The organism is Streptomyces sp. NPDC020898 (assembly GCF_044333925.1).
Lineage (GTDB): Bacteria > Actinomycetota > Actinomycetes > Streptomycetales > Streptomycetaceae > Streptomyces.
Genome location: NZ_JBIRRV010000001.1, coordinates 1,527,853 through 1,583,987, shown reverse-complemented (window position 1 = coordinate 1,583,987; position 56,135 = coordinate 1,527,853). Strand labels below are relative to the sequence as shown.

At 70.5% G+C, this 56,135-nt stretch carries 48 protein-coding genes, 3 tRNA genes and 1 pseudogene (1 of these 52 running past the window's edge); 24 read left to right on the top strand and 28 right to left on the bottom strand.

The features are described from left to right. On the top strand, positions 1 to 1,791 hold the 3' portion of the coding sequence (locus tag ACH4TV_RS06925) for an FG-GAP-like repeat-containing protein (RefSeq protein ID WP_398394933.1). The gene continues 330 nt to the left of window position 1, outside the view; the window shows 1,791 of its 2,121 coding nt (coding positions 331-2,121); its start codon lies off the left edge, out of view; its stop codon occupies positions 1,789 to 1,791. A gap of 142 nt (positions 1,792 to 1,933) precedes the next feature. Here ACH4TV_RS06925 and ACH4TV_RS06920 read toward each other — a convergent pair whose 3' ends face one another. Then, positions 1,934 to 2,971: a hypothetical protein gene (locus tag ACH4TV_RS06920; RefSeq protein ID WP_398394930.1), complete on the bottom strand. Its 1,038-nt coding sequence runs from the start codon at positions 2,969 to 2,971 to the stop codon at positions 1,934 to 1,936. 113 nt (positions 2,972 to 3,084) lie between these two features. Next, complete coding sequence (locus ACH4TV_RS06915; protein ID WP_398394928.1) at positions 3,085 to 4,560, bottom strand: beta-1,6-galactanase; 1,476 nt, start codon at positions 4,558 to 4,560, stop codon at positions 3,085 to 3,087. A gap of 622 nt (positions 4,561 to 5,182) precedes the next feature. On the opposite strand from ACH4TV_RS06915, the pseudogene ACH4TV_RS06910 reads away from it, so the two are divergent. The 4 genes and pseudogenes from ACH4TV_RS06910 to ACH4TV_RS06895 all read left to right on the top strand — a co-directional run. Then, positions 5,183 to 5,532 (top strand): annotated as a pseudogene (locus ACH4TV_RS06910) (sortase domain-bontaining protein); the annotation flags it as partial. A 62-nt stretch (positions 5,533 to 5,594) separates the two neighbouring features. Continuing rightward, complete coding sequence (locus ACH4TV_RS06905; RefSeq protein ID WP_398394926.1) at positions 5,595 to 5,918, top strand: DUF6412 domain-containing protein; 324 nt, start codon at positions 5,595 to 5,597, stop codon at positions 5,916 to 5,918. Positions 5,919 to 6,087: 169 nt separating this feature from the next. Continuing rightward, positions 6,088 to 6,843 carry a YidC/Oxa1 family membrane protein insertase gene (locus ACH4TV_RS06900; protein ID WP_398395406.1) on the top strand — a complete coding sequence of 252 codons (756 nt, stop codon included), beginning with the start codon at positions 6,088 to 6,090 and terminating at the stop codon, positions 6,841 to 6,843. Between the two features lie 80 nt (positions 6,844 to 6,923). Beyond that, positions 6,924 to 7,781, top strand: coding sequence for a fumarylacetoacetate hydrolase family protein (locus ACH4TV_RS06895; RefSeq protein WP_398394924.1), 858 nt, complete (start codon positions 6,924 to 6,926; stop codon positions 7,779 to 7,781). A 111-nt stretch (positions 7,782 to 7,892) separates the two neighbouring features. On the opposite strand, the gene ACH4TV_RS06890 is transcribed toward ACH4TV_RS06895, so the two are convergent. From ACH4TV_RS06890 to ACH4TV_RS06875, 4 genes are all read right to left on the bottom strand, one after another. After that, positions 7,893 to 9,356: a condensation domain-containing protein gene (locus ACH4TV_RS06890; protein ID WP_398394922.1), complete on the bottom strand. Its 1,464-nt coding sequence runs from the start codon at positions 9,354 to 9,356 to the stop codon at positions 7,893 to 7,895. A gap of 141 nt (positions 9,357 to 9,497) precedes the next feature. After that, positions 9,498 to 10,391, bottom strand: a complete 894-nt coding sequence (locus tag ACH4TV_RS06885; protein WP_398394920.1) for an LLM class F420-dependent oxidoreductase — start codon at positions 10,389 to 10,391, stop codon at positions 9,498 to 9,500. Between the two features lie 82 nt (positions 10,392 to 10,473). Further along, a complete protein-coding gene (locus tag ACH4TV_RS06880) occupies positions 10,474 to 11,004 on the bottom strand; it encodes a heme-degrading domain-containing protein (RefSeq protein WP_398394918.1) in 531 nt (176 codons plus the stop codon). Further along, positions 11,001 to 12,092, bottom strand: a complete 1,092-nt coding sequence (locus ACH4TV_RS06875; protein WP_398394916.1) for a Gfo/Idh/MocA family oxidoreductase — start codon at positions 12,090 to 12,092, stop codon at positions 11,001 to 11,003. The genes ACH4TV_RS06880 and ACH4TV_RS06875 overlap by 4 nt, the downstream gene beginning before the upstream one ends. Positions 12,093 to 12,213: 121 nt before the next feature. Here ACH4TV_RS06875 and ACH4TV_RS06870 point away from each other — a divergent pair, with 121 nt between their 5' ends. The 6 genes from ACH4TV_RS06870 to ACH4TV_RS06845 all read left to right on the top strand — a co-directional run bounded on the left by ACH4TV_RS06870 (position 12,214) and on the right by ACH4TV_RS06845 (position 17,505). Continuing rightward, the gene (locus ACH4TV_RS06870) at positions 12,214 to 12,630 is read left to right on the top strand and encodes a hypothetical protein (RefSeq protein WP_398394914.1); all 417 of its coding nucleotides are present in this window, start codon (positions 12,214 to 12,216) and stop codon (positions 12,628 to 12,630) included. A 139-nt stretch (positions 12,631 to 12,769) separates the two neighbouring features. Then, positions 12,770 to 13,585 (top strand): hypothetical protein, encoded by an 816-nt coding sequence (locus tag ACH4TV_RS06865; protein ID WP_398394912.1) that lies wholly within the window; start codon positions 12,770 to 12,772, stop codon positions 13,583 to 13,585. Between the two features lie 108 nt (positions 13,586 to 13,693). Beyond that, entirely contained in the window at positions 13,694 to 14,473 is a 780-nt protein-coding gene (locus ACH4TV_RS06860; RefSeq protein ID WP_398394910.1) for an HAD-IIA family hydrolase, read from the top strand. A 152-nt stretch (positions 14,474 to 14,625) separates the two neighbouring features. Continuing rightward, the gene (locus ACH4TV_RS06855; protein WP_398394909.1) at positions 14,626 to 15,228 is read left to right on the top strand and encodes a hypothetical protein; all 603 of its coding nucleotides are present in this window, start codon (positions 14,626 to 14,628) and stop codon (positions 15,226 to 15,228) included. A 6-nt stretch (positions 15,229 to 15,234) separates the two neighbouring features. Further along, complete coding sequence (locus tag ACH4TV_RS06850; protein ID WP_398394907.1) at positions 15,235 to 15,897, top strand: class F sortase; 663 nt, start codon at positions 15,235 to 15,237, stop codon at positions 15,895 to 15,897. A 576-nt stretch (positions 15,898 to 16,473) separates the two neighbouring features. Continuing rightward, complete coding sequence (locus ACH4TV_RS06845) at positions 16,474 to 17,505, top strand: glycoside hydrolase family 6 protein (protein ID WP_398394905.1); 1,032 nt, start codon at positions 16,474 to 16,476, stop codon at positions 17,503 to 17,505. A gap of 107 nt (positions 17,506 to 17,612) precedes the next feature. On the opposite strand, the gene ACH4TV_RS06840 is transcribed toward ACH4TV_RS06845, so the two are convergent. From ACH4TV_RS06840 to ACH4TV_RS06820, 5 genes are all read right to left on the bottom strand, one after another. Next, on the bottom strand, positions 17,613 to 18,476 hold the full coding sequence (locus ACH4TV_RS06840; protein WP_398394903.1) for a PaaX family transcriptional regulator C-terminal domain-containing protein: 864 nt from the start codon (positions 18,474 to 18,476) through the stop codon (positions 17,613 to 17,615). Positions 18,477 to 18,528: 52 nt separating this feature from the next. Further along, positions 18,529 to 19,944: an alpha/beta hydrolase family protein gene (locus tag ACH4TV_RS06835; RefSeq protein ID WP_398394901.1), complete on the bottom strand. Its 1,416-nt coding sequence runs from the start codon at positions 19,942 to 19,944 to the stop codon at positions 18,529 to 18,531. 148 nt (positions 19,945 to 20,092) lie between these two features. Then, positions 20,093 to 22,030 (bottom strand): galactose oxidase-like domain-containing protein, encoded by a 1,938-nt coding sequence (locus tag ACH4TV_RS06830; RefSeq protein ID WP_398394899.1) that lies wholly within the window; start codon positions 22,028 to 22,030, stop codon positions 20,093 to 20,095. Then, positions 22,027 to 24,072 (bottom strand): glycosyltransferase family 2 protein, encoded by a 2,046-nt coding sequence (locus ACH4TV_RS06825; RefSeq protein WP_398394897.1) that lies wholly within the window; start codon positions 24,070 to 24,072, stop codon positions 22,027 to 22,029. The genes ACH4TV_RS06830 and ACH4TV_RS06825 overlap by 4 nt, the downstream gene beginning before the upstream one ends. A gap of 569 nt (positions 24,073 to 24,641) precedes the next feature. Then, positions 24,642 to 24,715 (bottom strand) — tRNA-Lys (locus tag ACH4TV_RS06820). 170 nt (positions 24,716 to 24,885) lie between these two features. On the opposite strand from ACH4TV_RS06820, the gene ACH4TV_RS06815 reads away from it, so the two are divergent. The 5 genes from ACH4TV_RS06815 (at position 24,886) to ACH4TV_RS06795 (ending at position 30,638) form a co-directional block, all read left to right on the top strand. Further along, positions 24,886 to 26,334, top strand: a complete 1,449-nt coding sequence (locus tag ACH4TV_RS06815) for a peptidoglycan-binding protein (RefSeq protein ID WP_398394895.1) — start codon at positions 24,886 to 24,888, stop codon at positions 26,332 to 26,334. Between the two features lie 134 nt (positions 26,335 to 26,468). Continuing rightward, positions 26,469 to 27,596 (top strand): SPFH domain-containing protein, encoded by a 1,128-nt coding sequence (locus tag ACH4TV_RS06810; RefSeq protein ID WP_398394893.1) that lies wholly within the window; start codon positions 26,469 to 26,471, stop codon positions 27,594 to 27,596. A gap of 98 nt (positions 27,597 to 27,694) precedes the next feature. Continuing rightward, positions 27,695 to 28,300 carry a lytic polysaccharide monooxygenase gene (locus ACH4TV_RS06805; protein ID WP_398394891.1) on the top strand — a complete coding sequence of 202 codons (606 nt, stop codon included), beginning with the start codon at positions 27,695 to 27,697 and terminating at the stop codon, positions 28,298 to 28,300. A gap of 105 nt (positions 28,301 to 28,405) precedes the next feature. Then, entirely contained in the window at positions 28,406 to 28,948 is a 543-nt protein-coding gene (locus ACH4TV_RS06800; RefSeq protein ID WP_398394890.1) for a hypothetical protein, read from the top strand. Between the two features lie 40 nt (positions 28,949 to 28,988). Continuing rightward, positions 28,989 to 30,638: an AMP-binding protein gene (locus ACH4TV_RS06795; RefSeq protein WP_398394888.1), complete on the top strand. Its 1,650-nt coding sequence runs from the start codon at positions 28,989 to 28,991 to the stop codon at positions 30,636 to 30,638. Positions 30,639 to 30,776: 138 nt separating this feature from the next. Here the strand turns inward: ACH4TV_RS06795 and ACH4TV_RS06790 are convergent. The 6 genes from ACH4TV_RS06790 to ehuB all read right to left on the bottom strand — a co-directional run bounded on the left by ACH4TV_RS06790 (position 30,777) and on the right by ehuB (position 34,928). Further along, positions 30,777 to 30,850, bottom strand: a tRNA-Lys gene (locus ACH4TV_RS06790). Between the two features lie 96 nt (positions 30,851 to 30,946). Beyond that, positions 30,947 to 31,705 carry an IclR family transcriptional regulator gene (locus ACH4TV_RS06785; RefSeq protein ID WP_398394886.1) on the bottom strand — a complete coding sequence of 253 codons (759 nt, stop codon included), beginning with the start codon at positions 31,703 to 31,705 and terminating at the stop codon, positions 30,947 to 30,949. A gap of 191 nt (positions 31,706 to 31,896) precedes the next feature. Beyond that, positions 31,897 to 32,676, bottom strand: a complete 780-nt coding sequence (ehuA, locus tag ACH4TV_RS06780) for an ectoine/hydroxyectoine ABC transporter ATP-binding protein EhuA (protein ID WP_398394884.1) — start codon at positions 32,674 to 32,676, stop codon at positions 31,897 to 31,899. Further along, positions 32,666 to 33,316: an ectoine/hydroxyectoine ABC transporter permease subunit EhuD gene (gene ehuD / locus ACH4TV_RS06775; protein ID WP_398394882.1), complete on the bottom strand. Its 651-nt coding sequence runs from the start codon at positions 33,314 to 33,316 to the stop codon at positions 32,666 to 32,668. Before ehuD ends, ehuA begins: the two co-directional genes overlap by 11 nt. Next, the gene (ehuC, locus tag ACH4TV_RS06770) at positions 33,313 to 34,020 is read right to left on the bottom strand and encodes an ectoine/hydroxyectoine ABC transporter permease subunit EhuC (RefSeq protein WP_398394880.1); all 708 of its coding nucleotides are present in this window, start codon (positions 34,018 to 34,020) and stop codon (positions 33,313 to 33,315) included. The genes ehuD and ehuC overlap by 4 nt, the downstream gene beginning before the upstream one ends. Beyond that, positions 34,017 to 34,928: an ectoine/hydroxyectoine ABC transporter substrate-binding protein EhuB gene (gene ehuB, locus ACH4TV_RS06765; protein WP_398394878.1), complete on the bottom strand. Its 912-nt coding sequence runs from the start codon at positions 34,926 to 34,928 to the stop codon at positions 34,017 to 34,019. Before ehuB ends, ehuC begins: the two co-directional genes overlap by 4 nt. 38 nt (positions 34,929 to 34,966) lie before the next feature. On the opposite strand from ehuB, the gene ACH4TV_RS06760 reads away from it, so the two are divergent. Next, the gene (locus ACH4TV_RS06760) at positions 34,967 to 35,479 is read left to right on the top strand and encodes a DUF3830 family protein (RefSeq protein WP_398394876.1); all 513 of its coding nucleotides are present in this window, start codon (positions 34,967 to 34,969) and stop codon (positions 35,477 to 35,479) included. Here ACH4TV_RS06760 and ACH4TV_RS06755 read toward each other — a convergent pair. Both ACH4TV_RS06755 and ACH4TV_RS06750 read right to left on the bottom strand, forming a co-directional pair. After that, positions 35,460 to 36,860, bottom strand: coding sequence for an amidase (locus tag ACH4TV_RS06755; protein WP_398394874.1), 1,401 nt, complete (start codon positions 36,858 to 36,860; stop codon positions 35,460 to 35,462). The two genes, ACH4TV_RS06760 and ACH4TV_RS06755, sit on opposite strands and share 20 nt — an antisense overlap. 26 nt (positions 36,861 to 36,886) lie before the next feature. Then, positions 36,887 to 37,837, bottom strand: coding sequence for a D-2-hydroxyacid dehydrogenase (locus ACH4TV_RS06750; protein ID WP_398394872.1), 951 nt, complete (start codon positions 37,835 to 37,837; stop codon positions 36,887 to 36,889). 150 nt (positions 37,838 to 37,987) lie between these two features. On the opposite strand from ACH4TV_RS06750, the gene ACH4TV_RS06745 reads away from it, so the two are divergent. The 3 genes from ACH4TV_RS06745 to ACH4TV_RS06735 all read left to right on the top strand — a co-directional run bounded on the left by ACH4TV_RS06745 (position 37,988) and on the right by ACH4TV_RS06735 (position 41,074). After that, positions 37,988 to 38,803, top strand: coding sequence for a decarboxylase (locus tag ACH4TV_RS06745; protein ID WP_398395404.1), 816 nt, complete (start codon positions 37,988 to 37,990; stop codon positions 38,801 to 38,803). Then, the gene (locus tag ACH4TV_RS06740) at positions 38,800 to 39,531 is read left to right on the top strand and encodes a decarboxylase (RefSeq protein ID WP_398394870.1); all 732 of its coding nucleotides are present in this window, start codon (positions 38,800 to 38,802) and stop codon (positions 39,529 to 39,531) included. Before ACH4TV_RS06745 ends, ACH4TV_RS06740 begins: the two co-directional genes overlap by 4 nt. Positions 39,532 to 39,985: 454 nt before the next feature. Then, on the top strand, positions 39,986 to 41,074 hold the full coding sequence (locus ACH4TV_RS06735; RefSeq protein WP_398395402.1) for an LLM class flavin-dependent oxidoreductase: 1,089 nt from the start codon (positions 39,986 to 39,988) through the stop codon (positions 41,072 to 41,074). A 79-nt stretch (positions 41,075 to 41,153) separates the two neighbouring features. On the opposite strand, the gene ACH4TV_RS06730 is transcribed toward ACH4TV_RS06735, so the two are convergent. Beyond that, positions 41,154 to 43,130, bottom strand: coding sequence for a putative bifunctional diguanylate cyclase/phosphodiesterase (locus tag ACH4TV_RS06730; RefSeq protein WP_398394868.1), 1,977 nt, complete (start codon positions 43,128 to 43,130; stop codon positions 41,154 to 41,156). 405 nt (positions 43,131 to 43,535) lie between these two features. Between ACH4TV_RS06730 and ACH4TV_RS06725 the strand changes: the two genes are divergently transcribed. Then, entirely contained in the window at positions 43,536 to 44,900 is a 1,365-nt protein-coding gene (locus tag ACH4TV_RS06725) for a M6 family metalloprotease domain-containing protein (protein ID WP_398394866.1), read from the top strand. Positions 44,901 to 44,971: 71 nt separating this feature from the next. On the opposite strand, the gene ACH4TV_RS06720 is transcribed toward ACH4TV_RS06725, so the two are convergent. From ACH4TV_RS06720 to ACH4TV_RS06690, 7 genes are all read right to left on the bottom strand, one after another. Then, positions 44,972 to 45,045, bottom strand: a tRNA-Lys gene (locus ACH4TV_RS06720). Continuing rightward, positions 45,036 to 45,674, bottom strand: a complete 639-nt coding sequence (locus ACH4TV_RS06715; RefSeq protein ID WP_398394865.1) for a hypothetical protein — start codon at positions 45,672 to 45,674, stop codon at positions 45,036 to 45,038. The genes ACH4TV_RS06720 and ACH4TV_RS06715 overlap by 10 nt, the downstream gene beginning before the upstream one ends. A 151-nt stretch (positions 45,675 to 45,825) precedes the next feature. Next, a complete protein-coding gene (locus ACH4TV_RS06710) occupies positions 45,826 to 46,227 on the bottom strand; it encodes a hypothetical protein (RefSeq protein WP_398394863.1) in 402 nt (133 codons plus the stop codon). Between the two features lie 507 nt (positions 46,228 to 46,734). Then, positions 46,735 to 48,084, bottom strand: a complete 1,350-nt coding sequence (locus ACH4TV_RS06705) for an AAA domain-containing protein (protein WP_398394861.1) — start codon at positions 48,082 to 48,084, stop codon at positions 46,735 to 46,737. Between the two features lie 157 nt (positions 48,085 to 48,241). Next, positions 48,242 to 49,867, bottom strand: a complete 1,626-nt coding sequence (locus tag ACH4TV_RS06700) for a hypothetical protein (RefSeq protein ID WP_398394860.1) — start codon at positions 49,865 to 49,867, stop codon at positions 48,242 to 48,244. Next, positions 49,858 to 51,012 (bottom strand): hypothetical protein, encoded by a 1,155-nt coding sequence (locus tag ACH4TV_RS06695; protein ID WP_398395400.1) that lies wholly within the window; start codon positions 51,010 to 51,012, stop codon positions 49,858 to 49,860. The genes ACH4TV_RS06700 and ACH4TV_RS06695 overlap by 10 nt, the downstream gene beginning before the upstream one ends. Next, positions 50,963 to 51,916, bottom strand: a complete 954-nt coding sequence (locus ACH4TV_RS06690; RefSeq protein ID WP_398394858.1) for a phosphatase PAP2 family protein — start codon at positions 51,914 to 51,916, stop codon at positions 50,963 to 50,965. The genes ACH4TV_RS06695 and ACH4TV_RS06690 overlap by 50 nt, the downstream gene beginning before the upstream one ends. A 287-nt stretch (positions 51,917 to 52,203) precedes the next feature. On the opposite strand from ACH4TV_RS06690, the gene ACH4TV_RS06685 reads away from it, so the two are divergent. Next, complete coding sequence (locus tag ACH4TV_RS06685; protein ID WP_398394856.1) at positions 52,204 to 52,800, top strand: histidine phosphatase family protein; 597 nt, start codon at positions 52,204 to 52,206, stop codon at positions 52,798 to 52,800. Positions 52,801 to 53,005: 205 nt separating this feature from the next. On the opposite strand, the gene ACH4TV_RS06680 is transcribed toward ACH4TV_RS06685, so the two are convergent. Next, positions 53,006 to 54,457 carry a hypothetical protein gene (locus tag ACH4TV_RS06680; protein ID WP_398394854.1) on the bottom strand — a complete coding sequence of 484 codons (1,452 nt, stop codon included), beginning with the start codon at positions 54,455 to 54,457 and terminating at the stop codon, positions 53,006 to 53,008. Between the two features lie 296 nt (positions 54,458 to 54,753). Here ACH4TV_RS06680 and ACH4TV_RS06675 point away from each other — a divergent pair, with 296 nt between their 5' ends. Then, on the top strand, positions 54,754 to 55,188 hold the full coding sequence (locus tag ACH4TV_RS06675; RefSeq protein ID WP_398394853.1) for a hypothetical protein: 435 nt from the start codon (positions 54,754 to 54,756) through the stop codon (positions 55,186 to 55,188). A 24-nt stretch (positions 55,189 to 55,212) separates the two neighbouring features. Further along, positions 55,213 to 56,082, top strand: a complete 870-nt coding sequence (locus ACH4TV_RS06670) for a spermidine synthase (RefSeq protein WP_398394851.1) — start codon at positions 55,213 to 55,215, stop codon at positions 56,080 to 56,082. Positions 56,083 to 56,135 lie beyond the last annotated feature (53 nt).

Genomic DNA, 56,135 nt, shown 5'->3' with positions numbered 1-56,135 from the left:
GTCGAGCTGGTGCCCCGCGAGGGCCGCGACCTGGTCCTGGGCCGGCTGGCCACGCCCACCACCGGCATCACCCCGGTCAAGTTCGCCACCACACCCCCCGCCGTCGGTGAGACCCTGACCGCCGCCGGGTTCGGCCGCACCAAGGACGACTGGGTGCCCCTCCAGCTCCACACCGGTGGCTTCACCGTCAGCGCCTCCGACACCACCACCCTGAACCTGACGCCGAAGACCGCTTCCGACGCCATCTGCCAGGGCGACGCGGGCGGCCCGGTCGTCCGCGACAACAACGGCACCCCGGAGCTGGTCGCCCTCAACAGCCGTTCCTGGGGCGGCGGTTGCTTCGGCTCCGACGAGACCCGCACCGGCGCTGTCGCCACCCGCGTCGACAACACCGTCAGTGGTAACCGGATCACCGCCGGCACCGTCCTGCTGCCCGGCGACAGCCTCGTCTCCAACTCGGCCCGCCTCACCATGGGGGCCGACGGCAACCTCGCCATCCGCTCCGACGCGGGCCCGATCGTGTGGTCCACCGGCACCGTCGGCAACGCGGGTGCCACCGCGCGCTTCGACGACAACGGCAACCTCGCCGTGATCGCGGCCGACGGCACCACCGTGCTGTGGGAGTCCAGGACCACCGCCCCGGGCGGCCGGGCCGTCCTCCAGGACCGCGGCAACTTCGTCATCCACAACGCCCAGGGCGAGTCCCAGTGGGCCAGCGGCAGCGCCCTCCGCCACGACTACAACGGGGACGGCCGCAGCGACATGGCCAGCTGGTACGACTACGGCGACGGCCACGACTCGGTGCACACCTTCCTCGCCGAGCCTGCCGGCGGGCTGAAGGCCCCCTCCATCGCCTGGACCAGTCCGGCCGGCAACTGGACGGCGGGTCAGATGAAGCGCACCACCGGCGACTACAACGGCGACGGCATCGCCGACCTGGCCGCTGTCTACGGCTACACCGACGGCCAGGTGAAGACGTTCACCTGGCTCGGCAAGGGTGACGGCACCTTCCAGACACCGTTCTCGTCCTGGGCGGTGGCGTCCGGCTGGACCTTCGCCCGCATGGACCTCCACAGCGGTGACTTCGACGGCGACGGCCGCGACGACCTCGCCGTCTGGTACGACTACGCCGACGGCCACGACTCTCTGTTCACTTTCACGGCGAACTCCAACGGTGGCTTCAACAACCCGGTCGCGTCCTGGACGACGCCCGCGGGGAACTGGACCCAGACGAGCGGCAAGCCGACGGTGGGCGACTTCAACGGCGACGGCCGCGACGACCTCGCCGTCTGGTACACGTACGGCGAGACCCGCGCGAAGCTGTGGACGTTCAAGGCCACTGCCAAGGGCGGCTTCAACGCCCCGATCGGCTCCTGGGAGAGCGACACCTGGGGCGCCGCGGACCGTACGTCGGTGTTCGCGGGCGACTTCGACGGCGACGGCCGCGACGATGTGGCCGCCTGGTACGACTACGCCGACGGCCACGATGCCATCCTCGTCGCCACCGCCGCGGCCGACGGCAGGTTCGGCAGGCCCGTCGAAGCCTGGACCACCCCGGCCGGCAACATGACGCGTGCGAGCCTGGAGTTCGTCACCGGCGACTACAACGGCGACGGCAAGGACGACTTCGGCGCGATGTACGGCTACGGCGACGGCCGGGTGAAGATGTTCACCTGGACCGCCCAGGGCAACGGCAGGCTCAACGCACCCGTCGGCAGCTGGGAAACCGCAGCGGGCAACTGGACCTTCGCCCGCGTCCACATGATCGAGCGCTACAACACCGCCGGGTAACACCTGAGCCGTTGACACCTGACACGTAGCGCAGCACCTGACACCTGCCCGACATCGACAACCGTGGTTCCAGCCGCATCACCTGCCGGGCGGAACCACGGTTGTCCGTGTTCGGGCTACGTCCTGGTAGCCCTGTAGCCCTCTACACCCCGACCCGCCCGTGGCACCCCTCATAAGCGGCCCCCGACCCGCACCAGCACACCGCCCCCCGCTGTGGAGGCCACCCCACAGCCTTCCCCCGGGCCGCCAGCGTCGTCGCGTACTGCGGCAGCAGGTCGATGTCCCCCGGAGACGCTGCCTCGGAGGCCGCGAAGGCCTCGTAGGAAGGCACCGTTCCCGTGACGATCCCCAGGTTGGCCGTGCCGGAGGCCGCGAGCTCCCGCAGTGACGCCTCTATCGTCGCGAGGTGCTCCTCGTGCGAGGGGTATTCGTCCGCGAGGCCCGGATACGCCCCCACCAGCTCCGCCAGTTCCCCCGCCGGCCAGTGCAGGACCGCCACCGGGAACGGGCGGGACAGCGCCTCCCGGAACGCGCCCAGTTCCGCCCGTAGACGGGAGATCTCCGCCTCCAGCTCCGCCGGGTTGTCCGAGCCCAGGGACCAGACCCTCTTGGGGTCGTGGAGCTCGTCCAGCGAGACCGGTGACGAAGGGGATGAATGGGACGAGTGGACCGTGTCCGCCACCATGTCCCACTCGTCGTGGGCGACACCCAGCATCCGGCGTACGCGGTGGCGGCCGTACAGCAACGGGTGGGTGGAGTACGGGGGTTCCTGGGCGTTCGCGATCAGCAGGCGGGCCGCCTGGGTGAACGTCTCCTGGGCCGCTTCCAGCTCGTCGTGGGACTCCAGGGACTCCGCGACGATCACCCAGGGGGCGGGGTCGCGCGGGGCCTCGGCGCGGACGCCGTCGATGATCGCCCGGGCCTCCGCCTCGTGGCCGTACTCCCACAGGTTCGATGCCTTGAGGGCCCGGATGAGGTGGGGGTTCTCCAGAGAGCCGGGGGATTGGAGCAGGCGGTCGTACAGGGCGGTCGCGGCGGGGCGGTCGCCGGCCAGTTCCAGGTGCGCCGAGGCCTGCAGGAGCAGGTGTTCGGCGTCCTCGGGGTAGAGGCCGGTGGTCCGCTCCAGGCGAGCCGCTTCGGCGAGGTGGTCGACGTTTTCCGCAGGCGTGTCCGGGCGCATGGGATCACCGTACTGCCGACGACCGACAAAGAAGAGTGGCATCCATGAGCATCCATGACAGGGCTCGACGAGGAGGGGAGGCATCCGGTCCGGTGCCTCCCCTCCCCGGCACCTCAGATGGTCACCCCGTCCACCTGCAACGTCTGCACCGCGCCCGCCGCGAACGGCACCGCCACCGACTTTCCGCTCAGGAACGTGTCCGAACGGGCCCGGTAGAGGTCACCGCCGCCGCTCGTCACCGTGTTCCAGCGGGGGACCAGGCCGCCCGAACCGCCCGTCACCGTCGTGAAGTTGGAGAGGTTGAAGGTGAGGGTCTGGGCTGCTGTGCTCGTGTTCACCGCCACGATCACCAGGCGCTTCGCACTCGCGTCGTACGCCGCCGCCGCGTAGCTGACGCCCGTGTCGAGGATCGTCATGCCGGGGCGGATGTGGCGGCTGAACTGCGCCATCACGTAGTACTTGGTCTGGACCGTCGTCGGCTGGAGCGTGCTCGGGTTGTAGGCGATCATCGCCCAGCCCGTCGTCGGGTCCATGACCTGCCAGTAGACCCAGGCCGTGGGGTGCAGCCAGCGGAAGTCGTAGCAGAGGTTCGACGCCATGGTCAGGCCGGTCGCGTCGCTGTCACCCGTCTCCGAGTTCCACAGCTTCTTGCCGGACGTCGTCACCACGTCCGTGTAGAGGAGGTCCCGGCGGCCCCCCGAACCCTGGTAGCCGTGCACGTTCACCTGGCTCACCAGGGCCTTCGTCGACGATCCGAAGGCCGCCCAGGTCGTACGGGCGGTGTCGATGTTCGTCTCGTCCGAGGCCGCGATCCTGATCCCGGTCAGGCCACGGGCGTCCAACTCGCTTCGCATGTACGGGAGTACGGCGGCCTGGACCGACGCGTCCATGTGGCAGCCCTCCTGCGTCCCCGTGGCCGTCCACCAGTTCGCCGCGGGTTCGTTGAACGGGTCCACCGTCGCGAAGTTCACGCCCCAGTTGTTCTTGGCGTACAGGGCCACGGCGGCCAGGTGCGAGGCGTGCTGGCGGTAGTTCCAGGTCTGGAGGTTGTTGCCGCCGCCCGAGGCGCCCGACGGGTTGTGGTTCGCACACATCCACCACATCGGCGAGTTGGCGAACAACTCGGTGGTCGCGCCGCGTGCGACCGCCTTCGTCAGCGCCGCGCGCTGCGTCGCGTCCGCCGTCCACTTCCAGGCCGAGGACGTGGGGTTCTCGTTGTTCCAGTCCTGCCAGTAGCCCTCGATCTGCTTGTACGCCGGGATGTTCGCCGACTTCACCATGCTCTGGCCGCCCACCGAGTTCGAGCTGCACGCGCCGAGGTTGTAACGGGCGATGTTCAGACCCAGACCGGGCAGTGAAGTGCCGTTGTAGGTAGTCGACTTGGTGGTGAAGAAGATGTCCGCGAAGTCGTCCCGGGCGCCGAACACGTTCGCCCACCAGGCGAGCGAGGTGCCCCAGCCTTCCCATGTCCCGTACTTGGTACCGGGGTTGAGCGTGATGGTCGCGTCGGCCCGCGCGGTGCCCGTCGCCAGGGCGCTGCCCAGGAGGGTGCCCCCTGCCGCGGTCAGCAGGGATCTGCGTCGGATCATGGCTTCTCCGTCCGGATTATGACCTTCCGTTCATGCCAGAAGGAAGCATCAGGTGTGGTGCGTGGGGTTGTCGAGAGTTATGACAGCGCTTTCTAAAACCATTGGACAAAGGGGGCAAGCCTGGTTACTTGGCGAGGTCTGGCCTATCGTGCGGCCCGGCGTCCCCATGAGCGCGAAGGAGGCGTACGCATGCGGGCTCGGGCTCCTGTGGTACGACACCGCACACTCCGCCGGCGCGCGATGTGGACCTGCGGGGAGCTAGGGGTGGCACTGCATGCCGGGGAGTGCGCACGAGGGCGGCTTAACTCGATCGTGTGATGTCGGCTTCCGGGCTTGCGGTGGCCTGGGCCGTCCGGGTTAACGTGATCGTGCGATCTGGGATGCCGGGTACGGCGCCAGTGTGCGGGGCCCCTGCTCCACCGGAGTGATGGTTCAGGGCTTCCTCGTCGCCTCTGGCCGTATCCAACTGGCTAGGTCGTACAGGGAACTGGCCTCCCGGGCCCGGACCACGGACAGGATCCGTGTCGCCGCCCCGGGGTCGAGTACGCCGGGGACCAGTTCGCCCAAGACCGTTCGGGGCGCGCGGCTGAGCGGACTCGCTCTTGCTCAGTCACCAGAGGAACGGTACGTCGGCCACTATTCCGGCACCCAACAGCCGAGCCACGCCGGTAACTTCGCCCACCGCAACATTCAGGGCGAAGCCTTCCGGTACATCAACCGGCTGTTACACGGCGACCTCGCAGGTCGAGATGCGGGTCGACGGTGTACTCATTCACCGTCGACCGCACGCTTTCCCGAACCTCGGCGCGTGACGACGGCGTGATCAGGGCCGTACCCCGTTCCATGGTCAGGCCGGCGTACGGCTACGACACCCCCGGCTACTACCTGACCCTCACCACCTGTACCCCGGAGTACACGTCCCGTTACCGTCTGATCGTCTGGGGCAAGCTCACGTCGATGCGGCCCCGCTGAGCCGAGAACCAGGCATCCTGTATAACGAACGGCAGGGTGATGGCATGAGAGGGGGTGGGGGCATGATCCGGAGCTGGAGTCCGGTCCGGGCGAATCCGCGTGCCGCCGCCGCGCTGTTCCTGCTGCTCCTCGAAGTCGTGCTGCTCGACACCGGCAGCCTCTCCGCCGCCGTCGCCCTCGCGGCGACCGCTGCGGCCGGGTCCGCGTTCGCCGCCTGCTCGCTCATCGTCGCGCGCAGCGCGCCCGTCGCGCCGCCCACCCGGGTTCGTACGGCCATCCGCGACCGGGCCCGCCGTACCGCCTTCCTGCCACAACGCGACCCCGACGCCCGTGGCCGCACCCGCCCCCGCGCCCCGGGATCCGCCCTCCCGACGGCCGCCGCGTAGGGCACAGCACCACCGACCACCACCGGTGACAGTGACCCGCGCGGGTCGTCATACCGATCTCCATATTCCGTATCCCGTATTCCGTGTCTCGCATGCACGGAAATCCACGGAAATCGACGGAATCTCCGGTACGACGAGACCCTCGGAGGGCTCACTCATGTCCGCGTTCCTGTCCGTTTTCGCCAGTCTGGTCGAGCATCTCGCCGACCTGCTCCAGCCCCTCTTCCACACCTCCTCGGCTGCCGCCGCGATCATCCTGTTCACGGCGTTCGTACGACTCCTCGTGCATCCCCTGTCCCGGGCGGCGGCGCGCGGACAGCGGGCGCGCGCCGCGTTGCAGCCGAAGGTCGCCGAGCTGCGGAAGCGGCACGCCAAGGATCCCCAGAAGCTCCAGAAGGCCGTCATGGCCCTGCACGCGGAGGAGAAGGTCTCGCCGCTGTCGGGGTGCTTCCCGAGTCTGTTCCAGCTGCCCGCGTTCTTCCTGCTCTACCACCTCTTCTCCAACGCGGAGATCGGCGGTCGGGCCAACGATCTGCTGACCCACCGGCTGTTCGCCGCGCCGCTCGGCGAGCGGTGGGCCGACGCGCTGGGTGGCGACGGGATCATCGGGGCCGCGGGGGTCGTCTACCTCGGACTGTTCGTCCTGGTCGCCGCTGTCGCCACCTTCAATTACCGGCGTACGAAGCTGGTGATGGCCGCCAACCCGGTGGCCGTGAACCCCGGCGGTGGTGAGCCGGTGCCCGGGCTCGCCTCGGTCGGCAAGTTCATGCCGTTCATGTCCTTCTTCACGCTCTTCAGCGTGGCCGTGATGCCGCTGGCCGCCGCGCTCTACATGGTCACCAGTACGACGTGGAGCGCCGTCGAGCGGGCGGTGCTGTACCGGTGGCAGCTCTCCGCGCAGTCCGGTGCGCAGTCCAGTACGTGAACCGGGTATTGCGGACCGGGCGACAAGCTCGGAGGATCGACCAGTCATCCGATGACTGGTGACCTAGGGAGAGAGCCAACATGAAGCTGCTGCGAGTCGGTACGGCGGGGGCGGAGCGGCCCGCGCTGCTCGACGCCGAGGGAATTCTCCGGGACCTGTCGGGGGTCGTCCCGGACATCGACGGCGCCCTGCTCGCCGACGACGCGGCGCTCGGCCGGATCCGGGCCGCCGCCGACGCCGGTGAGCTGCCCGCGCTGGACGCGACCGGGCTGCGGATCGGGCCGCCGCTGGCCCGCATCGGCAAGATCGTGTGCATCGGCCTCAACTACCACGACCACGCCCGCGAGACCGGCGCCGAGCCTCCCTCCGAGCCGGTGATCTTCTTCAAGGCGGCGGACACGGTCGTCGGGCCCTACGACACGGTGCTCGTGCCGCGCGCGTCGGTGAAGACCGACTGGGAGGTCGAGCTGGCGGTCGTCATCGGACGTACCGCCCGCTATCTGGGCTCGCACGAGGAGGCGCTCGCGCATGTGGCCGGGTACGCGGTCTCGCACGACGTGTCCGAGCGCGAGTTCCAGCTGGAGCGGGGCGGGACGTGGGACAAGGGGAAGAACTGCGAGACGTTCAACCCCCTGGGCCCGTGGCTCGTGACCGCGGACGAGGTGCCGGACCCGCAGGGTCTGGGGCTGCGGCTGTGGGTCAACGGGGAGCCGAAGCAGGACGGCACGACCGCCGAGCAGATCTTCGGGGTCGCCGAAGTCGTGCGGTACGTCAGCCAGTTCATGACCTTGTACCCGGGTGATGTGATCAACACGGGTACGCCGGCGGGCGTTGCGCTGGGGGCGCCTGAGCCCAAGCCGTTCCTTCGGGCCGGGGATGTGGTGGAGCTGGAGATTGATGGGCTCGGGCGTCAGCGGCAGGAGTTCAAGGGCGCGTGAGTGGTGGGTGCGGGGGTTGTTGGCTGCGGGTCCGGTGGGGGCTTGTCGCGCCCCGCGGCGGAGCCGCAGACCGGATACAGCCCCGCGCCCCTGAAGGCGCTTCGCGCCCCTTCAGAGCGCGGTGGGCACCGGCGCTTCAACAGACCCGGCGGTCGATTGCCGCCCCTCCCTTGCCACCGAGACGATGAGTTCGCGCAGCCTGCTGACATACAACCGCATGTTCTTCTGTGCCACGTCCGTGTCCGGGTAGCGGGCTGCGAACTGGAGGCCCTCGTGGAGGCGGGTGACCCAGGCGCAGACCTGGTCGCCGTACGAGACGCGGATCAGGCCGTACGCCTTCAGGTCCTGCCATCGTTCCGAGCCGGGGACGTTTCGCGCGTCGACGAAGGAGACGATCGAGTAGAGGTCCGGTGAGGTGGGCCGGAAGTCGGAGCCCAGGAGCTTCAGTACGCGGGCGATGGGCATCCTCGACAGGGGCCGTTTCGCCCGCAGCGCGCCGCGGACCAGGTTCAGCGCGCCGTCGAAGTCCGACACCTGGCCCACCGGGATCTCGAGCGGCGCGCCGCCCACGTACCAGCCCACCGAGTCCGACCACTCGGACCGCGCCCGGGTGTGGAACGGCACGACAGTGCGGTACACCTGCTGCCCGCCGATCTCGCGCACGATGAGCGCGGTGGCCGCGAGGATGCCGGTCATGCTGCCGCCGTACGGACGGCAGTACGCCTCGAACGCCGCCGCGTCCGCGTCGTCCACGAGCCACTCCTGCATCAACTGCTGCGTGGGCAGCGGCCCTTCGGGGTCGAGGCCGAGGTCGACGGGGAAGTTCGGCAGCTTGCCGTCGCACCGGGCGATGAACTCCCGCCAGTCGGCGACGATCGAGTGGGTCTCGTCGATCCCGTCGGCGTGCGTACGCTCGCTCGCGCAGAAGTCGACGTAACTGGCGACCGGCGCCGTCTCCACCGTCCTGCCGTCGAGGCCGGCCGTGTAGAGTTGGTGGATCTCGTGGGAGATGCGGAAGATCGAGTACGAGTCGACGTTGGTGTGGTCGAACGCCATGTACACGCTGGTGCTGTCGTCCCTGACGACCGCGCTGTAGATGAAGTTCGGCCAGCTCAGCGCGTCCGCCGCGATGTCGAACCGATCCTGCAGATAGCGCGGCAGCGCCTCCCCGTCCGCGAAGACACCGACGTCCTCGCGGTGCAGGACGACGGCGTCGGGGGCGAGGGTGAAGCGCCGCAGCTCCTCGTGGGAAGAGGGAGAACCGGGAGAGCCGGGCGCCCAGCGGAAACCGCTGCGCAGGGTCTCGTGCCGCAGGGTCCAGGTCCGCAGCGCCTCCTGGAGGACGTCGAGATCGACCCGCCCGGGGATGTCGAAGGACGTGCCGAGCCAGGTCGGCACGAACAGGCCGTCCTCGCGCACGGTGCGCGCGGTGCGGACGTGGGCCTCCTGTACGTACGCGGGTGGGCGGGTGTCTTCCGGCAGGTCGGCGACGCTTTCGACGGTCGTCGGATGCAGGGTCCAGGTCACGAGCCGTCCGGGCCGGATCTCGCAACGGTGGATATCGGTCAGTCGCACGGGAATTCTCCGTTCGCATGCGTGTCACCGGGCTCCTGGGTACCGCCCGATGACACGTGCAGACCAACGACCGAACACATCCGGAGGAAACGCCGCCGCTTCAGGGCCTGAGCAGATCCCCTCCAGTCCCTTACGTCTCTTTCACGTCTGCTTCAGCTCCAGCAGAGCGGCCAGACGGCGCCAGCCGTCGCGGGGGAGGGCACCCCTGGCCTGGTCCTCGACGACCTGGAGGGTGACATGGTCGGCGCCTGCGGTGTGGAAGGCGTCGATCCGCTCGCGGATCCGGTTCTCGTCGCCCCATGCGAACACCGCGTCGACCAGCCGGTCGCTGCCGCCGTCCGTGATGTCGTCCTCGGTGAAGCCGATGCGCAGGAAGTTGTTGGTGTAGTTCGGCAGGGTCAGGTACATCGCGAGGGTGCCACGGGCGGTCGCGCGGGCCCGGTCCGGGTCCGTGTCCAGTACGACCTTCAACTCCGGTGCCAGCAACGGGGATTCACCCAGCGCCGCCCGCGCCTGCGCGGTGTGCTCGGGGGTCACGAGGTACGGGTGCGAGCCGGCGGCGCGGTCCCGCGACAGCTCCAGCATCTTCGGGCCGAGCGCGGCCAGCACCCGGCGTTCGGCGGGCTGTCCGGCCGCGTCCAGGGCGTCGAGGTACTCGACCATCGAGGCGTACGGGCGACGGTACCGTTCCGCCTGGCCGGCGTGGCTCACCCCGAGGCCGAGGAGGAAGCGGCCGGGGTGGGCCGCCTCCAACTCCGCGTAGGCGGACGCCGTTTCGGTGGCCTCGTCCTCCCAGATGCTCTGGATGCCGGTCGCCACGACGAACCGCGAGGTCGCCTCGACGAGCGGAACGGCGTGCCGTACGCCCGGGCTGCCGCCCAACCAGAGGGCGCCGAAGCCCAGTTCCTCCAGTTCGGCGGCGGCCTCGGCGCGCTCGGTGAGCCCCTCGGGGTCCTCCGAACGCAGCCCGAAACTCCAGACGCCGTACCGCCCGAGCGTGTCCTTCAGGGATGTCAGGGGTGCCGAAGATGTCATGGCAGTCCCAACCGGAGGGTCCCTCAGGATAATTCCCGGCGGCCCGGATCCCTCTACGTCCCCTACATCCTCCTGCGTTCTCCTACGCCTTGAGGAAGATCTCCAGCGCCTCCACCACCATCCGGTGGTCCTGGAGTTGGGGCAGCCCCGACACCGTCACCGAGCCGATCACGCCCACGCCCTCGACCGTGATCGGGAACGAGCCGCCGTGCGCCGCGTACTGGTCGGGGTCGAGGCGTGAGGACTCCTCGAAGGTCGTGCCCTTGGCGCGGAGCCGGGCGCCCACCAGGTAGGAGGAGGCGCCGTAGCGCTCCACCACCCGGCGTTTGCGGTCGATCCAGGCGTCGTTGTCGGGGGTCGAGCCGGGCAGGGCGGCGTGGAAGAGCTGCTGGCCCGCCCGGTGGATGTCGACGGCGACCGGCGCCTGCCGTTCCCGCGCCAGCTCCACCAGCAGCGAACCCAGCGCCCACGCGTCCTCGTGACCGAACTGGCGGAACACCAGGTGCCGTTCCTGTGACTCCAGTTCCTCGACGCTCGGGGTGATCTCGGGCGCGATGCGCGGGCCGAGCGAGGGCTGGCCGGTTGCCTTGTGGCCGGGCTTCTGACTGGTCATCGCAGGTTCACCGTCACCTTCTCGTTCGCGGAACGCCGGGCGCCTTCCAGTACGTCGAGCGCGGCTGCCGCCTCCAGGGCGGTCACCGGGTTGGCGCCGCCGTCGCGCAGGGCCACGGCGATCGCCGTGTAGTACTCCTCGTACGCCCCCGGCAGCGTCGGCTCCGGGCGGCCGCCGCCGGTCAGCGGGGACTCGCCGGATCCGACGTGCCCCCACATGCTCTCGGGCTCCCGACCCCAACCGGCGTCGCCCGGTCGCCCGCCCTCCTTCAGGGCGGCCTCCTGCGGATCGAGGCCGTACTTCACGTACCCCGCCTTCGAGCCCAGCACCCGGAAGCGCGGCCCGAGTTGAGCGGTGGTCGCGGAGACGTAGAGGTGGGTGCGGACACCGCTGGTGTGAGTGAGCGCGATGAACGTGTCGTCGTCGGCCTCGGCACCCTCGCGGCGGGTGTCCGTCTCGGCGTACACGGAGGCGGCGGGGCCGAAGAGGACGAGTGCCTGGTCGACGACGTGACTGCCGAGGTCGTACAGCAGTCCTCCGATCTCTGCCGGGTCGCCGGACTCGCGCCAGCCGCCCTTGGTCTGCGGACGCCACCGCTCGAACCGCGACTCGAACCGCCACACGTCACCCAGCGCGCCCTCCGCGAGCAGCTTGCGCAGCGTGAGGAAGTCGTGGTCCCAGCGGCGGTTCTGGAAGACGGAGAGGAGCAGTTCCCGCTCGTCCGCGAGGGCGGCCAGCTCACGCGCCTCGGCCGCCGTGCCCGCGACCGGCTTGTCGACCACGACCGGGAGGCCGGCCTCGAGGGCGGCGGTCGCGAGCGGGACGTGCGTCTTGTTCGGGGACGCGATGACGACCAGGTCCAGCTCGTCGGCGCGGGCGAACAGCTCGTCGGGCGTCGCGGCGATCCGTACGTCCGGGAACCCGGCGCGGGCCTGCGCCTGCCGCTCGGGGTTCCCCGTGACGACCGTGTCGAGGACGAGGCCCTCGGTGGCGGCGATCAGCGGGGCGTGGAAGACGGAGCCCGCGAGGCCGTAGCCGACGAGGCCCACACGGAGGGGAGTGCCAGTTGTGCCAGTCGTACCAGTCATGTCCTCCACTTTCGCACCTGGCCCAGGGCTGCCCGACATCGACCGGGGCGCCTGTCGGGCGGTCGCTCCGGACGCGGTAATTCCGTGGGCCCGGCCGCCCTGCCCTGCCATCCTTCAGCCCATGACCGCACGCAACCGACGCCGACGCAGACTGCCCCGGCACCGGGCCTGGCCGCTGACCACCACCGACATCAACGAGTCGCTCGGTGAACTCGCGGCCCACATAAGGTTTTTGACCTTCCTCACCGGGCCCGGCAGCGGGACGGCCGTCCTGGGGGTCAGCTGGCTCGCACTCGAGTCCCGCACCTACGGCCGCGGCCCCCACCCGGACAGCGTCGGCGTGTCCATAGACGTCCACCCGGTGGACGCGGCCGAGCGCGCCGCCACCCGTGCCGTGCTGAAGGCAACCGCCCTTCCGCAGCTGCACGAGTGGATCACCGAGGCCGTCACCGCCACCGAGACCTGGCAGCAGACGTCCCACCTCCGCCGCTGGCATCTCACCGACGGCCTTCTCGTCCACATCGACGACGAAACGTGAACCGCCCCCGCCCCTCCTGTGTCCTCCGACGCCGCCTCCGCCGATCGGGCGCATTCGCGAGCCCGTTCGGGGCGTAGCCCCCCACCCTCCGGAGCGGTGCCGCCTGCCGCCCCCACCACCCCGGCATGGTCATGTGTTCATGCGACTGTGTACCCGCGCGAGCGTCACCGCCTCCACCACCGCCACCGTCACCGCGATGGCCATCGCCCTCCTCGCCGTACCCGGAGCCCTGTCCGTCCCGGCGTACGCCGAGGTCCGGCCCCCCGCCTGCGCCGCGGCCCCCGGCGACCGGACCTTCCCCGTCACCACTCGCATCCACGGCGGCCCCGCCGTCTACGAAGCCGGCGGCGAGCACCGCACCTGGCGCCTCGACCTCACCAACACCACCGCCCGCCCCTGCACGGGCATCCACCCCGTCCTCGTCCTCGTCGACGAGCGCCGTGCCCTGACGACGGCCCAGCCGCGCCTGGAGTTCTACGACGGGAGCCGCCCCCGCCCCTACCCGGTGACGTTCGAGGCCACCGACGCCGACGAGACCATCGGTGTCTTCGACGGCGACGGGTTTGCCGGATTCACCGTCGGGCCCGGTCGGACCGTCTCCGTGAAGGTGCGGCTCGCGATCGGCGCCGACGCGGTCGCGAACGACGTTGTCGCCAACGCCGCCGTCGTCCAGCGGCACGCCGACGACGGCGACTGGGTCGGCCAGTCCGACGACTACCGCTTCCGCGTCGTCGCACCGGCGGACCCGGCGGACCCGGCCGACCCGGCCGCGGAGGCCGTCCCCGGCGAGCCCACCACCGGCGTACAGGACGGGCTGCCGTACGCCGCCGACGAGTTCGCCGGTGAGCTGGCCGGCACGGGCCGCCGCCGCACCACCTTCCTCGCGGGCATCGCGCTCGCCCTGCTGCTGACCGGCGGCGGCCTCCGCGTCCTCGGTGCCGCCCTGCGGACGTAAACCGGCCATTCCCCCAAGATCCGGCCTGTGACAGGCTGGGCGGACGCGGCATCTCGTACGCGTGTACGGCAGTACAACGCAATGCAGTGCAGGAGCAGGAGACCGGACATGGCAGACCGCAAGCCCATCGACTCGTGGCTCACCGACATGGACGGTGTGCTCATCCACGAGGGTGTGCCGATCCCCGGCGCCGACGCCTTCCTCAAGAAGCTGCGCGAGTCGGGCAAGCCCTTCCTGGTGCTCACCAACAACTCCATCTACACCCCGCGCGACCTGCATGCCCGGCTGCGCCGCATGGGCCTGGACGTGCCCGTCGACAACATCTGGACCTCGGCGCTGGCCACCGCCAAGTTCCTGGACGACCAGCGTCCGGGCGGCACCGCGTACGTCATCGGCGAGGCGGGCCTGACCACCGCCCTGCACGACATCGGGTACATCCTCACCGACCACGAGCCCGACTACGTGGTCCTCGGCGAGACGCGCACCTATTCCTTCGAGGCCATGACCAAGGCCGTACGCCTGATCGAGGGTGGCGCCCGTTTCATCGCCACCAACCCCGACGAGACCGGCCCCTCCGCCGAGGGCCCGCTGCCCGCGACGGGTGCCGTGGCCGCGCTGATCACGAAGGCGACCGGCAGGAAGCCGTACTTCGCGGGCAAGCCGAACCCGCTGATGATGCGGACCGGGCTGAACGCCATCGGCGCGCACTCCGAGACCAGCGCGATGATCGGCGACCGCATGGACACCGACGTCCTGGCCGGCATCGAGGCCGGGATGCAGACCTTCCTGGTGCTCACCGGCCTCACCGCGCCCGAGCAGGTCGAGAACTTCCCGTACCGCCCGTCCAAGATCGTCGACTCCATCGCGGACCTCGTCGACCGCATCTGAGCCGGCGCCGGCCGGCGCGGGCGCGGGCGTCGGGCGCGGGCGTCGGGCACGGTCCTCCAAACCCCTCGCAACCCGTACGGAGCAGCCGGACCCGCTCCGGAGATGCGGACCGGCTCCCGGAGGAGGAGTCTCCAGGTATCTGGAGGTTCACGATGGGTTCACTGCGACTCACTTTCTGTGCCGGTGCCGTGGTCGCCGCCGCGCTCGTCCCCACACTCGTGCCAGGGCTCGCCCCCACGCCTGTGGCGTTCGCCGCCGACGGGGGTGTCACGGTGACGCCGTCGTCCCCGGCGCCCGGCAGCGACCTGCGGCTGGTCGTGCGCGGCTGCAAGGGGAAGACCGGTACCGCGAAGTCGGAGGCGTTCGTCGCCGACGTGCTGCTCGCGAGGCAGGACGGGGCGCTCGTCGGAGGGTCCCGGGTGCGCTCCTCGCTCACCCCGGGCACGTACGACGTCACGGTCGGCTGCGACGGCCAGGACGGCAAGGTCAAGGGCACGATCGCCGTTGTGGAGGCCAGGGCGGAAGAGAAGAAAGAAGAGGGCGCCGGGAAGTCGTCCGCCGAGCCCGCCGAGCCGGCCGCCTCGCCCGTCGCCCCGGTGCCCGCCGGCGGTGGCGGCGGGGCCGAGCGGCTCGCCGCCGAGGCCCGGGACACCGGCCCCGGCACCCGGCACGCCGTGATCGGTCTGGTCCTCGCGGGTGTGGCGGCGGTCGCCGTGGTGGTGCGCGGTGTCCGCCGGAGCCGTGGGACGGACTGAGCGGCCATGTCCGACGACCACGAACGGACCTCCGGCACCGGCCGCCTGACGATGGGCGTGGCCTGGGCGCTGCTGCTCCTCGGCCTGTGGCTGTGGGGCCGCGAGGTGACCGACGTACGCCACGGCATATCCGCGCCGACCACCGGCGACATCGCTGCGGTCGGCCGCCCCCCGGACCCCGAACTCCCGCCCGCGCACGACCCGTTGAGCGGTGCCCTGCCGCAGCGCGTCGACATCCCCGAACTGGGCGTGCAGGCCCCGGTGGTGGCCCGCGGCCTCGACCGGCTCGGCGCGATCGACCCGCCGCCTTACGACCAGGCGGGCGTCGTCGGCTGGTATGCGCCCGGCACCCGGCCCGGCGCCGCAGGCACCGCCCTCCTGGTCGGACACGTCGACACCGAGACCCGGCCCGCCGTCTTCTACAAGGTCAGCACCCTGCGGCCGGGCGCGACGATCCGCGTGACCCGCGCCGACGGCAAGGTCGCCGAGTTCACCGTCGACGGCGTCCAGGTCCTGCCCCGCGACCGCTTCGACGCCCAACAGGCGTACGGCACACGGCAGTCGGGCCGTGCGGAACTCCGGCTCATCACCTGCGGCGGTACGTTCGACAGGGCCACGCGCACCTATACGGCGAACGTGATCGTGTCGGCGTACCTGACGGGCACGTAAACGCTCCGCCGGCTGTGCGGTGCAGGAACTGCGGGCCCGCTGTGGCTGGTCGCGCAGTTCCCCGCGCCCCTTCAAGGACGCGGTACCGCGCCCGACTCCACCCTTCGGCACTCCTACCTGGCCCGGTCGACGACCCGCTCCCCCCAAGAGCCGCCGACCGGGCTGGTCCTCGACCGCGGGCGCACGGGTTGCGGGAGTAACCCGGCGCCGGCGCGGGAGGTCTGAAGCCCGCCCGTGGTCACGGACGGTCAACTATTGGCCGGGGGCTGGGGCCGTCAGGGACGACTGTAGAACGTATGAGCCCTCAGGCCTAGAGGTTGATTAACGCCAAGTCCCGGTTCAGTGGCGCTGTGTCATATGCGCAGGTGGTAGATAGTTCTACGAGTTGCTCAAACGCCCCGCCCGCACCTTCGTGTTCAGGTCTGATCGTTCTACGCGGGCCCCGACCGAACTGGCTGTAACAGGTAGCCGACAAGACACCGGCGCCCTCGTTGCCCCCGGCCACGTATGTCAGGATTGAGGCTTACGCCACTGCATCCAGGGGGGACCAGGACAGTGCACCCGAGGGGGAGTTCGATGTTCGGCAGTAAGGGGACGGCCTGGGGGAGGTCGTCCGCGGCGGCGCTGGGGGCGGCACTGCTGCTCACCGGCTGTTCCTCGTCCTCAGGCAAAGAGGAGGGCGACGAGCCGGCGAAGGAATCGGAAGCCCTGATCACTCAACAGCCCAAGGGGAGCAACCCGTTCTGGGTGAACCCGGACGGCAACGCGGCGGCGCAGGTCGCCACCTACGCCAAGTCCGACAAGGACCCGGACGCCGAGCAGATCCGGAAGATCGCCGAGCAGCCGACCGGCGAGTGGATCAGCCCGGAGAACCCGGAGGCGGAGGCCCGCGGCTTCACGGAGGCCGCGCAGAAGGCGGACCGCTCCGCCCTCCTCGTCCTCTACAACATCCCGCACCGTGACTGCGGCCAGTACTCCAGCGGCGGCGCCGCCGACGGCGACAGCTACCGTGCCTGGATCGAGGGCGTCGCCAAGGGCATCGGCGACCGGGCGGCCACGGTGGTCCTCGAACCGGACGCGATCCTCCACCTCGTGGACGGCTGCACCCAGGACGAGTTCCACGAGGAGCGGTACGACCTGCTGAGCGGCGCGATCGACACGTTGGCGGCGCTGCCGAACACGAAGGTGTATCTGGACGCGGGGAACGCGGGATGGGGACAGCCCGACCAGATCTTCGAGCCGCTCAAGTGGGCGGGGATCGAGAAGGCGGACGGGTTCTCCGTCAACGTGTCCAACTTCTACTCGACGGCTGATTCCATCGGGTACGGCAAGGAGTTGTCGGCGAAGGTGGGCGGGAAGCACTTCGTGGTGGACACGTCCCGCAATGGGAACGGGCCCTATACGGGGGGCAAGCCGGACGAGAACTGGTGCAATCCTCCTGGGAGGGCGCTGGGGGAGTCTCCGACGGTGAAGACGGCTGATCCGCTTGTTGACGCGTATCTGTGGGTCAAGCGGCCGGGGGAGTCGGACGGGGAGTGCAAGGGTGGGCCTAAGGCGGGTCAGTGGTGGGCCGACTATGCGTTGAAGTTGGCCCGAGCCAGTGACTAAGGGGGTGGGGGGAGTGGTGCGTTGTCGGCTGCGGGTGCGTTGTGGCTTGTCGCGCAGTTCCCCGCGCCCCTAAAAGCAGCACCGGCGCCCTTCTTTTGGAGGGCGCCCTACCGCAGCTGGGCCGTGTCCAGGAGTTGGCGGGCCAGGAGGTGGGCCGGTCTCTCGGTTTGGGCGGCGGCTCGGCGGAAGGTTTCCTGGGCGGGGCGGGCCGGCCAGTCGGGGGGCAGGTGGCGGGCGGGGAGTCGGGGGTCCGTGCGGATGGTCCAGAGCCATTCGCTGACCAGCCGGAGCCGGGTGCCGATCGGGTCGTCCCCGGATCCGGCGTCCAGCTGGGCGGTCCAGCGCTTGTCGAAGGTGACGTAGCGGGCGGCGATGCTCTCCAGGTCCCAGGTGTCGCGGATCATCAGCTCGATGTCGGTGGTCTCGTCCGCCTGGGCGTGGAAGATCTTGACGTGGGCGGAGACCCCGAGTTCGGCGACGATCCCGGCGATGTCGCGCTTCCCGGGGGCGATCCACAGTCCGCTGTACAGCGCGCCGAATCCGGACCAGGCGAGCCGTGAGCGCAGGTCGTGGCGCTGACGCTTCCAGGAGTCGGGGAGGGAGAAGCCCAGCAGGGTCCAGGCGCCGTCCCAGTCGTCGTTGACGGCACCCTGCTTCCAGATCCGGGTGCGGCCGTCGTGCAGGACACCGGTCGCCTGCGGGGTCAGGCCGAAGTACATCCTGCGGCCCTCCCGCTGGCGCCGCAGCAGGCCCCGGTTGACCATGCGGGTCAGGGTGGAGCGCACCGCGTGCTCACCGACTCCGACGCGGCCGAGGACGTCGATGATGCTGCCCGAGTAGACGCACAGGTCGTCGTCCTCCTCCAGCACGTGGTTGCCGAAGAAGGCGAGCATGAGCGACTGCGGGCGCGGCTGCGGACCGTCCGGGGTGTCCGGGCTGTCCGAGGTGTCCAGGATGACGTCGTTTTCCACGGTGGTAAGCGTACGGCCGCCCGACGGAGCGGCGGCGGGCGGCCGTACGGTCTCACTGGCCGTCGGCGGGGTGGGCAAGGTCGTAGGGCCGCAGGTACGAGGTGGGGCGGTAGGTGACGTAGCGGGTGGGACTCGTGGGATCGGCCTTCGTGGCGCGGGCGTTGAGAGACTTGGCGTCGATGCCGTGCCACTTGCCCGTGGTGAGGCGGTCCTCCAGGGTGTTCAGGGCGGCGAGCTGTTCGGCGGCGCTGAAGGTGCAGTGCCCGGCGTTGTCCGTGTACGCCTGACGCAGCAGGGACGCCGACCCGGCGGCGGTGACGGCCCGCTGCAGGGCGCTCTGGGCCTGGGCGGGGATGAGGGCGTCACCGGTGGTGTGGACGGAGAACTGCGGTTTGGTCAGCTCGCCGGTGAAGGAACTGGTGCTGCTCATCCACTCGACGGCGTCCGGGTCGGCGCTGATGCGCGGCGCGCGGTTCAGCGTGGCGAGGTCGGTACGCAGGGAGAGGCCGGCCTTCTTGTACAGCTCGGTGACCTCCTTGCGGACGGAGGACCGGCCGAGCAGCTTCGCGTAGTCGACCCCGGTGTTCCAGGACATGTTGCCGCCCGCCCGGACCTCGGCCTCCTGGCGCCGGTTGAAGGCGGCGATCCTCAGCAGGCCCTTGACGGCCTCGTACTGGTTGGCCTGCTGCGCGTCCCAGTCGGTCGCGGCGGGCCGGGTCTGCGCCGGCTGGTTCCAGACCGGGATGTTGTGCACGGCTGCGGCCAGGGCGATCCGGGCCCGCCCGGCGGCCGTCGACTGCGCCGAGTCCACCTCGGCCACCAAGGCGTCCGCCGCGCCGGTGGCGGCCGCCTGGTCGGCCAGTCCGGTCAGGGGGATGTCGGAGTCGGGCGCGAGCAGCGTCTTGAGGGCGAAGACCGGGTCGAGGGTGTTGTTCCAGTTGGCGACACCGCCCTGGACGAGGCCGCACAGGGCCACGGAGCCGTCGATCCGGTCCGGGTGGCGCTCGGCGATGGCGGTGGTGACGAGTCCGCCGTACGACCTGCCCCAGGCGATGGTGCGAGTGGCCGCGCCGAAGCGGTCGGTGAAGGCGGAGAGCGTGGCGATCTGATCGGGGACGGCGTCCGTCACCGCCCAGCCCGTGGTGGCGTACGAGGAGCCGATGAGGGCGTAGCCCTGTTCGATCAGGAGGGCCTTCGTGGCGGCGTCCGGGCCGTTCTGGGCGGGGTTGGCCGGGCCGGCGTTGTAACCATGGCTGAAGAGCAGCACGGTGCCGTTCCACGCCGTGGGCACGTCCATCATGTACGCCGCGCCCGACGGGAGTTGGCCCTCGACGTGGCTCGTGGTGTCGGTGGCCTGTGCGCTCCAGACGGGCAGCGCGCCGACGGCGAGCAGGAGGACCGTCGTACCGGCGGTGCGACGGGCGATGCGGGTACGGGCGTGGCGGCGGGGGCGGGTGCTGGTTGTCATGCTCGCGAACTTAGGCTCTTCCGTGACCATCGTCAAGAAAGTGCCAAACATTGCGTCCTGTGGGCTCCCGCACATGCGCGACGGCGCCCCTCGTTCGGAGGGGCGCCGTCGGTTTCGTACCAGTCGCTTTCGTACAACTCCCGGAAGATCAGGGCACCTTGACCCACTGGGCCTTGCTCGGTGTGCCCTGGTCGTCCGTCACGAAGAGCATGTACCAGCCCGACCCGACCAGGTTCCGGTTCTTCGGGACCGTCACCGTGATGCTGTCCTTGGTCTTCTTCAGGTCCAGGGCGATGGAGCGCTGGTCGACGTCCGTGACGTGGGTCGAGGCGCTCGGGCGGATCAGACGGGCCGACTTGATCGTGGACGTGTGCTGGGACTTGAAGGTGCCTGACGCGCCACGGGCGATCGTCTGAGGGCCCCCCGACAGCGAGGGCTGCGCGTCGCCGTACAGGTACGGCGGCGTGTAGATCTCGATGCGCTGTTCGAACTTGCCCGGCTTGGTGTTGGCCTTGTCCTCGTACAGGGAGTCCGAGCCGAAGAACATGACGCGGCCGTCGGGCAGCAGGATCGAGCCCGAGTGGTAGTTCCGGCCCACCAGCGGGTCGGCGACCCGGTTCATCTTGCCGGTCTTCGCGTCGTACATATGGGCCTGGAGGATGTTGGAGTCGCCACGGCCCCGGTAGTCCTCCGAGCCGCCCGAGATCATGACCGTGTCGTCGGGCAGGATCGAGTACTGCGGGTAGCGCGTGCCCTTCTCCAGCTCCGGGCCGTCCGTGAACTTCGCGCCGTCCTTCAGGAGGTCGATCACGCGGGTCTTCTTGCTGGAGAGCTTCGACTCGCCGACTCCGCCCCCGCCGATCACCATGTACTTCTCGTCCTGCGCCGGCGGCAGCAGGACCGTACCGGCGGTCTCCAGCAGCTTGGGGTCGCTCAGGCCCTGGAGCTTGGTGAACCTGTTGGTCTCCACGTCCCAGACACCCGGGTCACGGCCGATGTTGTCGGGGCCGTAGCCCGCGTTCGCGCCCGAGTAGAACATCTCGCCGGTCTGCATCAGCGAGATCGCCGGGTACGTCGGGAACTGGCGCTGCTTCGGCGTGTACGTCCACTTCTTGGTCTTCGGGTCGTACACCTCGTTCTTGCCCGGCACCAGCTGGCCGATCTCGTCCAGGCCGGAGAGGCTGAGGACCTTGCCGTCCGACATGGTGGTGAGCGTCGGGTACCAGCGGGCCTCGTTCATCGGGTCGACCTTGATGTACTTCTCGGCGAGCGGGTCGAACTCGTAGGCGTCCCGGATGCCCTGGAAGTCCTTCTTGTCCAGGGCGATCTTCTGGGCGATGCCGTACGTGTTGCGGGCGTCGGCGCCGGACAGACCCTGTACGCGGTAGTTGTCCTGCGTACCGGTCTCGTACTTGGCGCCCTTCTTCTGCGCCTCGACGTAGATACGGCCGATCCCCGGGTCGTTGCGCAGGAACTTGCCCGTCGCCTTGTCGAAGACCTTCTCGGCGCGCTCCACGACGACCGGGTCCTTCGACACGAACGTCTTGCCGTTCTCCTTGCCGGTGAACTTGGTGCCCGCCGGCAAGGTGATCGGCTTGTCCGGGTTCTCGTTGTGGACGATCATCAGGCCGCCGGCCTTGGTGACGTCACCCTTCAGCTTCTCGTACCGCTTCGTACCGCCCGCGATCAGCAGGTTGCCGTTGGAGAGCTGGGTGTGCCCGGTGCAGAACAGGTCGGCCGGGGTCGGGATGTCCTTGATCGTGCCCTTGACCGGGTCCCAGATCCGGGTGTCGAACTTCTTCGCGTCGAAGTTGTCCGCGTTGTTGCCGGAGCCCGCGACGAGCAGGACCTTGCCGGTGTGCAGCAGGGCCGCGTGGATGGTGTTCAGCCGGTACTCCTTCGGGAACTCCACCACCTCCCACTTGCCGTTCTCCGCCTTGTACTCCGGTCTGTTGATCTTGTAGTCGTGGTACTTCTCGGTACTGAAGCGGTACACCCACGGCCCGTTCATCCCCGCCAACGCGAGGACCACCGCCGTGCCTATCGCGAGTCGACGGGCGCGGCGGCGGCCTGCACGGTCTTTCATTCCTTACGTCCCCCAAGTCCACCAAGGGCAATCTGCATGGTCTGGTCGTTGCCCCCGCTACCTGCGTTGCTCCCGCTCCCTACGCTGCCCCCGCCGCTCCCGCCCGACGCGGCCCACTGGGGCTTGTGTTGCGGCGCGTGAGGGGAATGAGGGGCGTGTGGGGCGTGCGCGGCGTTCGGCGCGTGCTGGGCCGGAATCGTCGGCTGCGGCACGGGCGCGGTGTCCTGCGGTTCGGCGGGCGGGCGGGCGGCGAGCTTCTTCTTCTCCTGGCGCAGCATGTGCCGCCAGACGAAGATCGGCGTCGCGGTGATCGTCGTGGCGAACGTCGCCCAGATGACCATCGCGGGGTGCACGTGCCCGAAGACGAAACCGGCCGCGATCGAGCCGCCGAAGATCAGGATGAAGTACCAGTGGTACCGGAAGGTCCCGAACCAGCGGTCCGGGCTCGCCGAGTCGCCCTTGGGCGTGACCACGAACTTGCTCTTGCGCCGCAGCGCGGAGTCGATCAGCGCCTTCGCGTAGAGCGGCGCCGACAGCGCGGACATCACCATGCCGGCCACCCCGCCCGAACCCTCCGGCTCGTGGGGCGAGACGTTGTGCCGGCGGTTCCAGATGTACAGGCCGATCTGCAGCGCCGAGGCGTTGCCGTAGAGCATCAGCCAGACGGTCGGGTCGATGTTCACACCGGAGGCGCCCAGGCCCAGGAACAGCGCACAGCTCAGCGCCGCCAGGATCCAGTTGAGGGCGGACATCGGGTAGAAGATGATCATCATCGTGTAGTTGAAGAGCTTGCTCGGCGGCAGCGAGTAGAAGCCCTTCCAGTACTGCTTGAGGATCGTCTCGTACGTCCCCCGCGACCAGCGCATCTGCTGGGTGAAGAAGTCCGTCCAGGCGCTGGGGCCCTCACCGACCGCGAGCACGTCCGGGGTGTAGACCGAGCGCCACTTCTTCCCCGTCAGCGGGTTCTTGTGGCGGTGGATCTCGAAGCCCGTCGCCATGTCCTCGGTGATCGAGTCGTACAGCCCGCCGATCTGCTTCAGCGCCGAGATGCGTACGGCGTTGCTGGTCCCCACGAACATCGGGGAGCCGTAGGCGTTGCCGGCCCGCTGGATCAGCGCGTGGAAGAGGAACTGCTGGGACTCGGCGGCCTTGGTGACGAAGTTGTCGTAGTTCCCGTACACCTGCGGGCCGATGACGAAGCCCACGTTCGGGTCGCGGAAGAAGCCGAGCATCCGCTCCAGGTAGTTGGGCAGCGGGATGTGGTCGGTGTCGACGGAGGCGAAGTAGTCGTAGTTGTCGCCGTGCGCGTCGAGCCAGGCGTTGTAGTTGCCGTGCTTGGTCTTGGCGCGGTGCGGGCCCTTGGGCATGTTCCACTTCGCGATGCCCTTGCGGGAGAAGTGGTGCACTCCGAGGCGCTCGCAGACCGCCTTCACGTCGGCGTCGTCGCCCTCGTCCAGGAGCCAGACATGCATGAGGCCGCGGTGCCGGATCCGCACCGCGGCTTCGAGTGTCTTGGTCACCATCTCCAGTGGTTCCTTGCCGGGCACGAAGGACGTGAGGAACGCCACTCTCGTGCCGGTCTCGGGAACCACCGGGATCGGGTCGCGGGCGACCAGGGTGGCGTGCGCGTTCGACAGGACGTTCAGGCAGCGGAAAAGCTCGATCAAGCCGATCGAGACGAGCATCACGATGTCGAGCGCCGGCAGGAAGTCGTAGGCGGGATAGTCGCGTTCCGTCCAGTGCGCGGGCTGGAGCAGCCAGACGAGCAGGAAGACGGAGAGCAGCGGTGCGGCGCCCAGCATCAGTGCGGCGCGCAGACGGTGCGGCTCCTGCGAGAGGAGCGATCGGTACTTGACCGTGTACGGCTTGTTCGGGTCGGGCTGTGTGAGGGGTCCGGCCAGCCGGCTGTAGTGCTCGTAGTCGTACTTCGGCAAGGTCTTCTTGATGCGGCGGAATCCACCGGTCCGGTGTGACGGCACCCTGAGCTGGGTCGTCTGTGACGGGTCGAAGTTATGCCGGGCGCCCGTCGGCGTCGACGTCATGAGTCATACCCCCCACACGCAGGTCCCCGCGTGTTTGTCGGTTCCTCACGTTTGCCCGGGCCCCCCTCGGCCTTCACAAACGCATCAGTAATGGGCCACTGTCACCACATCCACCACACTCTATAGACATGGAACAGTGCCCTTCCGGTTGCATGATGCCCCCCTCGGCATCTGTTCACGAACGGGGCCCCATCCCCGTGTCAGAGCAACCGATCCGCCCCCAACTGCCGCGCATCCGCAGCATCTTGAAGCCCAGGGTTCTACGCCGTTCAGCATGATCGCAAGATGCGAAACGCGGTGTTTACCGGTCATACGCGCTCATTGTGACGGCTGATGAGTCCGATTGTTACAGGTGAGACCGTTTGTGTACGGATGGTGCCGGAGTGTTTTCGTATGCCCCCCTCGGCCCCTGACCGTTCACTCGACCCGTAGGAAATCCCCACGGAATCCCCGGACGGTACCCTGCCCGGTCCTTCGCGGCTTACGGGGTCGTATCCGGCCATAGCGGGAACAGGTCTCCCATACGTGAACAGGCCCCCCGCGTGAGCGGAGGGCCTGTCGTCTGTCTGTGCGCCGCCAGGGACTCGAACCCCGGACCCGCTGATTAAGAGTCAGCTGCTCTAACCAACTGAGCTAGCGGCGCGCGGTGACGCCGACAACTCTACCCGACACCGGTGAGTGGTCCGGACAGCCGCGGCCCCGCGCCGGGCCGTACATCATTCGGACCGTCAACATGCGACAGCGGGTGACAGTTGAGAAACTGCGAGCGTGCAGAAGCGCGCAAGTCATCGCCTGGAGTGTGAGGGGAATCGTATGGCGACTCCGGTATTCGAGGAATTCGATCCCGCGAGCGACTGCGAATGCCCTGGATGCGTTCACTGGCGGCGGGTCGGGCCGTATTCCGGACCGGTGTCGGCAAGGGGTTCGGAATCCGCCCGTACGGCGGTCAGGCGGACCCTCGTCGTCGCCGCCGCGGCCTCCACCGTCCTCGGCGCCGGGCACGTCCTGCCGGCCGCGGCGGCCCCGCACGCCCCTCACCGTCCGGGCGTACCCGCAGGTGACGAGCCCGATACCCCGCAGGGCGGCAAGGCCCCGCTGCACGGCCCGAGCGGGAAACCGGCGTCGGACAAGCTGCGGGCGACCACCCGGTCGGAGATCATCAACCGGGCCAAGCTGTGGGTCGCGGCGCGGGTGCCGTACAGCATGAGCGGCTACTGGGGAGACGGATACCGGCAGGACTGCTCGGGCTTCGTCTCCATGGCCTGGAACCTCGCCGGGAACGAATGGACGGGCAGCCTCGACAAGTACGGCGTGCGGATTCCCCGGGAGGATCTGCAACCCGGCGACATTCTTCTGTTCCACAATCCGTCGGACCCGGAGAAGGGCTCGCACGTCGTCATTTTCGGCGGCTGGACGGACTACACGCACACCTATTACATCGCCTACGAGGAGACCCGCCCGCACGCCCGCCGGCAGGCCACTCCGTACGCCTACTGGAGCCACTCGGACCGCTATCAGGCCTACCGCTACAAGGGCCTCGCCGCGAACACGGGCGGCATCCCGGACCCGACCTCGAACCCGGGGAGCGACGAGGGCGGCGGTACGGCGGGCGCGGCGCCCGGTGCCTCCGCGGATCCGGCGAACCGGTTCCCGGGCGCGCGGTACTTCGGTCCCGGGGCCGGCAACAAGCACGTCACGCGGCTCGGCCGGATGCTCGTGGAGCGCGGCGCCGGGCGCTTCTACACCTCGGGCCCCGGCCCGCGCTGGTCGGACGCGGACCGGCGGGCGACCCGCGCGTTCCAGCAGGCCCAGGGCTGGACGGGCAGGGCGGCGGACGGCCTGCCGGGGCCGCGCACCTGGGCACTGCTGGTGAGCGGAACGGGCAAGGACATCGGCGAGAAGCCGGGCGGAACGACGGGAGGGACGACGGACGGAACGACGGGAGGGACTCCTGGCACCACCCCCGGCACCAGCCCCTCCACGCCCGGCGCGGCCGGTCCACCCGCCGCCGGGACGGCCGTTCCCGCGTTTCCCGGGCGGGGCCTGTTCCGGCCGGGCGCCAGCAGCCCGTACGTCACCCAGCTCGGAAACCAGCTGGTGAAGAAGGGGTTCGGCCGGTACTACACGACCAAGCCGGGACCGCGCTGGGCCGAGGCGGACCGGCGGGCGGTGCAGGCCTTCCAGCGCGCCCAGGGCTGGCGGGGCGGCGCGGCGGACGGCTATCCGGGCCCGGAGACCTGGCGCCGGCTCTTCGCCTCGTAAGGCCCGCCCGGCACCTGTCGGTATCCGTGTGGCACATGCCGGTTGGCCGGTAACCACCGTTGTGACGCAGCAACGCACAAACGCACTCACGAACGCACGCGAGAACGCATCTGGCGCGGAGGCTGGAGGCACATATGAGTACGACGACCGAACAGACACCGGAACCCGAGGGCCCCCCGGACAACGGCCCTCGGCCCGCTCGCCTCATCCAGAACGAGGCGACCACCGAGATCCCCGTCCACCTGTTGTTCCGCGACGAACCCGACCCCGTGTCGGTGCCGCTGAGGCCCGCGATCGTGGGCCGCCGACAGGGCACCGGCGAACAGCCGCGGGTCCGCAGGCCCGCACCGGCCAAGCCGCGCCCGGCCGTTCCGACGGTCGACCCCGACCTCGTGGAGCGCCCGGCGCGGGTGCTGCCCGGGTCGGTGGGCGTGCTCGCCGGTGCCACCGGGGTGGCCGGGGGCGTGCTCACCTCCTGGTGGGCCGGCGTGCTGCCGCCGCTCGCGGTGGAGGCGCTGCGGCTGCCGGTGTCGTACGCGGGCGCCGGCCCCGGTCCGGCCCAGTGGGCCGCGTACGCGGGGGCGGGCGCCCTCGGGCTGTTCGGCTTCGGCGGGCTGGCGCGCGGGCGGACCGGGCGGGCCTGGGTGCTCGGCCTGTTCGGCCGCTACCGGGGAACGGTCCGGCGCACCGGCCTCCTGTGGGTCAACCCCTTGCTCCTGCGCAGCCGGGTCGACGTACGGCTGCGGCACTGGCGCGGCGAGCCGATGCCGGCGGCCGACGCGAACGGGGTCGCGTTGCGGGTCGTCGTCCTCGTGGTGTGGCGGGTGCGGGACACCGCGCGGGCCACGCTCGGTGTCGAGGACCACGAGACGTACCTGCGCGAGTGCGTCGAGGCGGCGCTCGTCCGGGTGCCGGTGGAGATGCCGGGTGCGGGGCGGCGGGCGATGGAGGAGGCCGGGGAGGCGCTGACCCGGGCGGTCGCGGCGGACACGGCGCCGGTCGGCCTGGAGGTGTTCTCGGTGCTGCCGGTCCGGGTCGAGTACGCCCCCGAGGTCGCCGCCGCGATGCACCGCCGCCGCATCGCCTCCCTGGACGCCCAGCACCGGGCCGCCGCGCTCACCTCGGTCGTCGACTCGGTGGAGGACACGGTGACCCGGCTGACCATGCGCGGCCTGGTCGAACTGGACGACTACGAACGCAAGGTGCTGGTGAAGGACCTGACGGTGGCCTTCTGTGCGGGGCGGAGCGAGCCGGGGGCGTGATTGGTCTGGACATGCCTAAGGGGCGGTAATAATCTGGGACTTGGTCTAGACCTGCACGGCTCACTTGAACCTCCCCCACGTTCAGCAGGAGCGGCAGCATGCGCGAAAAGACCAAGTTGTACGCATCAATGGTGGGTCTGGCCACCACCGGCGCCCTCGTCCTCACCACCGGGGGCGCCACCGGCCACGGCTACACCGACCTCCCCGTCAGCAGGCAGAAGCTCTGTCAGAACGCCACCGTGACGGGCTGCGGTGACATCCAGTGGGAGCCGCAGAGCGTCGAGGGCCCCAAGGGTTTCCCCGGCTCCGGACCGGCCGACGGTCAGATCTGCTCGGCGAACCACGCCAACTTCGGCGCGCTCAACCAGCCGAGGACCCCGTCCGGCGGCGCCTGGCCGACGACCAGGGTGACGGGCGGCCAGAGCTACACGTTCCGCTGGCAGTTCACCGCCATGCACGCCACGACCGACTTCCGGTACTACGTCACGAAGGCGGGCTGGAACCAGAACCACGCCCTCGCCCGTTCGGACCTCAACCTCACCCCGTTCCTCACGGTCCCCTACAACGGCCAGCGCCCACCGTCCACGCTCTCGCACGCGGGCACAGTGCCGTCCGGGCTCAGCGGCCGGCATGTGATCGTCGCGGTGTGGACGGTCGCCGACACGGCCAACGCGTTCTACGCCTGCTCGGACGTCACGTTCTGAGCATTCCTTGAGTAAATCCGCGACCCCCCACGGGTACGTTCCCCGTACGCCCACATGACCAGGTGAGGCGTACGGGGAGCAGTACTGAGAATCGGGGGTACGGCCATGGACTTCATGTTCTACGGGGGGCCGACGTTCATCATCGCGATCGCCGTCCTGATGGCGACGTTCGTGATCCGCCGGGTGCTGCGGATGCGCCGCGCCTGGAACAGCGGCCTGACCGCCGAGGCCCGCTGCCTTCGCACGTACACGACCACGAGCGGCGGCTCCGGCGACACCTCCGTGCACACGACGCTGCACCACGTCTACGAGTTCGTCGCCCGCGACGGCCGCACCGTCCGCTTCGACGAGCCGCACGGCCCGGGCACGGTCATCGAGGGCGACTACGTCACCGTCTTCTACAGCGAGGGCGAGCAGGTCAACGCCACGGCCCACCGCCCGAGCCCGGTCCGGCACGGGCTGGCCCTGGCCGGCGTCCTCGGGTTCCTCGGCGTGATCGTCGTGTTCTGCGTCGGCTTCATGGTGACGTACAGCCAGGTCTTCGAGCCGTTCGGCGACGTCTTCTTCGGTACGGACAACGACGGGTATGTGGTCGACGAGCAGACGGGGGAGACGTTCCCGGCCGACCAGTTCGCGGAGATGCCGTGACCCTCCACATCTGACGGTACGTCAACTACCGTGCCCGGCCATGGAGTCGAGGAAGGAACAGACGGTCGCGGAACTCGTGGCGGCGCGGTGGGGCGACCACCGGCCGGGGCTGTGGTGCGAGGACCGCACGCTGACCCATCATCAGGTGGCCGCGGGCGCGGCGGCCAGGGCCGCGCTGCTGACGGACCTGCTGCCACCGGACGCCGAACCGCACGTGGGCGTCCTGCTCGACAACACCCCTGAATATCCACTCTGGTTGAGCGCGGCGGCCCTCGCCGGTGCCGCCGTCGCAGGCATCAACCCGACCCGCCGGGGCCCCGAACTGGCCCGCGACATCCTGCACACCGAGTGCCCGCTCCTGATCACGGCACGCACCCACCTCCCTCTCCTCGCCGACCTCGAACTCCCCGGCGTACGCCTGCTGTTGACCGACACGGAGAAGTACGAGGACCTCCTGGCCCCTTACGCCGACGCCGTACCGGACCCCTCCCGCGCCACCCCCGCCGACCGCCTCCTCCTCTACTTCACCTCGGGCTCGACCGGCGCGCCCAAGGCGGCGATCTGCACGCAGGGCAGGCTGGCCGCCGCCGGAAGCGCCCTGGCGACCGGCTTCGGGGTGGGCCCGGACGACGTGCACTACGTCTGCATGCCGATGTTCCACGGCAACGCGGTCATCGCGGACTGGGCCCCGGCCCTGGCGGCGGGCGCCGGGGTCGCGCTGCGCCGCCGCTTCTCGGCCTCCGGCTTCCTGACAGACGTACGCCGGTACCGGGCGACCTACTTCACGTACGTGGGCCGGGCCGTCCAGTACCTGCTGGCGACGCCCGCCCGGCCCGACGACCGCGACAACCCGCTGCGGCTGGGCTTCGGCACGGAGGCGGGGGCGGTGGACGCGGCGGCCTTCGAGCGGCGGTTCGGGGTACGGCTGGTGGAGGGGTACGGGTCCTCGGAGGGCGGGGCCGCGGTGCGGTGGACGCCCGGGACCCCGGCCGGCGCCGTGGGGCGTGCGGCACCGGGCGACGACCTCGCGGTGGTCGACCCGGCGACACGGGCGGAATGCCCGGCGGCCGCCTTCGACCCGGCCGGCCGGCTGCTCAACGGGTCGGCGGCGATAGGGGAGTTGGTGAACCGGGGCCCCAACCCCTTCGAGGGCTACTGGCGCAACCCGGAGGCCGAGGCGGCCCGCCGTCGGGACGGCTGGTACTGGACGGGCGACCTCTTCTACCGGGACGCGGACGGCTTCCTCTACTTCGCGGGCCGCGCCGACGACCGGCTGCGCGTCGACAGCGAGAACCTGGCCGCCGCGACGATCGAGAACATCATCGCCCGGTACGAGGGCGCGGTGGCCGTCGCCGTGTACGCGGTGCCGGACCCGGTGGCCGGCGACCAGGTGATGGTGACGCTGGCCGGCACCTTCGACCCCGCCGCCTTCGACGGTTTCCTGGCCGCGCAGCCCGACCTGGGGACGAAGATGGCGCCCCGGTTCGTACGGGTCGTGTCGCGGATGCCGGTCACCGTGACCAACAAGATCCACCGGGCCGGGCTCAGGCGCGAGGGCTTCCGCTGCCCGGACCCGGTGTGGTGGCGCCCGCCGGGCGAACCGACGTACCGCAGGCTGACCGGCGACGACGTGGCGGGCCTGGTGGCGCGCTACCGGGAGCGGGGGCGCGAGGAGCTGCTGAGCAGATAGGGCGCGGGGCGAACGAGGGCCCGCTGGAGCCAAGGGGGTGTGGGTGGCGGAGCCCCCACAACGCGCGGCGGAGCCGCGCAAAACAGACGAGGGCGATTGTGTTCGCGCTTTCTGCGAACACAATCGCCCTCGTCATCGTGCGCCGCCAGGGACTCGAACCCCGGACCCGCTGATTAAGAGTCAGCTGCTCTAACCAACTGAGCTAGCGGCGCATGACTCTCGCCGACCGCTCTCGCGGCTGGCGACAAGAAAAATACTACCTGGTCCGGGAGGGTGCTCCGGACCAGGTGGCAGAGGCGTCATCGTGGCTAGATGGCCAGCGACAGGAGCACCGGCGCCGCGCCCCGGTTGAGTCGGTCGGCCGCCTGGCGGAGGCGGTGGGCGTGGCGGAGCGGGAGGGAGAGGGCGAGGCAGCCGACCGTGGAGCCGGCCGTGATCGGGACCGCCGCGCAGACCGTGCCGACCGCGTACTCCTGGAGGTCCAGGACCGGCACCGTGGCCGGCTGGGTCTCCAGGTGGGAGAGCAGGAGCCGCTCGTTGGTGATCGTGCGCGAGGTGAGGCGGGCCAGTTTGTGGCGGGAGAGATGGTCGCGTCGGCTGTTGTGGTCGAGCTGGCCCAGCAGGCTCTTGCCGATCGCGCTGGCGTGCGCGGCCGAGCGGAAGTCGACCCACTCGTTGACGGCGGGCGTCGCCGCGCTGTCCGCGCACTGGGTGACATGGATCTCGCCGTCGACGTAGCGGCTCATGTAGATGGCCGCGCCCACGGAGTCGCGCAGCTGGTCGAGGGTGTGCTGGAGCTGGGCGCGCAGGGCGTCGTCGTGGCCGTGCGTGGCGCCGAGGCGGTTGAGGGCGGTGCCGGTGACGTACGAACCGTCGGCGGCCTGTTCGACGTATCCCTCGCGACGCAGCATGCGCAGGACGGTGGTCAGCCGGTCCGTGGCGAGGCCGGTCTGGTGGGCGATCTCGGCGTCGGTGACGCCGGCGGAGTGCTGTGCCACTGTTTCCAGGATGCGCAGAGCGTCCTGGGCCGAGTGGTACGGCGCGGTCGGCTCGTGCTTGAGCGCCACGGTGTTCCCCCTGGCTTGCTACTGGGCCGTAATCCGGACAGCCAATCCCCTCCACGATAGCCGCCAAGGGGCGTACGTGGAGGGGTCGTTGGCGAGATTGTCGCGCGGGTTCCGGCCTCTCAGCAGGGGAGTGGTCAGCTGGCATATGCCAACGGCATGAAGAATGCCGCTGTGGCGCGGTCAGGGCGTCGTCAGAGCACCGCGCTGAGGAATTCGCGCGTTCTGTCCTGCTCCGGATCGCTGAAGATCTTCTCCGGCGGACCGGACTCGATCACGTGGCCGGAATCGAACATCAGCACTTGGTCGGAGATGTCCCGGGCGAAACCCATCTCGTGGGTCACGCACAGCATCGTGATGTCGGTGGTGCGGGCGATGTCCCGCAGCACGTCGAGGACGCCCGCGACCAGCTCGGGGTCGAGTGCCGAGGTCACCTCGTCGAGCAGCAGCACCTGCGGGCGCATGGCCAGCGCCCGTGCGATCGCCACCCGCTGCTGCTGGCCGCCGGACAGCTGGGTCGGGCGGGCGTCGTGCTTGTCGGCGAGGCCCACCAGGTCGAGCAACTCGCGGGCGCGCGCCTCCGCCTCGTCCTTGGACAGGCCGAGCACGGTGACGGGCGCCTCGGTGAGGTTGCGCAGCACGCTCATGTTGGGGAACAGGTTGAACTGCTGGAACACCATCCCGATCTTCTTCCGCACCTCGCGGATCTGCTTCTCGGGCGCCGGGAACAACTGCTCCCCGTCGACGGTGATCGTGCCCTCGTCCGGCTTGATCAGGGTCATCAGCATCCGCAGGATCGTGGTCTTGCCCGACCCGGACGGCCCGATCAGGGTGACGTGCTTGCCGGAGGCGACGGAGAAGTCGAGCTTGTCGAGCACCGTGTTCTCGCCGAACCGCTTCGTGACCCGCTCCAACCGGATCAGCTCGGAGCTCGTGCGGATGTCATCGGGGTTCTTGTGCGTGTCAACGGACAAGGCGTCGCTCCAGGGCTCGGATCAGCAGGGAGGCGGGATAGGAGATGAGGATGAAGGCCACGCCGATCACGGTGATGGGCTCGGTGAACTGGAAGTGCTCCTGGGAGAAGAGCCGTGCCCTGCCCAGCATCTCCAGCACGGTGATCACCATCAGGATCGGGGTGTCCTTGAGCATCGCGATCACGTAGTTGCCGAGGGCCGGGACCACCCGGCGGATCGCCTGCGGCAGGATCACCGCGGTCCAGGTCCGGCGCAGGGGCAGGTTCAGCGCGGTCGCCGCCTCCCACTGGCCGACGGGCACCGCCTCGATACCGGCGCGGTAGACCTGCATCGTGTACGTCGAGTAGTGCAGCCCGATCGCGACGACACCGGTCGTCAGCGCGGAGAAGGTCAGCCCCCACTCCGGCAGCACGTAGAACAGGAAGAACAACTGCACCAGCAGCGGGGTGTCCCGCACGAACTCGGTGACCACCCCGACCGGCCAGCGCACCCAGCGCGACGGCGTCCGCATCAGCAGCGCCCACACCAGCCCCAGCGCGAACGAGATCAGCGACCCGAGGAGCAGCACCTGGAGGGTGACCTTCAGCCCGTCCCAGAAGTACGGCATGAAGTCGCTGACGGCGTTCCAGTCCCACTTCATACGACTCGACCTCCGACACCCGCGGTCTGCGCCCGCTTCACCTCGGAGCTCTTCGGCGCCTGCCCGAGCCCGGCCTTCAGTCGTTTCTCCAGGCCGCGCATCAGCCGGGTGAGCGTGAAGGCGATCACGAAGTAGATCAGCAGGATGTACGTGTAGATCTCCACGCTCTCCTGCAGCGCGAGCCGCACCAGGTTGCCGCTGAAGGCCAGGTCACCCATGCCCATCACCGACACCAGCGCGGTGCCCTTGAGCAGCTCGATCAGCAGGTTGCAGAAGGACGGGATCATCTCCGGCACCGCCTGCGGCAGCAGGATCAGCCGCATCCGCTGCCAGGAGGTGAAGCTCAGCGCGATCCCGCCCTCCCGCTGCGCCGGGTCGACGGCGTTCAGCGCCCCGCGCACGATCTCCGTGCCGTACGCGCCATAGGTCAGCCCGAGGGCCAGCGTGCCCGCCCACATCGGCACGAGCTGCCAGCCGAAGGCGGGCGGCAGTACGAAGTACACCCAGAAGATCATCACGAGCGCGGAGGTCCCGCGGAACACCTCGGTGTAGAGGCCGGCGAGGAAGCGCACCGACCGCAGTCGGTGCGTGCGCGCGATCCCGACGACGAAGGCGACGAGGCAGCCCAACAACGCGCTGAACACAAGGAGTTGGATGGTGACCCAGACTCCGCTGATGACAAGTTCCCAGAGTCCCGGAGTCATGGGCCGCACAGCTCCTTCGCGGTCATGTCGGTCATCTCGGCCCGGGTGAAGCCGAACGGCCTGAGGATGCGGAACAGTTCCCCGCTCTCCTTCAGCTTCCGCAGTTCGGCGTTGAAGGCGTCCCGCAGCCGGGTCTCGGTCGGCCGGAACGCGAAGGCGCCCCCGTCGACATGCGGCTTGCCGTCGACGAGCGGGGCGAAGGCCTTGGTCGCCTCCGTCGTCCGCGATTTCTTCACCACCGCGCGGGTGGTGAGCGCCGTACCGGCGAAGACGTCGACACGGCCGGCCTCGACGGCGTTCAGCCCGGCGACCTGGTCGGGCACGATGAGAATCTCGCTCTCCTTGTACCCCGCCTCGACGGCGTACTGGATCTCGGCATATCCGGTCCCGGTGGCGAACCTGGCCTTCTTCTCGACGACATCCCGGTAATTGTGAAGATCCTTGGGATTTCCTTTGCGGACGATGAAAGAATCGAGCATCTGGTAGTCGGGGTCGGCGAAGATCACCTGTTCGCAGCGTTCCGGATTGACATACATCCCGGCGGCCACGACATCGAACTGCTGGGAATTCAGGCCGGGTATGAGCGACCCGAACTCGGTGGGCACGGGCTGGACGCGATCGACGCCCAGCCGCTTGAAGATGGCCCTCCCCAGCTCCGGCGCCTCACCGGTCAGTTCACCGTCCCTGTCGATGTATCCGAAGGGAATCTCCCCGGCGATACCGAGCCGTACGACGCCCTGCGCCCGGAGCCGGTCGAGGAGGTCACCGCCTTCGACGCCGGACGCGGCGGACACACGACTGCACCCGAGGGTGCCGAACGATCCGACCGTACCCAGGGTGCCGAGCGCCGCTACCCCCGCGAGCAGCGAGCGGCGTCCTATGTGTGGTGGTGCGTGTGATGGAACCATGGCGGCGCGGCTACCCGAGAGCGCGCGACTTATGCACCATGGAATGCATGGCTGACGATCGATACATCCAAGTGTCACTGGTCACCCGGGGAATCCACTGCACGGCGAAACTCCTGACCGACCGTGCCCCCCTCACCTGCGAGACCGTCTGGAACGCCCTGCCGCTGTCCGGCGACGTCTACCACGCCAAGTACGCGCGCAACGAGATCTACGCCCTCTTCCCGCCGTTCACGGAAGGGGAATCGGAGCCGCCCCTGGAGAATCCGACCGTCACCCCGATCCCCGGAGATCTCTGCTATTTCGCATTCGCCGGCGCGGAACTGGGAACGAAGGCGTACGGCTACGACCGCGAGGTCCGGCCCGGAACGACCCTGGTGGACCTGGCCCTCTTCTACGAGCGCAACAACCTGCTGCTGAACGGCGATGTGGGCTGGGTGCCGGGCACGGTGTGGGGCGAGGTGGTCGAGGGCCTGCCGGAGATGGCGGAGGCCTGCAACGACCTGTGGCGGTCCGGCGCGGCGGGAGAGACGCTCAGCTTCCGCCGGGCCTGAGCGCCTCCTCCAGCGCGTGCGCCGTACGCAGCACGAGGTCGTCGTGGTGGCGTGCGGCCACGATCTGGAGTCCCACGGGCAGCCCGTCGCCGTCGACCCCCACGGGGACCGTCGCGGCGGGCTGCTGCGTCATGTTGAACGGGTACGTGAACGGCGTCCACCCCGTCCAGCGCCGCAGCCCCGAGCCGACGGGCACCTCAACTCCCGCTTCAAATGCGGTGATCGGCATCGTGGGGGTGACCAGCACGTCGTACGACTCGTGGAACAGCCCCATCCGCCGCCCGAGTTCCATCCGGACGTCGACCGCCGCCAGATAGTCGAGCGCGCTGATACGGCCCCCCAGCGCACGGATCTCCCGCAGCCCGGGATCGAGCAACTCGACCTGCTCCGCCCCGAGTCGCTGGGTGACCCGGGCCGCCCCGCTGAACCACAGGGTGTGGAAGGCGTCCACCGGGTCGGTGAAGTCGGGGTCGGCCTCGGTGACGTACGCGCCGAGTTCCGCGAGCCGCTCCACCGCCCGCCGGACCGCCGCCGCGACCGCCGGACGCACGGCGACCTGACCGCCGAGGGAGGGCGAGTAGGCCACCCGCAGCCCCCGCACCCCGCCGGACAGGGAGCCCGAAAACGAACCGGAGACCGGCGGCCCGAGCGCCGACCAGTCACGAACATCGGGCCCGCTGATCACATCCATCAGCAGCGCCGCGTCCGCCACGGTCCGGGTCATCGGCCCGACGTGCGCGAGCGTCCCGAACGCGCTGGCCGGGTAGAGGGGAACACGGCCGTACGTCGGCTTCAGCGCGAAGATCCCGCAGAACGCCGCCGGGATACGGACACTGCCCCCGCCGTCCGTACCGAGGGACAGCGGCCCGGCGCCCAGCGCAACGGCGGCCGCACTTCCGCCACTTGAGCCGCCGGCGGTGCGCGTGGTGTCGTGCGGATTGCGGGTCACGCCGGACAGCGGCGAATCGGTGACGCCCTTCCAGCCGTACTCGGGCGTGGTCGTCTTGCCCAGGAAGACGGCACCGTGCTCGCGCAGACGGGCGGTGGAGGGCGCGTCCTCCCGCCAACTCCCGTCGCTCCTGCTGACCTTGGAGCCCCGGAGGGTGGGCGCTCCGCGCAACAGGATGATGTCCTTCACGGTCGTGGGTACGCCGTCCACGAGCCCGGCGGGCTCACCGCGCCGCCACCGCTCGGCGGACTCCTCGGCCCGGGCCAGCGCGCTGTCGGCGTCGATCCGTACGAACGCGTTGACGACGGGCTGGAGTTGTTCAGCCCGTTCGAGCGCCGCGCGGGTCGCTTCGACGGGGCTGAACTCGCCCTTGCGGTAGCCGTCGAGGAGTTGGATCGCGGTGAGTGAGGTCAGCTCGGTGAGTTCGGACATGGTCCTCTCCGGTCGCTAAGTCTTCCTCAGTGCCCGGGAACGTACCCGCGTTGCTTGTCGACCACGTTGGTCAGGGCCATCCCTGCTTCCCACCGCTCGTACAACTCGATGAACTGCACGCCGAGTTCATCGCGCCAGCCCACCGTGTCGCCGCTCATGTGTGGGGAGACGATCAGTCCGGGCGCCTCCCACAACGGGCTGTCGGGAGTGAGGGGTTCGTGCTCGAACACGTCCAGTGCGGCGCCCGCGATCCACCGCTTCGACAGCGCCTCGGCGAGTGCGGGTTCGTCGACGAGCTGTCCCCGGCCGACATTGATGAATCGCGCCGAGGGCTGCATGACGCCGAAGCGGCGGGTGTCGAACATGTGGTGCGTGTCGGCGGTGAGGGGAGCGGCGGCGATCACCCAGTCGGCGCGCGCCATCAGCCGGTCGAGGTCGTCGGGCCCGTGGACACCGGAACGCGGGACACGCCCGACGACCGCCGGGGTCACCCCAAGTGCCTTCAGATACCGGGCGATCGCCCGCCCGATGGGCCCGGACCCGACGACACAGGCTTTCGTCCCGGCGACCCGCTGCGACTCCCGGTGCCGCCATTCGCGCCGCCGCTGGAGATCCAGCGTCCTCGGCAGATCCTTGGCCATGGCGAGGACCAGGGCGCCGACGTACTCGGCGATCGGCTGGTCGAAGATGCCGCGCGCGTTCGTCACCACGGTGTCGGACGCGGCGAGTTCGGCACACATCAGATGATCCACCCCCGCACTCGCGGTATGCACCCACCGAGGCCGCGCCCCCGCCCCCGGCCAGGCGTCGCGCACGGCGGGCGAGGTGAAGTCCCAGACGAGCAGGACATCGGCGTACGGGAGTTGGCGGGCGAGGGTCGAGGCGTCGGCGTGCAAGATCTTGGCCCGCCCGGTGAGCCGGCCGAGGCGGGGCGGCGGGTCGGCGTCGAGGACGAGAAGGGCGGTGGGCTCGGGCATCGGGAGCCGTTTCCGGTCGGGGGCGGCTGGGCGGCCGGGCGTCTGACATGCACGGATTGACCACGCTCGCACCCGAATCTACCTTCGTCAACACGGACGTGCGTACGGTCCGTTGCCCTCTCGTTCCTCACTGTGAGGCCGGTGCCTGCCATGGACGTCTCTTTTCTCGGTGGACCGCGCCCCCAGCGCGGTGTCGGTGTGGTCGCCCCCTTCGACTTCGCGCTGGACCGCGAGCTGTGGCGCTGGGTCCCGGACGAGGTGTCCCTCCACCTCACCCGCACCCCGTACGTCCCCGTGGAGGTCAGCCTCGACCTGGCCCGGCTGGTCAGCGAACACGAGACCCTCGGCGACGCGGTACGCACCCTCAACGTGATCGCCCCCGAGATCGTCGCCTACGCCTGCACCTCCGGCAGTTTCGTCGGCGGCGTCGCCGGTGAGCGGGCGATGTGCGAGGCGATGACACGGGCGGGCGAGGTCGCGTCCGTGACGACCTCGGGGGCCCTCCTGGAGGCCCTGACGGAACTGTCCGTACGCAGGGTCGCCCTCGTCACGCCCTACACGGTGTCGGTGACGCGGGCACTGGAGGAGTACGTGGCCGAGGCGGGCGTCACGGTCACCGGATGCGCGTTCATGGGCCTGACCCGGCACATCTGGAAGGTCCCGTACCGTGCGGTCGCGGACATGGCGAGGCAGGCTGTAGGAGACGGGCATGGCCGGACGGACGCGCTGTTCATCAGCTGCACGAACCTCCCGACGTACGACGTCATCGCGCAACTGGAGGCGGAACTGCGCATCCCGGTGATCTCGGCCAACCAGGTCACGATGTGGGCAGCGCTGCGTCGACTGGGTACCCGAGCGGTGGGGCCGTACCAGGCGCTGCTGGACGAGTCGGCACGCGCCTGGCCCCAGAACCTGCCGAACGACGACCGGCAGGAACGGGAACAAGAGCGGGAAGGTTGGACATGACGGCACTCGGATTCCTCTACCCGGGCCACTCCGCCGAGGACGACTATCAGCGCATCGAGCACCTTCTGGGCAGCGACATCCGGCTGGACGTGGTCCACACGGACATCGGCGAGGACGCGCACCGCGTGGACGCCCTCCTGAAGATGGGCTCGGCGGACCGCCTCGCGGCGGGCGTGGAGGAGCTGCGGCTGACCGGCGCGGAGGCGGTCGTGTGGGCGTGCACCAGCGGCAGTTTCGTGTACGGCTGGGAGGGCGCCCATGACCAGGTACGCGCCCTCGCCCGGGCCGCGGGCATGCCGGCGTCGTCGACGTCGTTCGCCTTCGTGCACGCGGTGCGGGAGCTGGAGCTACGGAAGGTGGCGATCGGGGCGACGTACCCGGCGGACGTGGCGGAACTGTTCGCGGAGTTCCTGACGGCGGCCGGCGTGGAGGTGGTGTCGTTCCACGGCGCCGGAATCGTCACGGCGGCGGAGGTGGGGGAGTGGGGCGAGCCGGAGCTGCTCACCCTGGCCCAGGAGAGCGACACCCCGGACGCGGACGCCCTCCTCCTCCCGGACACCGCACTGCACACGGCGTCCCACATCGCCTCCCTGGAAAAACGCCTGACCAAACCGGTCCTCACAGCCAACCAGGTAACCGTCTGGGAAGCCCTGAGGCTGACAACCCGCAAGGTAAACGCCCCGTCCCTGGGCACCCTGTTCACCAGGGAACCCCTGGTACAGGCCTGAAGGCCCGTCCAGCCCCAGCTTCCTACCTACCCACCCACCCACCCCACCGCTCCTCCAGCCCAGGCGGTACCTCTCGAACGCGGCCGGCGCCTCTCGAGCACGGCCCGGCACCCCCAGCCCGTCCGGCGTTTGAGGACAAGGCCCGTCCAGCGCCACCTACCTGCCCACCCACCCGCCCCCGCCGCTCCTGCAGCCCAGGCGGTACCTCTTGAGCGCGACCGGTACCTCTCAAGCACCGGCCGTCTCTCCAGCCCGTCCGGCGTTTGAGGACAAGGCCCGTTCAGGGCCGACAGCGGGGTCTGGGGCGGCAGCCCCAGGGATGGGACGGGTAGGGGCGGCGGGGGCGAGAAACACCCACGGGAATAAACGGAGCCCCCCTCCTGTTACCGCCCAGAGACCAGCGCACGGCACCAAACAGGAGGCACCCACCGTGACCGCAGATGCGACGGCAGACGTGACGGCAGACGAGATCCGAGGCACAACACAGGGCACCGCCCCCGTCCCCCTCTCCGTCCTGGACCTGGTCACCGTCGGCTCCGGCCACACCGCCACCGACGCCCTCCAGACCAGCGTCGCCCTCTCCCGCCTCACAGAATCCCGCGGCTTCCACCGCTACTGGGTCGCCGAACACCACTCCATGCCCGGCGTAGCCTCCTCCTCACCCGCCGTGATCCTCGCCCACCTCGCCGCCCACACCCACCGCATCCGCCTGGGCTCCGGCGGAGTCATGCTCCCCAACCACGCCCCCCTGGTCATCGCGGAACAGTTCGGCACTCTCGAAGCCATGGCACCGAACCGCATCGACCTGGGCCTCGGCCGCGCCCCCGGCACGGACGGCGCCACCGCAGCGGCCCTCCGCCGCACGGAACGTCTCAACGAAGGCGCCGACGACTTCCCCCAGCAACTCGCGGAGCTCACCCGCTTCCTGGACGACGACTTCCCGCCCGGCCACCCGTACCACCGCATCCACGCCATCCCCGGCCCGATCCAGTCGACGTCCCCGGGCGGAGTCCAGTCCACCCACCGCCCGCCCGTCTGGCTGCTCGGCTCCTCCGGCTTCAGTGCCCGCCTGGCCGGTGTCCTGGGCCTGCCCTTCGCCTTCGCGCACCACTTCTCCGCGCAGAACACCGTCCCGGCCCTCGACCTCTACCGGGAGTCCTTCCAGCCCTCCGCCGTTCTGGACGCCCCCTACGCCCTCATCGGCGTGTCCGCCCTCGCCACCGACGACGAGAACGAGGCCCGCCGCCAGGTCCTCGCGATGGGCCTCAGCATGGCCCGCCTGCGCTCCGGCCGCCCCGGCCTGTTCCCGACCCCGGAGGAGGCGGAGGCGTACGAATTCAGCCCGATGGAACGGGAGTTCGTCAGTTCGTGGATGACGAACATCGTCCACGGCACGGCGGACGAGGTCCGCACCGGCCTCGACGACCTCCAAAAGCGCACGGGAGCCGACGAGTTGATGCTCACCTCCCACGCCCACCGCGGCGCCCTGCGCCTACGCTCGTACGAACTGATCGCGGACGCCTACGGCCTGCCCACCACCTGAAGTCGACGGAGCGAGCGGGCACGAGCGGGCAGGGACGAGTCGGCAGGGGCAAGTCGGCAGGGACGAACCGACCGCCAACTCACCCCTGCCGACAAGCACTTCCCCCCATCAGCACGGAGATCCGATCCGCCGGCACAGGCCGCGAATAGAGCCACCCCTGCCCCGTGTCGCACCCGATACGGCGCAGACGCGCGGCCTGCGCCGCCGTCTCCACGCACTCCGCAGTGACCGTGAGCCCCAGCCGGTGCGCGAGCTGGATCATCGCCTCCACCACGATCTCGTCGGCCGGATTGGGCGCGACGCCCTCACCCTCGTACTGGAACCCCCGGACGAAGGATCCGTCCAGTTTCAGTACTGACACCGGGAGCCGGCTGAGGTAGGCGAGGTTCGAGTACCCCGTGCCGAAGTCGTCGATCGCGATACCCACGCCCATGTCACTGAGTGCCTGGAGCGCCTGGAGAGGCCGGCCGGCGGAGCCCATGACGGCGGACTCCGTCAGCTCCAGTTGCAGCAGATGTGCCGGCAGACCGGTCTCCGCGAGGATCTCCGCCACGTCCGCGACCAGATCCGAGTCCCAGACCTGACGCACAGCCACGTTCACGCTCACGAAGATCGGCGGCTTGTCCGGGCGTTCGAGCTGCCAGCGGCGAGCCTGGCGGCAGGCCGTGGCCAGCACCCAGCGCCCCAGCTGCACGATCGAGCCGTCCTCCTCGGCCAGCCCGATGAACCGGTTCGGCGTCAGCGTGCCGAACTGGGGGTGATGCCAGCGGACCAGCGCCTCGACACCGTGCACCCGGCCGTCCGCCATACCCACCAACGGCTGGTAGTCCAGGACGAATTCGCCCCGGTCGATGGCCGGCCGGAGGGAGGAGGACAGTGCCTGGCGGGTCATACGGTGGGCGTTGCGCTCGGGGTCGAAGAGCGTCCAGCGGGACTTGCCGTCGGCCTTCGCCCAGTACAGCGTCGTGTCGGCGGCCTGCATCAGACCGGTGGGCGTCGTGCCTGCCGCATGCCGTTCCACGACGCCGATGGAGGCGGAGACGGACATCCGCTGGCCGCCGAGGTCGAAGGGGAGCTGAAGGGCCTTCAGCGCCGACTCGGCCAGGTCAGCCAGCTGGTCGGTGCCCGTCGAGTCCTCGACCAGCAGCGCGAACTCGTCGCCGCCCAGCCTCGCCACCAGCGGCGCGACGGCGCCCGGATTGCCCCGGGCCAGGCCCGCTTCCTCGGCGCATCGCGTCAGGCGCTCGGCCACGGCGGCGAGCAGCCGGTCGCCGACGCGGTGGCCCAGCGTGTCGTTGATGGCCTTGAATCCGTCGAGGTCCAGGTAGCACAGGCCGATCCGGCCCGTCCCGCTCTGCTCGTACGAGTCCGCCTCCAGCGCCGCCGCCAACCGCTCGAAGAACAGCGCGCGGTTGGGCAGCCGGGTCACCGGATCGTGCATCTGCAAGTGCCGCAGCCGCGCCTGGAGTTCACGGCGCGCGCTGATGTCGGCCACGGACATCAGGACACCGTGGCTCCCGTACCCCTCCGACGCGTCCGGGGGCAGCGGCGTGATCGTGATCTGGGCCCACAGGGAGTGCCCGTCGGGGTGTTTGAGACGGCGGGTGCAGCGCAGCCGTGCCTGCCGGCCGCGCAGGACCTCGCGGTACGCGTGCCACGCACGGGTGTCGGACGGGAGGTCCACCAGATCGGCGGCCACCCGCCCGGCCAGCGCGTCCGGGCCGATGCCCAGCAGCGTGCCCAGCGACTCGTTCGCTCCCACGACCAGGCCCTCGCGGTCCACCACGGCCATCGCGAGCGGCGCCGCCGCGAACGCGGCCCGCAGCAGCGCCGGGGGAGGGGGAGTGGGATCGAGGTGGGACGACGTACAAGGAGACGTACGAGAACCCGTACGAGAAACCGCACGAGAAGCCGTATGAGAAGAGCTGGTCGGTGTAGGCGACGTAAGTGACGTAGGTGACGAAACCGACACAGAAGACGCGTCGGAATTACTCTCTGTGACAGCCGGCCGGACGAGATCTGCCGCGGGCGCCGGCCCTTCGGACGTTCCGCTCACCGCTCGCTCCCGCAGTGCACTCGGTCTTCATGTGGATCCCGTCGGGCGGCCGACCGGGCGGCGAACCGCCGCCCTCGCCTTGTCCGTGCAGGAAAGTGTCAGGGAAGTGCCAGGAAAGTGTGCCGATCATAGAGGCTGGCCCCAAGCCCTTCCAGCCACTGTCCAGTGTCCATGAACGACCGGCGGTTCTGACAGATCGTTTCTGCCCGCGCCTGGACGGGTTCCTTCGCCCTCGATCGGTTGTGACGTTCCGTGAGTGATTCGGGGTGTCGCTCCACGAAGGGTGAGCCTTCGTCTGCTTGGCCACTGACCTGATCACCCTTCTGGTGCAGACAAACAGGGCATATAAGCACAAGATCACACAGGCTGGGTTGCGGTGTCCCCGAACCGCGTCCGGAGGTCTGCGTGCTGCGTCAGCTCCCCCTCAAGGGGCTCACCCGTGACGCCCTGACAGGGCTCAAGGAGCTTGCGCGCGACGGCGCGCACCCCCGGTGGCGCAGCACGGCCGCCGTACTCACCACCATGACCGCCCTTGCCGCCACCTCCCTCATCGCGGACCCCTCGGTCGCCGAACCCTTCTCGGCACAGCCCTGCGCCCTCCAACGCACCGACGCCCACCACTCGGAGGGCCTCGACACCTGGAACGCCGCCTATCCGCGCCCGGCCCGCGCCCTCGACGCCGTGATGGTGTTCCTCTCTTTCCCGGACGCGCCCCCGCGAACCACCCCCGCCGAACTGGCCGCCGACCACTTCCCCGCGACCAGCGACTTCTTCACGCGTGCCTCGTACGGCAAGTTCACGCTGCGCCCGCACCCGCTCCGGCAGTGGCTGCGGATGCCGCGGCCGTCCACCGCGTACGCCATACAGCGGGACTGGAGCGCCGCCCACCGCGCCGCCTATCTGCGCGACGCGCTCGCCGCCGCCGACCGTCAAGTCGACTTCTCGCGCTACGACATCGTCTACTTCGTGGCCGACCCGGACGCGCCCGGCGTCGACTCCGACGCGACGAAGGTCGTCAACCTGGACGTTCCGCTGCGAGCCGACGGCACGGACATCCGCCGGGTCGTCACCGTCTTCGAGAAGCACCCGCCGGACCGGCTCGTCCTCGCCCACGAGACGGGCCACGTCTTCGACCTGCCCGACCTCTACCACCGGCCCGTGGACGGAAAGGGCGACTGGGACACGTACGTCGGCGACTGGGACCTGATGGGCAGCCAGTTCGGACTGGCGCCGGACCTGTTCGCCTGGCACAAGTGGAAACTCGGGTGGCTGGAACCGCGCCAAGTGGTGTGCGTACGCGGAGGAGGCTCGACGCGGCTGACCCTGGAGACGTTGGGGGCGGCACAGGCGCATACCTATACATATGCACACGCGGATGCGGATGCGGATGCAAGTGGGGGTACGGGGATGGGGGCGCCGGCCTTCGGGCAGGGGGGCGGGGTGAAGCTGGCCGTGGTGCGGACCGGGGTCGACCGGGCGCTCGCCTTCGAGGTGCGGGGGGCGGCCGGCAACGACAGCGCGACCTGTACACAGGGGGTGCTCGTCTACCGGGTGCGCAGCGGGTCCGAGTCCGGCGGTGGCCCGGTCGAGGTGGTCGACGCCCATCCGCGGACCGAGGCCTGCTGGGAGGACTCGGTCTACCCGCCCCTCGCGGACGCGCCCGTCGCCCTCGGCGAGAGCTTCACGGTGCCCGGCGACAACGTCCGGGTCGAGGTGCAGAGCCGTACGCCTTCGGGGGCGTGGACGGTGCAGATCACGGCGGTCGGCTGAGCGGGGGAAAAGGGGGCGGAAACGACGTTGGCGAGGCTGTTGGTGAACAGCCTCGCCAATCGACTACAACGTGCGCCGCCAGGGACTCGAACCCCGGACCCGCTGATTAAGAGTCAGCTGCTCTAACCAACTGAGCTAGCGGCGCCTGCTGACGTCGTAGACCTTAGCATCCTGATCGACGGGAGGAAAAATCGATATCCGCACGCCACTGGAGGCCGCGGCGCGGGCCGCCCGTACGGCCGCCCAGAGCAGGATTTCCGGGCCCGGAAGCCAGGGATGGGAGGTGTCGGGGGCGACGATCCAGCGCGATTCGGAGCGCGGTGACTCGGACTGTTCCCTGTCGTCGTTCACCAGTGCGGGAACCGTCACCGCGTCGCCGCGGCCGTGGCACAGGAGCGGCGGCATCGCATGGCAGCGCCCCCTGCTGCTCCCGCCGTCCACGCCGCCCTCGCCGGCCGTTCCCCACTCCTCCCACCTCAAGAGCGACGGCAGTCGCTGGGCCGTGCCCGGCGCCGCGAACAGGAGGATCCGGCCTCGGTAGGCCGCCACGGGGCCCGAGCCGGGCCCGCCGTCCCAGAGGCGGTCGAGCATCCTGCGGCCGAAGACCGCGGGCGCGTTGACGATGTCGAACGTGGTTCCGCAGGGCAGGACGAGCGGGGCGGTGGGCCGTTCCTCCCAGAGTGACAGCGTGCTGCGCGGATACGTTCCTGCGGAGGTGAGCCAGGCGGCTCCCTCCGAGGTGACTCCCGAGATGTCCGAGTTTTCGCTGCTCATGGCATGTATATCTACCGGCAGTGAGCGGGCGATCCCCGAGGGTTGCCAGAAACCGGGACGGGAGGGGGCGAGGTGGAGTACCTTGCCCCCTTGAATATGCCGCCCGGACTTTCACGACGGGCTCGGCGCAGCACGGCACCGCAGGGACGGATCAGACCGGGTCGACGTGGCCGTGACCGGGACCGTGGCCGCCACTGCCGCCGCTGGAGTTCTCCCCGCCGCCGCGCAGCAGCTCGCGCCCGAACTCGACCATCTTCTTCGCGTAGTCCTCGGTCCACTCGGCGCGCTCCGCGATGTCGGCCGTGGTCAGCCGGTCGAAGCGGCGCGGGTCGGCGAGCTGGGCCGCCGCCATCGCCTGGAACTCGACCGCGCGGTCGGTCGCGGCGCGGAACGCGTGCGTCAGCTCCGTGGCGCGGGTCAGCAGCGCGCGGGGGTCGTCGATCGACTCCAGGTCGAAGAAGTGTTCGGGGTCGTCGGCCACCTGCGTGGGCTCGAAGAGCAAGGGCGCGGGGCGTAGCCGCGGTTCGTTGCGACGCGGCGTGGGCTCCGCCATGTCTTCTCCTCCTCGTACGGTTCCGCACCGTTCTGTACGTACCCTTCATGCCCAACGGCACGGACGGCACACGGTCGATCGGCCCCGCCGTTCAGCCGGGCCACCGTCCATTGTCTCGTGCCCGCGCAAGTGGGCCCAGGGCCCACCGCACACGCCACCTGAGCTGCCGCTACGGCCGCCAGGCGATCCGGTGCTCCGCGAGTTGCGACAGCACCGCGTGGTTGGCCTCCCAGCCGTCCGGGCTGTATTCATCGGCCGCCTCCGGCGGCGTGCCGGACTCCGTCCGGGGGCGGGCCGTGCGGTGGGTGGCGTCTGCCGGCCGGTCGCCGGAGTTCGGGTCACGGCCGCCAGGCGGTCCGGTGCTCCGCGAGTTGCGACAGCACCGCGTGGTTGGCCTCCCAGCCGTCCGGGCTGTGTTCATCGGCCGCCTCCGGCGGCATGCCGGACGCCGTCCGGGGGCGGGCCGTGCGGTGGGTGGCGTCTGCCGGCCGGTCGCCGGAGTTCGGGTCACGGCCGCCAGGCGATCCGGTGCTCCGCGAGCTGCGACAGCACCGCGTGGTTGGCCTCCCAGCCGTCCGGGAACTTCACCGTCACTCCCAGCTGTACCGGCTCCGTCGACGGATGGTCGTCCAGGAGTTCCGTCACGCCCGCCCGGCACACGACCACGCAGGCGTGCCGGTGGCGGGAGGTGAGGACGCAGAGGCGGCCCGTCTCCAGGTGGAAGGCGGTGGCGTCGGGGCGGCCGGAGAGGGGGTGCAGGACCACTGTCACGTCGAACTCTCGGCCCTGGAGGCGGTTCGCCGTGTCGACGGTGACGTCCGCTACCCCCAGTTCGGCGAGCGCCGCCCGGACCGCCGCCGCCTGGTCCCGGTGTGCGGTGCCGACGGCGATCCGGTCGGCGGTCAGGGGCGTCGGCTCGGGTCCGCGCTCCGAGGTGGCCGCGCCGCCCCGGTCCAGCATGCGGCGTACGACGGTCGCCACCGCGCGTACCGCCTCGGGGTCCGTACGAGGGGTGTGCCGGGCGGGGAGTTCCAGCAGGCCCCAGCCGGACTCGGCGGCCTCGTCGAGCACCCGGTCCGGGCCCGAACCGTCCGACGGGACCGCGAAGGCGAGCCGCCGGTCGCCGTGACCGGTGCCGCTGCGGAACGGGGTGTACGGGTAGAACGCGGCCGAGACGAGCGGCGCGGCGGAGGCCGGGAGCCGCCAGGACACCGGCAGGCGGTGCTGGGGCAGCTCGGGGTTGTGGGCCAGGAGGGTGGTGACGGCGGAAGCCGACGGGTCGTACGACAGGCCCGCCCACTGTTCCGCGCCGACGATCGCGAAGGGGTCCAACTGGCCCGGGTCGCCCACGAACAGCGCCCGCTCGAACAGGCCTGCGACGGCGAGCAGCGCGTCTGAGCGCATCTGGTACGCCTCGTCGACGATCGCGTGCCGCCACGGCTCGTCGACCTTGACGTGGGCCCACTTGGCGGCCGTCGAGATGACCACGTCCAGGCCCGTGAGCTCGGCCGCCTTCGCGGACTTCCGTACGTTCGGCAGGTCGTCCAGCGCCTTGTCGTACGGGTCGGCGTCACTGCTGTGCAGGCGGCCCACCGGCAGCTCGGGGTTCTTCTCGGCGAGGCGCACGACGAGGTCGTCGACCTGGGCGTTGGTCTGGGCGATGACCATCAACGGGCGCCCGGCCTCGGCCAGTTCGAGCGCCGCCCGGACGACGAGCGTGGACTTCCCGGCCCCGGGCGGCGAGTCGACGACGACTCCGCGGTGCATGCCGTGCAGCGTGTCGCGGAGGATCGCGTCGGTGGCCCGGCCGGCCGCGGCCCCGGGGTCGAACGCGGGCTGCGGGGTGCGGGCGGTCACAGGGGGCCTTCCTCGGTGGCGGTGCGGCGGTGGCGGGGGAGACGCGGGGCGTGGGCGCCGGGGATGGAGGCCCTTCTCCGCGCGCGGGTGGTCGTCCGGGCGCCGGGGCGGATGTGGAGGGTGCCGGGGGCGCAAGTGCCCCTCCGCGTGCGGGCGGTCACAGCACGTCCTCCGAGGTCACCGGGTCGGGCTCCGGAGCCGTGGTCGCCGCTTCCTCGCCCGGGGGGCCGCCGTGGGTCCATGGGGTCTGCTCCGGGTCGGGGAGCTTGGCGCCGCCCCGTTGCTCGTGCTCGAACAGCGTGAAGCAGACCAGGTCCCCCTTCTCGGGCACCGATCCCGCCTCGGGTTCCTTGCCGCGGCCCATCTTGTCGACCACCCTCAGGACGATCAGCGCGGCACCCTCGTCTCCGGCGTCCCCGTCGTTCTCCTCGTGGCGCACGAACTCCGCCGCCTGCGGCTTGCCGCCCAGCGAGCGGTAGACCTTCGTCCGCTCCCCGAGCTGCGGGCGGTCGTCCGTGCGTACGGTGACCAGGGGGCGGGGACTCGGGCGCTTGCTCTCGCTGTACGTCATGACGACGTCCGTGACCTCGCCCGCGAACGCCTCGCCGGCCAGCCGCCGCCCGGCCATCACCAGCGGGTCGTCCAGGGCCTCCTGGGCCTCCAGGCGGGCCTGTTCGCGCTCGCGCGTGGCGAGTTTGTTCGCCGCCGTCACCGCGTCGTCGCGGCGCGGCTGCGGGGGCTCGCCCGCGGTGACCCGGTCGCGGTGGCCGGTGAACGACCAGCGGTCGCGCGTCCACCGGTCGGCCGCGTGGGTGCCCTCGGGCAGGGCCCGCAGCAGGTCGAGGCCGCGCCACACCGCGTCCCAGGTGGGCCGCGTGCGGCTCTCGACGAGGGCGTGCAACTCCCGCTCAGCGGCGGTGAGTTCACCGAGCCGGTCGTCCGCCACCAGGCCGTCCTCGGCGGTGGCGTGTGCCGTCCGCGCGCGGTGGTAGCGCTCGATCGCGGGAGCCAGCAGCTTGTTGTCGAACGCGGGGTCGGTCGCCGGACCGGCCGGCGGCCACAGCAGCTGCCCCTTCGCGTCCCGCGTCAACTCGGCCCGCAGCGCGGCCTCGGCGCCCGACTCGCCGTCCGGGGGGTCGATCCAGGCGAGCAGCGCACCCAGGTGCTGGTCCTCCAGGGTGGACTGGCCGGTGGCCCAGTGCCGGGACAGCACGTCCGTCGTCGCGAGGAGGAGGGCGGAGCCGGGGACCCGGGCCCGCTCCCCGTAGTGAGTGAACCAGCGGCCGAGCAACGGCACCCTCGGCGGCGCGGGATACGGCGTCTCCGGGTCCTGTTCCGCCGTACGCCGAAAGCGCATCGAGCGCCCCAGCAGCCGTACGAAGTCGATGCCGGCGCGGCTCGGGACGATCAACTGGGGTGCGTCCGCGCACAGTTCGACCTCGACCTTGACGCGCTTGCCGGTCTCCGGGTCGGTCTCGTTGCGCTCGGCGGTCTCCACGGTGTCGGCGTAGGAGTCGATGAACGGCAGGACCACGTCCGCCAGTTCGGCGAGGAACGCGAACCTGAGGTCACGGTCGCGCGGCTGCTCCACGACGAGCAGGCGCGGCGCGTCCCGGTCGTCGCCCACGAGCGCCCCGAGCGGGGCGCCGGCCTCACCGGCGGTGGTGAGCGGTACGAGGACCAGTGGGCGCTCGGACAGGTGGCGGTGGCGGACGGTGGCGGCGGGCTGGGCGCGGCCGGTGCTGACGGCTTCGAGGCGGGCGAGCGTGGCGATCAGCGACATACGGCTCCCTCCGGAGACGGCAGGGGCACGCTCGGGGTGTTCAGGGCCTCCGCGCGCAGGGCCGCCGCTCTCCGCAGGGCGGCCACCGTCGGGTCCTCGGGGTCGCCGGACCGGCCGTGGGCTGCCGCCAGGACGGCGTCGACCGTGGTCAGGGCGCCCAGTTCGGCCCGTACCGAACGGCCCAGGGACGTCACCGCGCCCTGCGCGCGGGAGCGGTCGCGGCAGTGGAAGGCGAGCTCGCACGCGGACAGGCACTCCGGTGCGTACTCCGCGGGGACCGACTCGACCGCGGTGGTCAGTTCGGCGAGGGGGAGGTCCGGGGAGAAGCACGTGCCCTCGGGGAGGGTGTCGGCGATGTCCTCGATGCGGGTCAGCCGGGTCAGCTGGCGGCGGGTCACCGCGCGCTGCTTGCGGACGTCGACCGCGGACGCGGCCGGAAGGTTGGAGAAGTCCTTCGGGCAGACCAGCAGCACGCGGTGGCGCACTGTCGGCGCCGGGGTGAGCCGGGCGGCCACCTCCTCCAGCGCCAGGACGTACACCGCGGCCTGGCGAGCGGCGGCGCCCACCTTCGCCGGGTCCGCCGAGCCGTCCAGCATCGGGAAGGACTTGATCTCGACGACCGTCCAGCTGCCGTCCGGGTGGACGACCACCGCGTCCGGTTCCAGGAAGGCGGGCGAGCCGGCCACGTCGAGGGCGAGCATGGGGTGGTCGAGGAGAGTCCACGCACCGCTGCCGGTGGTGGCGTCGCGCAGGGCCAGCGCCGTCCGCGCGGTGCGGCCCTCGGGGCCGGTCGCCGTGAGGTCGGGGACCTCGGCCTCCGTCGGTGCCGCGGCACCCGGGTCCAGTTTCTCGTGCACCAGCCGGAGCAGTTCGGCGCCGCCGTCGGCCTTGACCCGGGCTTCGAAGGTGTTGCCGCGCGCCAGGGCGAACTGGGACTGCCCGAAGGCGGACGGTGAGCCCAGCGCGCTCGCCAGGGTCGCCTTGTTCACCCCCGCGCCGTCCAGGATCGCGCGCCGCTCGCACCCGGGGTTGGCGGCGAGGGCCGCGAGGGCACGCGCGTCCAGCGCCTTCGGCGCCACGGAGGGGCCGCGCAGCTCAGCGAGCCGCTGCCGCAGCGCCGTCCCCCGCGTCCGCGGAAGCGGCACCCGGCTCGGCCCCTGGTCCGTAGACGGACTCGCGCTGCCTTGGAATTCGCTCACGCGGGGCAGTCTGGCATCCACCACTGACAATTGGGGCCTGTGCGCCGCGAGAGCGCGTTGCGACGGGCGCGACCCGGGCCGAGATCCACACCTTCGCCCGGTCCGCGTTCCGCATGACGAGCGGCGCCAGGAGCAGCCCGACGCCCATCACGGCGGCGCCCGCGACCGCGTCGAGGAAGTAGTGGTTGGCGGTGCCCATCACCACGATCGTGGTGATCAGCGGGTACGCGACGCCCAGGACCTTGGTGGTGCGCGTACCGCCGTAGCGCCACAGCATCACTCCGCACCACAGTGCCCAGCCCACGTGCAGGCTGGGCATCGCCGCGTACTGGTTCGTCATGCCGCCCAGCCCGCGCGGGGCGCTGGCCTGGCCGCCCCACCAGCCGTACGCGCTGTAGTGGGCCATCGTGTCCACGAAGCCGTTGCTGGGGTCGAGCAGGCGGGGCGGGCAGGTGGGCAGCAGGGTGAAGCCGACGAGGCCGATGAAGGTCGAGGTCATCAGCCAGGTGCGGGCCGCCCGGTAGCGGACGGCACGGGAGCGGAAGAGCCAGATCAGGACGGCGGGCGTGACGAGGTAGTGCAGTGACGCGTACCAGAAGTCGGCCGGTATGCCGATCCATGGCTCGCGGGTGAACAGGCGGTTGAGCGGGTGCTCGGCGTTCAGCCACAGGGACTTCTCGAACCTGAGGATCGCCAGGCCGTGGTCGACGGCGGCCGACTCGTTGCCCCGCACCAGCAGGCGTCCGGCCGAATAGCACGCGTAGACCAGCAGGATCAGCGGCAGCTCGGTCCACCAGCGAAGGCGGGTGGGCGCGGCCGTCTCGGTCCCTGCTGTGTCGGTCCGCGGCATCCGATCGTCTCTCCCAGTCTCTGTCCCCGTCGAGCTGCGCCTCCGGTCCTCGGTGGCCTGCGGTTCGTCCGATTTTACGGTTGTACACGAACGCCCCACGCGGCGCCCCTGTCCCACAGGACGCAAAGATCGACCCCTCGGTTGCCCCTGCACAGAGTGCGCGATGATGTAGGGGTTCCGCCTTGCTTTTCCCCCATTCGGTTTCCCTGCTTCGCCCTGTTGCCCCCTTTCGTTCGCCTCTTTCCTTGATTCGTCTCGTTCCCGTCTCCCTCCCGGAAGGGTTTCTCATGGCACCGCGCATCCTGCTGGCCCGGCACGGACAGACGGAGTGGTCGCTGTCCGGCAAGCACACCGGCAGGACCGACGTCCCCCTCCTTGAGGAGGGACGACGCGGCGCCAAACTGCTCGGCGAACGGCTGCACCGGGCCCCCTTCGACGGGCTCCCCGGAGTCGAGGTGCGCACGAGTCCCCTGGCACGCGCGCGTGAGACATGCGAGATCGCCGGCTTCGGTGAGCGCGCGACGGCGTGGGACACGCTCATGGAGTGGGACTACGGCGCGTACGAGGGCATGACACCGGCCCAGATCCAGGCCGTCCGGCCCGGCTGGCTCATCTGGCGCGACGGGGTGCCCGACGGCGAGAGCCTGGCGGAGGTGACCGCGCGCGCGGACGAGGTTGTCGCCTGGGCACGGTCCGCGGAACGCGACGTCCTGGTCTTCGCCCACGGCCACATGCTCCGCTCGATCGGAGCCCGCTGGCTGGGCCTCCCCCTCGACTTCGCCGCCCGGATCAGACTGAACCCGACATCCCTGTCGATCCTGGGCTGGGCCTACGGCGCCCCAGCGATCGAGAGCTGGAACGACTTGGGGCACCTGGCCGGGTAGCAGATCGCAACCGGCCGGTGCTGACCGCGGGTGGGTCGCGCAGCCCGGCGCTTACGGGGTGCCGCTCTCGGTGGGACGGGAGCCGCCCCTAGCGGCACGCATGCCCGCAGCGGCGCGAGCTGGAGCGCCCCTTTAGGGGCGCGGGGAACTGCGCGACCAGCCCTCACTGGCCCGCAGCCGGACGAGTACCGCCCCCGGTAACTAACTAAGCCGTGCGCGGCACACTCGCGTGCCTCTCAAGGAACGCCGACACCCCGCTGGCCCGCCGGTGAGGCAACAGCACCCTCGCCGTAGCCGCCAGCATCGTCTGGATACGCGACGACTGGACCTCGTCCAGCAGATCCAGGACACGCATCCCCGCCGCCGCCGCCTCGTCCGGGTGGCCGCCACGGGCCAGGTCGTCGGTGAGCTCGGCGGTGTAGAGGGCGATGTTCCGGGTGAAGTGCGGGTTCTGGAGGTGGGCCGCGCGGCGGGCGTGCCGGGCCGCGCGGGGCCAGTCGCCCAGCGTCGACCAGCACTGCGCCTCCAATCCCTCCAGCTCGGCCTCTCCGTAGAAGCTCATCCACTCCGGGTCGGCCTCCGAACGGCCGCGTTCGTACAACGACTGGGCCCGCGCCAGCGCCTGTTCGCAGCCCGCGCGGTCGGCGAGCCCCGCCCAGCCGCCCGCCTCGCGCAGCGCGAGCAGCGACATCAGGCGGGGCGAGCCCAGGGGCCGGGCCACCCGCTGCGCGGCCTGGGCCGCTCTGACCGCCTCCCGCGGACGCCCCGCGTCGCGCGCGAGGAACGCGGTGTTGCAGAAGGCATGCGCCTCCAGGGCCGCGTCCCCGGACACCCGGGCCGTGGCCAGCGCCTCCGCGTAGTGCGAACGCGCGTCGTCGAAGCGGCCCGAGTCGTGTGCCAGCCAGCCCACGGAGATGGCGAGTTCACCGGCGCCCGCGTGCAGCCGGTCGGCGGTGGTCTGCCGTACCGCGCCCGCGTCGAGCAGTTCGTAGGCGGCGCGCAGTGGAGCCGCCGCCCGCCGGTAGAGACCGTCGGCGCCGTGCCGGTCGTCGAGCAGTCTGATGCGGCGCACGGCCTCTTCCAGGGCGCCCGCCTCACCGGCTCCGACGCGGCGTACGGAACGGTCCGCGGCCGAAGCCTCGTACGTGAGCCCCAGAGGGCCCAGGGAGACGGCCGCCACGGTGGCCCCGCCCCTCATAAATGCGCGACGCAGCACGTCGCTCTCCTCGTAGTTGTCGTGCGTTTCGTACGGGTCCTGCGTGTCCGGTGTGTCATACGGTTCGTACGCCCCCGGCGTCTCAGTGGTGCCGGGCGCCGGGAGTGCGGGGTGCGCGACAGGGGGCGTGTCCCCCGTTTCACGCGCCCCACGCCCGCGGACCGACGAGCGGGGCGCGAACCCCAGGTCGGCCAGGGTCCGGCCGGGGAACATGTGCAGGAACACCCGCTCGTACGCGTAGTTGGGGCAGCGGATCTCACCCGCTTCGACCCGACCGACGTAACGCGCGTCACAGCTGACCCGCTCCCCGATCTCGCGGGCGGACCGCCGTACCGCCGCGGCGAACTCGCCCGGAGAGCGCTGACCGCGCAACTGCCGGAAGGCGAGATTCGGCCGTGGCGGCCGGGGGGACTGCGACGAGGTCACCGTTGACGACGTCATGGCCGGGCCCTCTCTGCGAACCGTCGAACCGTGCCGGATTCCAGGCGAGTTGGAACAGTTTTCCGTGTGACGTCCTGTTATCCGGCGGGCAAGAACGTACCCGCTGTGCACGACCCGCCACACGGGGTTTGGCTACAAACCGGATATCTCATCCACGATCTGCCATGAACTGCCATCCTTTGCGGCGGACATGTGCCGTAGCCGTTGACGTTCTGCCGCGTTGAACCTGATGGACCGGGAGCCGCCCGAACTCCCGACCCACTCGTGCTAGGAGGGGTTCCGTGGTGGAGGCCGGGATGGAGATCAGTCAGAGCACCGATCCTTGTACGCCGTTCAGAACGCGTACATCATCCGCATCGATCGCATCATCCGCGCCGCCGGGCTGTGACCTGGTGACGGTCCCGGCGCGGCAGGGGCTGGAGGCGGTCGACATCCTGCGCCGGGGCGCCGGCGACGGGGTCGGCCCCGTACTGCACGACGACGGCTGCGACACCCTCGGTTTCCTGGTCCCGCCCGGCACCGCCGCCGCCTGGGACGTCCCCGGCAGCACCTGTACGGAGACCAACGGCCGCGGTCTGAGCCTGGCGGTCCCCGACCCCGCGCCCCCTGTCGAGGGCTCAGACTGGCTGCTCCCGCCCGGCGACGCGGACCTGGCCACCGACCCGGCGGTGCTCCGCGCGGCCCTCGGCGAGGCGGCCCGGCTCATCGAGGCCGCCGACAACCGCCGCTGACCCGGCGACCCCGATAATGGGGGAATGGGAAAGTCCAGAAGCGCGCGGCGCGGACAGCCGGCCGCCGAGTCCGTCGTCGAGACGGTCGACGGCGGGCTCGCCGAGCTGATCCCCGACCGGGACCGGGCGCGTGCCTGGACGCTGCTCATCGACGGCGCCCCGCAGTCGCACGTCGACCTCGACGACCCCGCGTACCTCTCCTTCGAGTACCAGCGCCGCCTCGGTCATGTGATCGACCTCGTCGCCCCGCCCGGCAAACCCGTGCAGGTCGTGCACCTCGGCGGTGGCGCCCTCACCCTCGCCCGGTATGTCGCCGCGACCCGTCCCCGGTCCACCCAGCAGGCCGTCGAACGGGACGCGGCCCTCGTCCAACTGGTCCGCCGTGAACTGCCGTTGGATCCCCACGCCCGGATCCGGGTGCGCTCCACCGACGCCCGCGAAGGGCTCGCCAAGATCCCCGACGGCTGGGCCGACCTCGTCATCGCGGACGTGTTCAGCGGGGCGCGCACCCCGGCCCATCTGACGTCGGTCGAGTTCCTGACGGACGTACGCAGGGTCGTGAACGACGCCGGCTGTTACGCCGCCAACCTCGCCGACGGGCCGCCGCTGGCCCATCTGCGCGGCCAGATCGCCACCGCGGGGGCCGTCTTCCCGGAGCTCGCGCTGATCGCCGACCCGACCGTGCTGCGGGGGAAACGGTTCGGCAACGCGGTGCTCGTCGGCTCCGCGCACCCGCTGCCCATCGCCGAACTGACCCGCCGCACCGCCTCCGACCCGCACCCCGCCCGCCTCGAACACGGCCGCGCCCTCACCGACTTCACCGGCGGAGCCGTACCGGTCACGGACACCGCGGCGGTCGCTTCCCCGGCGCCGCCCCCGTCGGTGTTCCGCTGACCGCGGCGACCGTCTCCGGGACGAGCCGGGGCGCGGCACCCCCCTCAGGTGTC

Excerpts from the sequence above, each read along its gene's own strand:
- ACH4TV_RS06920 (WP_398394930.1), bottom strand. The coding sequence starts at position 2,971 with ATGCGCCCGGACACGCCTGCGGAAAACGTCGACCACCTCGCCGAAGCG.
- ACH4TV_RS06815 (WP_398394895.1), top strand. The coding sequence starts at position 24,886 with ATGGCGACTCCGGTATTCGAGGAATTCGATCCCGCGAGCGACTGCGAA.
- ACH4TV_RS06860 (WP_398394910.1), top strand. The coding sequence starts at position 13,694 with ATGGCAGACCGCAAGCCCATCGACTCGTGGCTCACCGACATGGACGGT.
- ACH4TV_RS06835 (WP_398394901.1), bottom strand. The coding sequence starts at position 19,944 with ATGACAACCAGCACCCGCCCCCGCCGCCACGCCCGTACCCGCATCGCC.
- ACH4TV_RS06710 (WP_398394863.1), bottom strand. The coding sequence starts at position 46,227 with ATGGCGGAGCCCACGCCGCGTCGCAACGAACCGCGGCTACGCCCCGCG.
- ACH4TV_RS06760 (WP_398394876.1), top strand. The coding sequence starts at position 34,967 with ATGGAATGCATGGCTGACGATCGATACATCCAAGTGTCACTGGTCACC.
- ACH4TV_RS06680 (WP_398394854.1), bottom strand. The coding sequence starts at position 54,457 with ATGACGTCGTCAACGGTGACCTCGTCGCAGTCCCCCCGGCCGCCACGG.
- ACH4TV_RS06885 (WP_398394920.1), bottom strand. The coding sequence starts at position 10,391 with ATGACATCTTCGGCACCCCTGACATCCCTGAAGGACACGCTCGGGCGG.
- ACH4TV_RS06800 (WP_398394890.1), top strand. The coding sequence starts at position 28,406 with ATGGACTTCATGTTCTACGGGGGGCCGACGTTCATCATCGCGATCGCC.
- ACH4TV_RS06875 (WP_398394916.1), bottom strand. The coding sequence starts at position 12,092 with ATGACTGGTACGACTGGCACAACTGGCACTCCCCTCCGTGTGGGCCTC.
- ACH4TV_RS06895 (WP_398394924.1), top strand. The coding sequence starts at position 6,924 with ATGAAGCTGCTGCGAGTCGGTACGGCGGGGGCGGAGCGGCCCGCGCTG.
- ACH4TV_RS06745 (WP_398395404.1), top strand. The coding sequence starts at position 37,988 with ATGGACGTCTCTTTTCTCGGTGGACCGCGCCCCCAGCGCGGTGTCGGT.
- ACH4TV_RS06830 (WP_398394899.1), bottom strand. The coding sequence starts at position 22,030 with ATGAAAGACCGTGCAGGCCGCCGCCGCGCCCGTCGACTCGCGATAGGC.
- ACH4TV_RS06740 (WP_398394870.1), top strand. The coding sequence starts at position 38,800 with ATGACGGCACTCGGATTCCTCTACCCGGGCCACTCCGCCGAGGACGAC.
- ehuB (WP_398394878.1), bottom strand. The coding sequence starts at position 34,928 with ATGGTTCCATCACACGCACCACCACACATAGGACGCCGCTCGCTGCTC.
- ehuC (WP_398394880.1), bottom strand. The coding sequence starts at position 34,020 with ATGACTCCGGGACTCTGGGAACTTGTCATCAGCGGAGTCTGGGTCACC.
- ACH4TV_RS06880 (WP_398394918.1), bottom strand. The coding sequence starts at position 11,004 with ATGACCAGTCAGAAGCCCGGCCACAAGGCAACCGGCCAGCCCTCGCTC.
- ACH4TV_RS06715 (WP_398394865.1), bottom strand. The coding sequence starts at position 45,674 with ATGAGCAGCGAAAACTCGGACATCTCGGGAGTCACCTCGGAGGGAGCC.
- ACH4TV_RS06905 (WP_398394926.1), top strand. The coding sequence starts at position 5,595 with ATGATCCGGAGCTGGAGTCCGGTCCGGGCGAATCCGCGTGCCGCCGCC.
- ACH4TV_RS06825 (WP_398394897.1), bottom strand. The coding sequence starts at position 24,072 with ATGACGTCGACGCCGACGGGCGCCCGGCATAACTTCGACCCGTCACAG.
- ACH4TV_RS06690 (WP_398394858.1), bottom strand. The coding sequence starts at position 51,916 with ATGCCGCGGACCGACACAGCAGGGACCGAGACGGCCGCGCCCACCCGC.
- ACH4TV_RS06810 (WP_398394893.1), top strand. The coding sequence starts at position 26,469 with ATGAGTACGACGACCGAACAGACACCGGAACCCGAGGGCCCCCCGGAC.
- ACH4TV_RS06915 (WP_398394928.1), bottom strand. The coding sequence starts at position 4,560 with ATGATCCGACGCAGATCCCTGCTGACCGCGGCAGGGGGCACCCTCCTG.
- ACH4TV_RS06675 (WP_398394853.1), top strand. The coding sequence starts at position 54,754 with ATGGAGATCAGTCAGAGCACCGATCCTTGTACGCCGTTCAGAACGCGT.
- ACH4TV_RS06855 (WP_398394909.1), top strand. The coding sequence starts at position 14,626 with ATGGGTTCACTGCGACTCACTTTCTGTGCCGGTGCCGTGGTCGCCGCC.
- ACH4TV_RS06870 (WP_398394914.1), top strand. The coding sequence starts at position 12,214 with ATGACCGCACGCAACCGACGCCGACGCAGACTGCCCCGGCACCGGGCC.
- ACH4TV_RS06845 (WP_398394905.1), top strand. The coding sequence starts at position 16,474 with ATGTTCGGCAGTAAGGGGACGGCCTGGGGGAGGTCGTCCGCGGCGGCG.
- ACH4TV_RS06795 (WP_398394888.1), top strand. The coding sequence starts at position 28,989 with ATGGAGTCGAGGAAGGAACAGACGGTCGCGGAACTCGTGGCGGCGCGG.
- ACH4TV_RS06755 (WP_398394874.1), bottom strand. The coding sequence starts at position 36,860 with ATGTCCGAACTCACCGAGCTGACCTCACTCACCGCGATCCAACTCCTC.
- ACH4TV_RS06750 (WP_398394872.1), bottom strand. The coding sequence starts at position 37,837 with ATGCCCGAGCCCACCGCCCTTCTCGTCCTCGACGCCGACCCGCCGCCC.
- ACH4TV_RS06700 (WP_398394860.1), bottom strand. The coding sequence starts at position 49,867 with ATGTCGCTGATCGCCACGCTCGCCCGCCTCGAAGCCGTCAGCACCGGC.
- ehuD (WP_398394882.1), bottom strand. The coding sequence starts at position 33,316 with ATGAAGTGGGACTGGAACGCCGTCAGCGACTTCATGCCGTACTTCTGG.
- ACH4TV_RS06805 (WP_398394891.1), top strand. The coding sequence starts at position 27,695 with ATGCGCGAAAAGACCAAGTTGTACGCATCAATGGTGGGTCTGGCCACC.
- ACH4TV_RS06865 (WP_398394912.1), top strand. The coding sequence starts at position 12,770 with ATGCGACTGTGTACCCGCGCGAGCGTCACCGCCTCCACCACCGCCACC.
- ACH4TV_RS06685 (WP_398394856.1), top strand. The coding sequence starts at position 52,204 with ATGGCACCGCGCATCCTGCTGGCCCGGCACGGACAGACGGAGTGGTCG.
- ACH4TV_RS06670 (WP_398394851.1), top strand. The coding sequence starts at position 55,213 with ATGGGAAAGTCCAGAAGCGCGCGGCGCGGACAGCCGGCCGCCGAGTCC.
- ACH4TV_RS06850 (WP_398394907.1), top strand. The coding sequence starts at position 15,235 with ATGTCCGACGACCACGAACGGACCTCCGGCACCGGCCGCCTGACGATG.